General features: G+C 44.2%; 35 protein-coding genes. 6 read left to right on the forward strand and 29 right to left on the reverse strand.

The window, feature by feature from the left end:
• Positions 1 to 164: 164 nt before the first annotated feature.
• The 7 genes from FE810_RS15790 to FE810_RS15820 form a co-directional block, all read right to left on the reverse strand.
• On the reverse strand, positions 165 to 614 hold the full coding sequence (locus FE810_RS15790; RefSeq protein ID WP_138321424.1) for a hypothetical protein: 450 nt from the start codon (positions 612 to 614) through the stop codon (positions 165 to 167).
• A 331-nt stretch (positions 615 to 945) separates the two neighbouring features.
• Positions 946 to 1371, reverse strand: a complete 426-nt coding sequence (locus FE810_RS15795; protein WP_138321426.1) for a hypothetical protein — start codon at positions 1369 to 1371, stop codon at positions 946 to 948.
• Positions 1372 to 1451: 80 nt separating this feature from the next.
• Positions 1452 to 1883 (reverse strand): thiol-disulfide oxidoreductase DCC family protein, encoded by a 432-nt coding sequence (locus tag FE810_RS15800; protein ID WP_246037081.1) that lies wholly within the window; start codon positions 1881 to 1883, stop codon positions 1452 to 1454.
• 75 nt (positions 1884 to 1958) lie between these two features.
• The gene (locus tag FE810_RS15805) at positions 1959 to 2681 is read right to left on the reverse strand and encodes a L,D-transpeptidase family protein (RefSeq protein ID WP_138321428.1); all 723 of its coding nucleotides are present in this window, start codon (positions 2679 to 2681) and stop codon (positions 1959 to 1961) included.
• A 424-nt stretch (positions 2682 to 3105) separates the two neighbouring features.
• Positions 3106 to 3591, reverse strand: a complete 486-nt coding sequence (locus FE810_RS15810; protein ID WP_138321429.1) for an AAA family ATPase — start codon at positions 3589 to 3591, stop codon at positions 3106 to 3108.
• A 134-nt stretch (positions 3592 to 3725) separates the two neighbouring features.
• Positions 3726 to 6152, reverse strand: coding sequence for a TonB-dependent receptor (locus FE810_RS15815; RefSeq protein WP_138321431.1), 2427 nt, complete (start codon positions 6150 to 6152; stop codon positions 3726 to 3728).
• 309 nt (positions 6153 to 6461) lie between these two features.
• Positions 6462 to 7955 (reverse strand): aldehyde dehydrogenase, encoded by a 1494-nt coding sequence (locus tag FE810_RS15820; protein ID WP_138321433.1) that lies wholly within the window; start codon positions 7953 to 7955, stop codon positions 6462 to 6464.
• 200 nt (positions 7956 to 8155) lie between these two features.
• On the opposite strand from FE810_RS15820, the gene FE810_RS15825 reads away from it, so the two are divergent.
• Positions 8156 to 9457: an NAD(P)/FAD-dependent oxidoreductase gene (locus tag FE810_RS15825; protein WP_138321435.1), complete on the forward strand. Its 1302-nt coding sequence runs from the start codon at positions 8156 to 8158 to the stop codon at positions 9455 to 9457.
• A 59-nt stretch (positions 9458 to 9516) separates the two neighbouring features.
• On the opposite strand, the gene FE810_RS15830 is transcribed toward FE810_RS15825, so the two are convergent.
• From FE810_RS15830 to aptA, 5 genes are all read right to left on the reverse strand, one after another.
• Positions 9517 to 10926, reverse strand: a complete 1410-nt coding sequence (locus tag FE810_RS15830) for an NAD(P)/FAD-dependent oxidoreductase (protein WP_138321437.1) — start codon at positions 10924 to 10926, stop codon at positions 9517 to 9519.
• 141 nt (positions 10927 to 11067) lie between these two features.
• On the reverse strand, positions 11068 to 12543 hold the full coding sequence (locus FE810_RS15835; RefSeq protein ID WP_138321439.1) for an aldehyde dehydrogenase family protein: 1476 nt from the start codon (positions 12541 to 12543) through the stop codon (positions 11068 to 11070).
• Positions 12544 to 12673: 130 nt separating this feature from the next.
• Positions 12674 to 13381 (reverse strand): cupin domain-containing protein, encoded by a 708-nt coding sequence (locus FE810_RS15840; RefSeq protein ID WP_138321441.1) that lies wholly within the window; start codon positions 13379 to 13381, stop codon positions 12674 to 12676.
• Positions 13382 to 13453: 72 nt separating this feature from the next.
• Positions 13454 to 14944, reverse strand: a complete 1491-nt coding sequence (locus tag FE810_RS15845) for a CoA-acylating methylmalonate-semialdehyde dehydrogenase (protein WP_138321443.1) — start codon at positions 14942 to 14944, stop codon at positions 13454 to 13456.
• A 121-nt stretch (positions 14945 to 15065) separates the two neighbouring features.
• Positions 15066 to 16403 (reverse strand): omega-aminotransferase AptA, encoded by a 1338-nt coding sequence (gene aptA, locus FE810_RS15850; RefSeq protein ID WP_138321445.1) that lies wholly within the window; start codon positions 16401 to 16403, stop codon positions 15066 to 15068.
• Between the two features lie 148 nt (positions 16404 to 16551).
• On the opposite strand from aptA, the gene FE810_RS15855 reads away from it, so the two are divergent.
• Together FE810_RS15855 and FE810_RS15860 are read left to right on the forward strand one after the other, a co-directional pair.
• Complete coding sequence (locus tag FE810_RS15855; RefSeq protein ID WP_138321447.1) at positions 16552 to 17469, forward strand: LysR family transcriptional regulator; 918 nt, start codon at positions 16552 to 16554, stop codon at positions 17467 to 17469.
• A 98-nt stretch (positions 17470 to 17567) separates the two neighbouring features.
• Positions 17568 to 17777: a DUF2970 domain-containing protein gene (locus FE810_RS15860; protein WP_138321449.1), complete on the forward strand. Its 210-nt coding sequence runs from the start codon at positions 17568 to 17570 to the stop codon at positions 17775 to 17777.
• A gap of 51 nt (positions 17778 to 17828) precedes the next feature.
• On the opposite strand, the gene FE810_RS15865 is transcribed toward FE810_RS15860, so the two are convergent.
• The 8 genes from FE810_RS15865 to FE810_RS15900 form a co-directional block, all read right to left on the reverse strand.
• Positions 17829 to 18659, reverse strand: coding sequence for a Dam family site-specific DNA-(adenine-N6)-methyltransferase (locus tag FE810_RS15865; protein ID WP_138321451.1), 831 nt, complete (start codon positions 18657 to 18659; stop codon positions 17829 to 17831).
• A 20-nt stretch (positions 18660 to 18679) separates the two neighbouring features.
• On the reverse strand, positions 18680 to 19768 hold the full coding sequence (aroB, locus tag FE810_RS15870; protein ID WP_212744525.1) for a 3-dehydroquinate synthase: 1089 nt from the start codon (positions 19766 to 19768) through the stop codon (positions 18680 to 18682).
• A gap of 3 nt (positions 19769 to 19771) precedes the next feature.
• Positions 19772 to 20290, reverse strand: a complete 519-nt coding sequence (aroK, locus tag FE810_RS15875) for a shikimate kinase AroK (protein WP_138321455.1) — start codon at positions 20288 to 20290, stop codon at positions 19772 to 19774.
• Positions 20291 to 20485: 195 nt separating this feature from the next.
• Positions 20486 to 22549, reverse strand: a complete 2064-nt coding sequence (locus FE810_RS15880) for a type IV pilus secretin PilQ (RefSeq protein WP_138321457.1) — start codon at positions 22547 to 22549, stop codon at positions 20486 to 20488.
• Between the two features lie 2 nt (positions 22550 to 22551).
• A complete protein-coding gene (locus FE810_RS15885) occupies positions 22552 to 23088 on the reverse strand; it encodes a pilus assembly protein PilP (protein ID WP_138321459.1) in 537 nt (178 codons plus the stop codon).
• On the reverse strand, positions 23088 to 23690 hold the full coding sequence (locus FE810_RS15890; RefSeq protein WP_138321461.1) for a type IV pilus inner membrane component PilO: 603 nt from the start codon (positions 23688 to 23690) through the stop codon (positions 23088 to 23090). The genes FE810_RS15885 and FE810_RS15890 overlap by 1 nt, the downstream gene beginning before the upstream one ends.
• Positions 23690 to 24301 (reverse strand): PilN domain-containing protein, encoded by a 612-nt coding sequence (locus FE810_RS15895; RefSeq protein ID WP_138321463.1) that lies wholly within the window; start codon positions 24299 to 24301, stop codon positions 23690 to 23692. Before FE810_RS15895 ends, FE810_RS15890 begins: the two co-directional genes overlap by 1 nt.
• The gene (locus FE810_RS15900; protein WP_138321465.1) at positions 24289 to 25368 is read right to left on the reverse strand and encodes a pilus assembly protein PilM; all 1080 of its coding nucleotides are present in this window, start codon (positions 25366 to 25368) and stop codon (positions 24289 to 24291) included. The genes FE810_RS15895 and FE810_RS15900 overlap by 13 nt, the downstream gene beginning before the upstream one ends.
• 309 nt (positions 25369 to 25677) lie before the next feature.
• Here FE810_RS15900 and FE810_RS15905 point away from each other — a divergent pair, with 309 nt between their 5' ends.
• Positions 25678 to 28272, forward strand: a complete 2595-nt coding sequence (locus FE810_RS15905; RefSeq protein WP_138321467.1) for a penicillin-binding protein 1A — start codon at positions 25678 to 25680, stop codon at positions 28270 to 28272.
• A 103-nt stretch (positions 28273 to 28375) separates the two neighbouring features.
• Here the strand turns inward: FE810_RS15905 and argH are convergent, their stop codons facing one another.
• From argH to argC, 5 genes are read right to left on the reverse strand one after another with little or no spacing between them, the layout of a single operon-like run.
• The gene (gene argH, locus FE810_RS15910; RefSeq protein WP_138321469.1) at positions 28376 to 30265 is read right to left on the reverse strand and encodes an argininosuccinate lyase; all 1890 of its coding nucleotides are present in this window, start codon (positions 30263 to 30265) and stop codon (positions 28376 to 28378) included.
• Position 30266: 1 nt separating this feature from the next.
• Positions 30267 to 31487, reverse strand: coding sequence for an argininosuccinate synthase (locus FE810_RS15915; protein ID WP_138321471.1), 1221 nt, complete (start codon positions 31485 to 31487; stop codon positions 30267 to 30269).
• 8 nt (positions 31488 to 31495) lie between these two features.
• Complete coding sequence (locus FE810_RS15920) at positions 31496 to 32404, reverse strand: ornithine carbamoyltransferase (protein ID WP_138321473.1); 909 nt, start codon at positions 32402 to 32404, stop codon at positions 31496 to 31498.
• Positions 32405 to 32435: 31 nt separating this feature from the next.
• Positions 32436 to 33209 carry an acetylglutamate kinase gene (gene argB, locus FE810_RS15925; RefSeq protein WP_138321475.1) on the reverse strand — a complete coding sequence of 258 codons (774 nt, stop codon included), beginning with the start codon at positions 33207 to 33209 and terminating at the stop codon, positions 32436 to 32438.
• Positions 33206 to 34279, reverse strand: coding sequence for an N-acetyl-gamma-glutamyl-phosphate reductase (gene argC / locus FE810_RS15930; protein ID WP_138321477.1), 1074 nt, complete (start codon positions 34277 to 34279; stop codon positions 33206 to 33208). The genes argB and argC overlap by 4 nt, the downstream gene beginning before the upstream one ends.
• A gap of 362 nt (positions 34280 to 34641) precedes the next feature.
• Between argC and argE the strand changes: the two genes are divergently transcribed.
• A complete protein-coding gene (argE, locus tag FE810_RS15935) occupies positions 34642 to 35790 on the forward strand; it encodes an acetylornithine deacetylase (protein ID WP_138321479.1) in 1149 nt (382 codons plus the stop codon).
• A gap of 94 nt (positions 35791 to 35884) precedes the next feature.
• Here the strand turns inward: argE and metF are convergent, their stop codons facing one another.
• Genes metF through metB form a run of 3 tightly spaced genes read right to left on the reverse strand, consistent with a single transcriptional unit; the run spans position 35885 to position 40438 of the window.
• A complete protein-coding gene (metF, locus tag FE810_RS15940; RefSeq protein ID WP_138321481.1) occupies positions 35885 to 36769 on the reverse strand; it encodes a methylenetetrahydrofolate reductase in 885 nt (294 codons plus the stop codon).
• Positions 36766 to 39264, reverse strand: coding sequence for a bifunctional aspartate kinase/homoserine dehydrogenase II (gene metL / locus FE810_RS15945; protein WP_138321483.1), 2499 nt, complete (start codon positions 39262 to 39264; stop codon positions 36766 to 36768). The genes metF and metL overlap by 4 nt, the downstream gene beginning before the upstream one ends.
• A 4-nt stretch (positions 39265 to 39268) precedes the next feature.
• Positions 39269 to 40438 (reverse strand): cystathionine gamma-synthase, encoded by a 1170-nt coding sequence (gene metB / locus FE810_RS15950; RefSeq protein WP_138321485.1) that lies wholly within the window; start codon positions 40436 to 40438, stop codon positions 39269 to 39271.
• Positions 40439 to 40611: 173 nt separating this feature from the next.
• Here metB and metJ point away from each other — a divergent pair, with 173 nt between their 5' ends.
• The gene (gene metJ, locus FE810_RS15955) at positions 40612 to 40917 is read left to right on the forward strand and encodes a met regulon transcriptional regulator MetJ (protein ID WP_138321487.1); all 306 of its coding nucleotides are present in this window, start codon (positions 40612 to 40614) and stop codon (positions 40915 to 40917) included.
• A 118-nt stretch (positions 40918 to 41035) separates the two neighbouring features.
• On the opposite strand, the gene FE810_RS15960 is transcribed toward metJ, so the two are convergent.
• Positions 41036 to 42277 carry a malic enzyme-like NAD(P)-binding protein gene (locus FE810_RS15960; protein ID WP_138321489.1) on the reverse strand — a complete coding sequence of 414 codons (1242 nt, stop codon included), beginning with the start codon at positions 42275 to 42277 and terminating at the stop codon, positions 41036 to 41038.
• Between the last annotated feature and the right edge of the window lie 437 nt (positions 42278 to 42714).

A 42714-nucleotide genomic window follows, 5' to 3' on the forward strand; every position in this document is an offset into this window, starting at 1 on the left:
AGTGCTTTTCTATTAATTAGTCCTTTGTTCGCTGACTTAGAGTCAAATACGAATTCATGCTCGAACGGCTGCAGTTCGCTCACAAGAGACATTAACCTTTTCAATCAGTTAACGTCAACTCAGTGCCAAACTTGGTCGGTTAGCAATTGCTAATATACGATTTATTAGTTTGCTTTAACCCTTTCTAAAACAAACTCAAAACCTTGCTCTACGGTTCCGGAAAATGAAGTAAACCTCCATAAATCATTGTCCATTACAGCTCTTACGCCACCTGAACTAGTCCCATACTTGGTTCCTTTTACAATAAGAAGCCTGCAATCATTGTTATTTGTAAACGTTTCATTAACAGCATCGAATAATTCTTTGCCATGGCTCACTGTTAAAGGCGCATCACCTAAATCTTTAGATAGCGCCCTTACCTTTTTAACAAAGACGCCGTCTTTATGATTATATATATTCCGTTCTTTATCTTTGTGATCTTGTTCAGCAGTAAACACAAAATGATTTTCTGTTTTAGAAATCCATGAATACTGATCTCTTTGAGTTGCACCGTATACTTTAAGTGCATTTTTCAAACCATTTATAAATTTTGGTAACGGCTTAGATGGTTGCATAAAATCTCCGGTAGCAAGCTAACAATTTATTATTTAGGCGGCTCAATAATTTTCTTTTATGGGAATTTCGAGTGACTCTAGTTCGCTCTAAACAGCCCCTGGCTGCTCATCCAAATTAACCGATTGCTATGACTGACGCAAACATGCTCATGCCAAATTCGGTTAAAAGTATTGCCGAGTATTAAAAAAATAGTAATTACTATTTTCTTTAGTAATTCGCAGTAAAAACTCAATGCCCGTAACTCGCTCACTATAGTCACCCCAACCTGGAACAGACCATACTTATCTGCTTCGGGTCATGCGCCTGTTTCATGCGTTTTTGGGAAATTTGTTAAGCACCAGACTTCCATAACCGAATGGTTTCTTGATATTTATCGTCAACAATCTCGTCATCGTCTGGACAGGAAAATAAAACAACTTGGAGAGCACTATAGGATTCTGGATATTCAGAAAGTTTATCCATAATATCTAATGCTTCGTTGTCTGAAAGTTCCATCTTGTTAATATACGAAAGTGAAGCTGGTTCAACAATTTCTTGTACAGGACTAGAAAATGAGTCCTTCCAATATTTGTACATTTCCATATGCTTGGCATGTTCGAGTTTTTCTGATGCTGGCATACGACATATTTCATGAAGCACCAGAAAAGGAGCGTCTTCACCAATTTCTATCGATTGTGCTACGATTCGCTTCCATTCACTTTCATCATGGTAAGGAAATTTGCAATCAATACTGTAATAAAATTCTTCGTAGTTCATTTAATAGCCAACGTGCCAATGGATATTTAGCTGAATCTTTTGTCACCAGTTGAGTGACTGCAGTTCGCTCATTAAAGCCGTTACTTTAAGAATTTATTTCTGATCTCCGGCGTCGGAATAATACACTGTTCTCGCCTTCCAAATAGCTTGTATCTATTTCTCGCAAAGCATTTATAGAAAAAATCCCTAAATTGCGGCGGTAGAATTAATGTTGTTCTAATTAACTGCCAGAAACCTTTGAGATCTTTTGTTATCTCCAGAGCGGCATCCGTTCTAAAGTAGCACTTCCCGCTCTTAATAAGTAGAAAGGTATCTACCCCTACATCATTAACTTGATATTGCTCTATTAAAGCTTGGCCTGCTTCACTTTGCATTGAAGCAAATCTATATTTGTCGTGAATATCTCGCTCAATAATGAAGTTAACAGCGCCATTGCAAAAATTGCAAATACCATCAAATATCACGATGTTATGACTAGAAATGATATCTTCGTAAGAACCCATTTTGCTCATTACCACCGTCTACTGCTCGCTCTTTAAAGACATTAACCGTTTCAATTAGTTAACGTCAATTAACGATTGTTGTTATTATCCTTTTAGAGGATTTATAGCTCTATATTTAGATTCGATTTGTCTATATAGCTCTGCTGTCCACTCTGGAGCATCGACAGGTATCTCAAGACTATTCAAAGAAGGATTGGTTGGTGAAATCAAAACTGTAGTTTTGCTTCGCCCAGCATCATGCACCAATGTAAATAATTCTTCAATTGCCTCGTCCCCCATGGCTAAGCATCCTATTGAAGAAGCTTTTCCATGAATAAATATATTTGTTCCAGGTTCGGTGCGTCCTTCATGATTGGCGTGATACGTATCAAATTCGTTTGGATAATTAAGCTTCATTGATAAGTGATAAGCACTATTAGGATTGAACCCTACAATTTTATATATACCTTCAGGAACTTGTCTATCGCCTTCTTCCAACTTAGGACCTAACTCACCACTCGCGGCCTTAACAGGATAACTTGTTATCAATGTATAGCTCTCATTATCATTCGCCGCCCAGACTTCCAAAGTATCCGTGTCTTTAAAAGCTACGAAAGATAATTTTGGGGGAGGATAGAATACCCCTTTTTGATTGAAAATAGGCTTTAACTTATTTCTCGCATCCGGCCCATACTCATCAATCACCTCTGATACAGTTTTCTTTCCCATAACCTTCACCACTAAAGGATGCCAAGTAGCTCTTCCGTATTGATAAAAGCAAATAGCTAATACCGCTATTAAAGTTAAAAGAATATAGAATTTTTTCATATAAATTTATAGGTGATTACTGACTTAAAACTTCCGTTATTCGCTAACTGCAGCTGCTCGCGACTAACAACTTTTCAATAACTTACGTTATTTATGGCGACGTCGCAAATGTGCCATTCAGAGTCATACGCTATTCCATTTATTTACTCCGTCATCCCTTGCTCCAACACGGAACCTCCCTTCGATTTGCTGAGACTTGCTTACTTAGTTCTTAAGCTAAGAAATTGAAATAAATAGGACACAGCGTGGGATACGAGGCCCCGCAACAAGTGCGGGATGACGGTGGATATTATAGAGATAGCCGGATGTTCAATGACTCAAATTCGCTCAACTCGTCCGCTTACTGCCTAGTTAAATTACTGGATAAGGTTGACCGACGCAAACTAGCTTTTGGCGTCGTACACTATCTATTTTATTAATACCGCTATTCGTTAATATTCAGTCTATAGATAACTTTTTCCCCGGCAAAGCTGTCATACAAGGCTTGATGCGAGGCAAGTGAGAAGGTATCGGTTCGGGACTCATAATCCTTTATCCAATCCAGGAGCATCGAGAGATTCTCGTCCTGAGCGTGTTTTGATGGGTATTTATGGGGTTCCCATGGGCGTTTTTTCGCATTATCGATACAATCCTCAATACTGAGATTCAAAAAGATTGCTTTATCGGCATACCCCATTACATATTCAATTAGGTCGGAATAACAGCCTTCGATAACCCAGACTGTATTGTCATTCATAAACCCATCGATTTTTACAGAAGATTGCTCAAGAGGTTGCCGCGTTGGCGGATTGGTATTTTTCCAGGCAATCTCATCAAGATCGAAATGAGCTAACTCATATTTGGATGCGAGTTTTCGAGCCAAGGTAGATTTACCGGAGCCGGAATTACCAAAAATCACGATTTTACACACTGCACTTCTCCGCCAACTACAACTTAAAATCGGTAAAACATAACCCTAAGAGAATAGACTTTTCTAGAGATAGTAAAAAGGGACCTGTGAAACAGGTCCCTTTAACAGGTTTGCCGGTTTAAACGCCAGCGAAATTAAAAGCTATATTTCGCTTTAATACCACCATTGATACCCTGACCAATACCGAAACGTGTATAACCGGTATCGATTACAGCACCTTCGTAATACAACTCATCAGTGATGTTTTCTACGTAAGCACTAAACTGCCAGGATTCAGTGTAAAGGTTTGCAACCGCACCGAGTAAACCGTAGGCGTCTTGTTCAAGTAAGTCACTTCCACCCATGAATTCATCGCCGAAGGTTTCTGATTGCCATGCGTAGGATAGTTGTAAATCCAAATCCATTTCGCTAGTCAATTCCAAGCTGTAGCTGCCGATAAAGGTAAACGTTGCTTCCGGCGCAGAAAGCTTCTGACCAGCAATGGATTCACCATCGGCACTTTCACCTTTTATCACTTCAGAATTTTGCAACGCGCTGGCAACAAATAAACGCAAACTCTCAGTCGGTTTCCATGTCGCATCAAATTCCACACCCTTACCTTCGGCTTCACCGATATTCTTGATGATCACACCACCGGCGTTCGGGAACGTGCCTTGGAAATCCGTATAATCGTAATAGTAAACACCTAAGTTGACGTTCAGGCTATTATCGAAGAAATCACCTTTCATACCGATTTCATAGCTATCTACAATCTCAGGGTCGTAAGTCGCTAAACTACTGCCTTCTGGTAATTCGCCGCCATATAATTCTGAGCCCCAGAATTCTTCATCGATGCCATCAATCACACCATCCGGCTCATAATCGAACCACTCTTCGTCTTCATCGAAGCCGGTCCAATCCATATAATTGATGTTAAATGCGAAGGTATTAAAACCACCGGCTTTATAGCCTCGGGAATAGTTGGCGTATACATTAATGTCTTCGGTTAACTGATGATTAATCGCAACACGGGGAGTAAATTCTGACCAGTCTTGCGTGTCATCAATCCATTCACCTGCCGTGTGAGCGCCAACTAACCAATAGTGTCCTAACCAACCATCGGGTTCCGGAAGGTTTAAACCAAACTCTTTTTCATCATAGGAATAGCGTGCACCAAGGGTAATATCGGTGGCGTCGGTAATCGACCAGGTGATATCACCATAGATACCCCAACCTTGGTTAGTACCGCGAGCAAAAACTTGCTCTCGAACACCATCAACACCATCGCCAGGACCTGGGATCTCTTCATCGTCGATCATCATCTGAATATCATCAGCATCATCGACAAAATCGAGCCCGTACCAACCGTCGACAAACAACTCATGACAATCAGCGTAATACGCACCCGGATCGGAACTGATATCGCCTAAAGGCTCGTCCCACTCTTCAAGGTACGGCAGATAAGAACAAAACGCATCATCGTCATATTCGTTGTAGAATTGCGAATCAATGGTTTCTTGATATGCACTGACACCGACAAACCAATAGATGTCAGATTCATTGTCAGAGTTTAAACGAAATTCTTGCGAGACATATTCGGTATCATCTACCTGAGAGTAGTTACCAAATGGCATTGCGGTACCATCGTAGTCCTCAACGTAATCCCAGGTGTAATTTTTCATCGCCGTTTGTGAGGTGAAAATCACACTGCCAAAGTCATGCTCAATATCCAAAGTTACCGCGGTAACTTCGGCAACATCACGACTGTCTTTGCCGAGATCGGTTTCAATGGCGTCTGCTGCTCCTTCGGTCCAGAGTGAACGGTAGATACCGCCATCCATATCACGATCTTCATAGTTCGCGCTTAGGCGAACCATAGTATCGGCGCCTTCATACTTTAAGATACCGCGCACAGCGGCAACATCGCGGCCACGAAGCTCATCACCCGCTAGATTGTCGATATAGTTATCTTCAGACGCATAATGACCGGCAACACGCAAAAACAGGTTATCGCTTAAATTCGTATTAAAAACACCGGTCACTTCTTGCAAGTTGTCGCTGCCTAAACCACCCTCAATACTACCTTCGGTACCATCAACTGCATCGTTTGAATAAATGCTAATTGCACCAGACGCAGCATTACGACCAAATAGCGTCCCTTGTGGGCCTTTGGTCACTTCGACGCGAGAGATATCAAAGAAAGAACCTAATGCACCACCGCTGCGACCTTGATAAACGCCATCAAAATACAAGCCGATAGAAGGATCGCCACCGATACCGTAATCCTGAGTGACAATACCACGGATACCAATCGTATCGACAAAACTGTCATTACTGGTACCGCCATTAAGGCCTGGAGTGAACTTGGACAAGGCTACTGCATTATCGATGTTGTAATCATCAATAAAGTTTTCATTAAAAGCGCTTACCGAAACCGGAACTTCTTTCAGCGTTTGTGCACGTTTTTGAGTGACAACAATGACTTCATAGTCATCTTCTTTGGCGGCCTCTTCAGCATACGACACCGAAGTAGTAAAAAACGATGCTACGGCTAAAGCAAGTAAGGATTTACGATGGTTCATAAACTACGACTTCCCTAAATTAAAAAGCGATTATTTTTATTGTTTAAATGAGCAATAAATTATGATTATTTTTTCGTCATTTGCATTCGATAATACACGCCGCGTAAAATAAATCAAACAGTAATGTAAAATTATCGTGAAATTTTATTACGGTAAAAATTTTTTCAATTGTGTTGAACAACCAAGGTGCAAACATGCACCTTAACGGTTAGTAACGAGCACTGAAAACCAATATTAAGCGGAATCAGACAACAAAAAAGGAAGCGATGCTTCCTTTTTAATTTTTTCATTTATCACGCTTAAGGTGGCTTATAATTTGATCCAGGTAGCCTTTACTTCGGTGTATTTACTGAACGCATGCAAGGATTTATCACGACCATTACCTGATTGTTTATAACCACCAAACGGTGCTGTCATATCACCACCATCCCACTGGTTAACCCAGACAGAACCTGCTCGCAAGGCTTTTGCAACGCGATGACCTTTAGACAGATTACTGGTCCAAACACCGGCAGCAAGGCCGTATTCAGAATCATTGGCGATCTCAATGGCCTCTTCCATAGTGTCAAAACTGATAATCGACAAAACAGGTCCAAAAATTTCTTGTTGTGCGATATCCATATCATTGGAAATATTATCAAAAACAGTCGGTTCGATATAAAAGCCATTGGCAACCGGTTCGATGGCGTTTCCACCCTGACATAAGCTTCCACCTTGTTGCTGTGCCTGTTCAATAAAACCTAACACCCGCGTTTGTTGTGATTGATCAACAATGGCACCTACATTGGTATTTGGATCAAGCGGGTTGCCCGGTTGCCATTGTTTGGTCGCCGCGATGACTTTTGCGACAAATTCATCTTTGATACTCGACTCCACTAATAAACGGGAGCCTGCCGTGCAGACCTCCCCCTGATTAAAGCAAATAGCACCGGCAGCAGCGGCCGCTGCCTGATCGAGATCCGGAGCATCGGCAAAAACGATATTTGGGCTCTTGCCTCCCGCTTCTGTCCAAACCCGTTTCATATTTGATTGGCCGGCATAGATAAATAATTGTTTAGCCACCGCAGTCGAACCGGTAAAAACCAGGGTATCAACATCATTATGTAAGGCTAGCGCTTTGCCTATGCTATGGCCAAAGCCCGGCAATACATTGAACACCCCATCAGGGATCCCAGCTTGTGTTGCCAACGCTGCAAGTTTTATTGCCGTTAGCGGTGATTTTTCAGAGGGCTTGAGAATGACACTGTTACCCGTTGCCAATGCTGGAGCGATTTTCCAACAGGCCATCACTAATGGAAAGTTCCAGGGAACGATAGCTGCAACAACGCCAATGGGTTCATGGGTCACCATGCCCAATTCATTTTCAGCACTTGGTGCAATTTCATCATAAACTTTATCAATCGCTTCGGCGGTCCAACGCAGACAGCGCAATGCCCCCTGAATATCAACATTAACCGAATCACTGATTGGCTTACCCATATCCAGGGTTTCCAGCAATGCTAACTCGTCACCATGCTGTTCAACGAGATCAGCAAATTTTTGCAAAATTAGTTTTCGCTTAGCAGGTGGAAAACGACGCCAGTCACCGGTATTGAAAGCTGTCCGCGCGCAAGCCACAGCGAGATCGGCATCCGCCTGGCCACAAGCACTGACGTTTGCCAGGTGTCTGCCATCGATAGGACTCAAACAATCAAATTGCTCACCACTGGCGGCCTGCTGATACTTGCCATCGATATACGCGCGGCCTTCAATCACCAACTGTTCGGCTTTATCTTGCCAAAATGCCAGACTACTATCGTTCATTATCTACTCCAATTGATTAACGGAAGACTTTCCCGAAAACATTCCAATTCGTTAAATTTAACAGATAAACTACATAAGCAGGGGTTTTAATTCAATATATTTTACATTATTAGGTTTATTATTCAGATTAATTGACATTACGCCGATCTTTTGTTCAAAATATACAACACTTAATTGTTCCCCCTTTAATAAAGGTATGTATGTCTTATAATCCTGCATCTCAATATCCCGATTCTTATTACGCCGCCAGTAGCTCGCGACAAAAAGACTACCCTTCCCTGCAAGAATCTATACAGGCCGACATCTGTGTCGTCGGGGGCGGATACAGCGGCTTGGCTACGGCTATCTCACTTCAGGAAAAAGGCTATAACGTTGTCCTCCTCGAAGCCGCGAAAATCGGGTTTGGCGCTTCGGGACGAAACGGCGGGCAGCTGGTTAACAGCTTTAGCCGGGATATCGATCACATCGAGAAACAATATGGCAAAGACACGGCTTCTGCCATGGGTGAAATGGCTTTTGAAGGTGCCGAGATAATTCGCGGTTTTATTGACAAATACCAACTTGATGTGGATTACCAGCACGGTGGTTTCTTTGCGGCCTTTACCGAAAAACAAATGGATGAACTCGCTGCAAAGAAGGCGTTATGGGAGCGTTTCGGCAATCAAAAATTGCGTCTGGTTGATAAACATGAGATGGCTAAAATCGTCAATACCGACGCCTATGTTGGTGGACTTGTTGATGAGCACTGCGGCCATATTCACCCGCTTAAATTAGCTTTGGAAGAAGCCAGAGCATTTACCGATATTGGCGGTATCATTTACGAAGACTCAAAAGTCATTGAGATCAAGCATGCCGATGGCGATAAATTAAGTGAAGTGATCACCGACAAAGGCCGTGTTCACGCCAAAAAGCTGGTGCTCGCGGGTAATGCCTATATGGGTAACCTGGAGCCAAAACTGGCACGCAAATCTATGCCGTGCGGCACGCAAATCATAACCACCGAAGTATTACCACAAGCACTGGCAGAGCAGTTAATCCCTTCGCGTTACTGTATCGAAGATATGAATTATAAACTCGATTACTATCGATTAACGGCAGACAACCGGTTGTTATTTGGTGGTGGCGTTACCTATGGCGGTGGCGATCCTGCCAGCATTGAGAAGTACCTGCGACCTCGTTTTGAATCGGTATTTCCGCAGTTAAAAGGCATCAAAATCGATTATGCCTGGGGCGGCGATTTTCTGTTAACGTTAAGTCGATTGCCACAATTGGGAAAAATTGGCGATAATACCTATTACGCTCAGGGTTATAGTGGCCATGGGGTTAATACCTCGCATCTTTCAGGACGGATACTGGCAGAGGCCATCGATGGTGAAACTCGCCGATTTGATGTGTTTACATCGCTACCACACTATCCATTCCCAGGTGGCAGAATGATGCGCGTGCCCTTTACGAAACTTGGTGCCTGGTATTATGGCGTGCGAGACAAGCTAGGCTGGTAAATATCACCCACAAAAAAGCCCAGACAAATGTCCGGGCTTTTTTAATGTTGGCATGATTGCTAACAAGTAAATCCCATATTGAGCTTATCCAATAATTTTAACCATAGTCCGCGCTTGCCATTATTATTATCTGCTCTCACCAACGCCGCATGGGTCAGCTTGTAGCCAAACCAACGAAGTGGCTCCGGCGCCCAGGGCATGGGTTTTTTCTTTACAAACTGTAACTCAAGGATTTCTGAAGGGTCGTAGCCAAGCAGTTCAAGAGCAATACGAGCACCAAACCGTGACGCCCCAACCCCAAGTCCGGTGTAGCCCACCGCCCAGGCGACTCGCCCATCATAGGCACTTCCCGGCACCATACAAAACCGAGTTGAGGTCGCAATAATACCACTCCAGCGATGAGTGAACTTAATCCCTTTTAACAGCGGAAATGTTTCAAAAAACTCCTTCGCCAATTGCTCAAAGGCTTCTGGCACATCGGCACAATCCCGACGCGAAACATTTTTATTGTAATAGTAACGAACGGCACCGCCACCACCCCAGGTAATCCGTTTGTCTTTAGTCAGACGATAATAATGGAACATATTATTAAATTCGCCGAGGGCATGATGGAATTTATCCCAGCCAATTAATTCCAGTTGTTCCTGCGTTAACGGCTCTGTGGCTATTTGATAATCCCAAACGGGAATGATCGATTTACGAATTTGTCGCACCGGCGAGCGAAACGCGTTAGTACCCATCAATACTTTTTTACAAGTAATGATGCCGCTAGGACAAAACGCCTTCATTCTGCCACGGCTTCGAGGTATCAATTTATCTACCGGAGTATGCTCATAAATACGCACTCCAAGTTCAAGCAGTACCCGTTTTAATCCCCAGCAAATACGCGCTGGATTGACGATACCATCCAGGCCATTGCGATACAGCAAGCCCGCTTTATAGGTTGGCGAGTTAACCTGTTCCTGCATTTCCTCTTCATTAAACCAGGTAACATCTTCACCGGCGGCTTTCTCTTCTTCGTAATATTCGCGCAGGTCTTTTAACTGCCCGTCATCGACGGCCACTTCAGTCTCACCAACGCATTCGTAATGGGCGTCGATATTGTATTTTTCAAAGGTCGCCAGCATTTCCGTCAGGTTCTGCTTGCCCAACTCCTGTAAGATTTCTTCTTCACCGGGAAAGTGATGCTCAGTATTCGCTTCGCCATGGGCTAAATCCGAACTTAGAAAGCCACCATTACGCCCAGAGGCGCCATCGGCGATAAAGGTTTTTTCAATCAGGACGATATCGAGGTCGGGACGACGTTCTTTCGCTTGCAGTGCGCCCCAAAGGCCGGTAAACCCGCCACCGACCACTAATAACTCGCAGGTAATGTTCTCTTCCAAAGCTTGCTCGGGCTCAGGACTATCTGGCGAATCAAGCCATACTGAACCATATTTTGAATCTTTTAACGCCTCGGCGTACTGCATAAATCCTCTCGTTTATATTGTTATTAGTGGCTTGAACAATAAATTGCAAGCTTAGTTCTACCTGAATCAACCCTCTGAACTCGATAAACTGCAGTGTAAATTTTGCAGTTTAACATGAAAGTCGATACCCGCAGGTTCGGGTTATTTGATGTACCAACCCCAGGGCTGTCCTGAGTCATAGGATGTAATCTGCTTAGTTTCCAGATAGTTATTTAAGCCCCATTGTCCTAACTCGCGACCGATACCCGATTGCTTGTAACCACCCCAAGGCGCTTCAACAAATGTCGGTTGCGAGCAATTAACCCAGATAATACCGGCTCTCAACGCGCGGGCAACGCGATCACAGCGTTGTAAGTCCTTAGACATCACCGCGCCGGCAAGGCCAAACCGGCTGTTATTGGCAAGCGCTATCGCTTGTTCTTCACTGCTAAAAGATTTAACACAGACAACCGGACCAAAGATTTCTTCTTTCCAAATCCAAGCATCTTCAGAGACATCGGTAAATATGGTCGGTTCAACATAATATCCATGACGTAAGTGTTCAGGACGACCTCCACCATAGGCAAGTGTCGCACCTTCTTGTTGACCCTTATCAATTGCGGCCAACACCTTTTCAAACTGGGATTGATTGACTAATGGGCCAAGTAATACGCCATCATCATTGCCTTCACCTATGGTGATTTTTTTCGCTTCCGCAACCAGACGTTCCATCAGTTGCGGATAGATGGACTCATCCACCAGTACCCGAGAAGTTGCTGAGCAAACCTGCCCCTGATTCCAGAAAATACCAAACATGATCCATTCAACGGCCTGCTCGATATCCGTATCTGCAAAGATAATCAGCGGTGATTTGCCACCGAGTTCAAGACTGATATTTTTCACCTGGTTGGCCGCCATCGACATTATTTTGCTACCGGTTGGTACGGAGCCAGTGAATGCCATTTTATCCACTCCAGGGTGTTCCGCCAAAGGCTGCCCGGCTTCAGGGCCAGTGCCCGTAACGATGTTGAGAACACCCGCAGGTAAGTCTGCCTGTTGGGCAATTTCTGCCAAGGCAATTGCCGTTAATGGTGTGACTTCAGAGGGTTTAAGCACCATGGTACAACCCGCCGCCAACGCCGGAGCCACTTTCCAGGCCGCCATTAACATCGGAAAATTCCACGGGATAATCGCGCCAGCGACACCTACCGGCTCTTGCACCGCTTTACTGGTAAACCTTGGTTCCGGCAGTTCGATGATTTCCTCGTCCTGCTCGTCCATTTTTTCTGCCAATCCGGCATAAAACTCAAAACAACCGGCGGTATCTTCGATATCCCATTCCGCTTCCGGATAAGGTTTACCGTTGTCTGCGACTTCCAGCTTTGCCAGTTCCGTCAGACGTTCATTGATTAGGGCTGCGATTTTACGTAAGTAAGCACCACGTTCCTTACCGGATAATCGTGGCCAAGGTCCATTATCGAAAGCATTTCTTGCCGCACTTACGGCTTTATCAATATCGGCCTTGTTCCCTGCTGCAACCTCTTTTATCGGTTGTTCAGTGGCAGGATTGATACTCACAAAAGAAAGTTGGCTGTCGGATTGCTGCCATTGTCCATCAATATAATGTTTTAAAGTCATAATACTGCCTACGCGGTTCCCTGGTTAAATCGTTGATTACTAACAAAGCAGAATCAATCAGTTGTTAAATTTATTGAACACTTGACCTATTATGTTCATTAATTTGGTTTAGGGTCAATATCCTCTGAGTCTAATCCTTTGCTTTTCTCGAATCATGTATCAGCACGATGAAGCCACTGGAATTGCCATCAAACGATAGATTTTGACTGCTAAAGTTTTCGATAATCATCACTTCTAAGCTGCGACAATGATGCATCACCGAGTCAGCACTTTGGCTGGCCGATTCATAGGTTACCGCGCCAAAATGACAATATACCACCGCTAATGATGCACAATTGTCCTGGTGGTTGATTGTTTTATATTCTGGCAAGGGATAGACGACAAAACTTGTCGCGTTATTTTGATACGTTTGATTTGCATGTTCTGGGCCAAAAATACATATCTCTTTCGCATTTTCATTCACCGGACAAATGTCAGGGTTTTCGACAATCACAAAAAGCTTTTTTAAATATCCCTGTTGTTGCCACTGACAATCGACACCATGAGGGATAACAAACCCTTCGTCGGTTTGCACCTGACGCACATTGCCTGACGATAGCGCGATATCCGCTTTACCCTGTAGCACCACCATAAATTCTTCCATAGGGTACGGACCGGCGGTTTCGCGCATTGAAGTGGTATCCCAAAGCCCGACATAAATACCCCGTTGTGCGTCACTAAAAAACTCTCGGGTATGTTGGACAGGCAATGCCGATTCGAACATTTCTGCACTTAGAACATCCGCCTCTTCCGCCAATGTCTCGATTTGCGTTGGGTAGGTATATATTGCATTTGCCATAAGTTTTGTCGCATCTAAAATCTAAATATTAGGGGCAATCGCCATATTGCCCCATTCGGGAATGGTTGTTAATTAACTTGGGAAAGAAAAGCTCGCCCCTTCACGCACGCCACTGGATGGCCAACGTTGGGTAATGGTTTTTCGTTTAGTGTAAAAACGGACACCATCGGGGCCATAGGCATGTAAATCGCCAAATAATGAACGCTTCCAGCCACCAAAACTATGGTACGCAACGGGTACCGGTAGTGGTACGTTAATACCTACCATACCAACCTGAATATGATCGGAGAAGTATCGGGCGGCTTCACCGTCACGGGTAAAGATACAGGTGCCGTTACCGTATTCGTGATCATCAATCAACTGCATGGCCTCTTGCATCGTTTTAACCCGAACCACTTGTAGTACCGGACCAAATATTTCTGCTTTGTAGCTATCCATTTCCGCGGTTACACCATCAATTAAGGTAGCTCCGACAAAATAACCATTATCATAACCTTCAACCTTAGGGTTACGGCCATCCACCACAACGGTCGCACCTTGCTGCTCTGCGCTGCTAATAAAACCGTTGACTTTATCTTTGTGTTGACAGGTGATCACCGGGCCAAAATCATTGCTGGCATTATCATAAGCACCAACGCTCAACCCCGTCATCGCCTGTTTCATTTTAGCGACTAACGCATCCGCGGCTTCATCACCGACTGCTACGGCAACAGACAACGCCATACAACGCTCACCGGAGGAACCAAAGGCCGCACCAAGCAATTGATTCACGGCATTGTCCATATCCGCATCGGGCATAATAATAGCGTGGTTTTTTGCACCACCAAGTGCCTGACAGCGTTTACCATTGGCACTGGCGGTTGCATAAATATATTCGGCAATCGGAGTCGAGCCGACAAAGCTTACTGCTTTTACCCGCTCATCGGTTAACAATGTATCGACAGCAATCTTGTCACCATTGACCACGTTTAATACGCCCGGTGGCAATCCCGCTTGATGTAATAGTTTTGCGATAAACAAGGTTGAACTTGGATCACGCTCCGAGGGTTTTAAAACAAAGGTATTACCACAGACAATGGCTAGCGGGAACATCCACATTGGCACCATGGCTGGGAAATTAAATGGGGTAATTCCAGCCACCACACCTAAGGGTTGAAATTCACTCCACGAATCAATACCTGGACCTACGTTGCGACTGTGTTCACCCTTTAATAACTGCGGCGCGCCACAAGCAAATTCGACATTTTCAATGCCACGTTGTAATTCACCGGCAGCATCATGGCTAATTTTGCCATGTTCTTGACCAATTAAACGGCAAATTTCATCGGCATTTTGCTCCAATAATTCCTTAAAACGGAACATAATGCGGGCACGCTTTATCGGAGGCGTGGCACGCCACTGAGGAAACGCCGCCTGCGCACTGGCAATGGCTTGCTCTACTGTGGAGGCGCTTGCTAACAATACAGATTTTTCTGCTTCGCCTGTTGCTGGATTAAATACCGATTGCTTAGGCTCGTCTAACTGAATGTCTTCGCCGTTAATTAAATGGCCGATGATGGACATATTGTTCTCACTTACATCTTATATAATTCAAATATGCGGATTGCAATGCTGTTAAGGATTGCGATGTATCCGCGCTTAATTGGTAAAATTTTGATTCGTTATTTTTATCCGTGGCACCGGATTATTCCGTTTCGCTCAGGGCGTCCCCCAAAGCGTTCACTAATAAATCCACTTCGTCCTCAGTGGTTGAAAACGGCAGTCCAAGTTGAATCGTATCGCCGCCATAGCGAACGTAAAAACCTTTTTGCCAGCAATTCATGGCAATTTCATAAGGGCGTAAGGCCGGTTGGCCATCTTTGGCGGCAATGGTTAAACCGCCAGCGAGACCGTAATTACGAATATCGCTGACATGGGACATTCCCTTTAAGGAATGCAACTTCTCGGCAAAGTGCGGTGCTAAATTAGCGGAACGTTCAATCAGTTGATCATTTTCAAGGATATCAAGAGTCGCAAGCGCCGCAGCACAAGCAACCGGATGGGCTGAGTAGGTATAGCCATGGGGTAATTCCAGCATATATTCCGGGCCACCGGTTTCCATAAAGGTATCGTAGATTTCCTGTTTGGCGATCACGGCGCCCATCGGCACAACACCATTGGTGATTTGCTTGGCGATGGTCATTAAATCCGGAGTAACATCAAATTCTTCGGCGCCGGTTTTATTGCCAATACGCCCAAATGCGGTGATCACTTCATCGAAAATCAGCAAGATATTATGGCGATCGCAAATTTCACGCAGTTTTTGCAGGTAGCCTTGTGGTGGCGGAATAACACCCGCGGAACCCGCCATCGGCTCAACAATCACGGCAGCGATATTGCTGGCATCATGCAGCGCGATCTGATCTTCTAATTCGTTTGCAAGGTGAGCGCCGGTTTGCGGCATTCCTTGGGTAAACTTGTTTTCCTCTAACATGGTATGAGAGAGATGTATGGCATCGATTCCCTGGCCATAAAGAGCCCGATTCGCGCCGATCCCACCGACACTAATGCCGCCCCAGTTAACGCCATGATAGCCTTTGGCACGTCCAATAAAACGTGTCTTGCTTGCCATACCTTTCTTGCGCCAGTAGCCGCGAGCCATTTTTAAGGCCGTTTCAACAGACTCTGAGCCGGAACCTGTAAAGAATACGCGATTTAAATTTTCTGGCATCCATTCGCTAATACGATGGGCAAGTTCAAAAGATTTTGGTTGGCCAAATTGAAACGCCGGAGAATAATCCAATGACAACGCCTGATTGGAGATCGCCTCTGCGATTTCCCGACGCCCATGCCCTGCGCCACAAGTCCATAAACCGGATAGGCCATCGAAAATTTTACGACCGGCACTGTCGGTGTAATAACGACCCTGAGCACCGGTGATCATTCTCGGGTCTTTTTTAAACTGGCGATTACCGGTAAAAGGCATCCAGTGAGATTCAAGCTGCTCGGGACTCAGGCCGCACATATTTTTATCTGTTTTCATTATCGTTACCTTTTGAACCACAGGCCGTTTCTGGTTGAGAACTGTTTATCGACTCAAATCGATTTCTTTAGCTATTATTGACAAAAACATAGATTATTAAATCCATATTTATTAAAGTTAAGTTAAGTGAATAATTAACTATAAGCTTATGGGTAAAAACACAACCTTGTTGCCGCGCCAATTAGGGGATAGTCATATTCGCCTTTTGAGGATTTATAAGTCTGTCGTTGAAAACGGCGGCTTTGCCAATGCCGAAGTCGATTTGAATATTTCAAAACCGGCGATTTCCCAGGCCATTAGCGAACTTGAATCATTACTGACAATGCGACTTTGCCATCGTGGCAGAGCTGGGTTTTCACTCACCGAACAAGGACAGCAAGTTTACCAGTCAACGCTGCAACTGCTCACCAGCCTGGAAACGTTTCGAACCCAGGTAAACGGGATAAACACAGAGTTAAGCGGTGAACTGAATATTGGCATTACCGATAACATGGTGACCGTGCCAGAAATGCGGGTTACTGAAGCGTTGCGTCGACTCAAACACCAGGCGCCGAAAGTCACTATCAATATTTCGATGATCCCCCCGGATGAAATAGAGTCCGGGATCCTTGACGGGCATTTACATATCGGCATTATTCCGCACCTTCGTAGCATTGCCGGTCTTAACTATATAAAGCTCTATCAGGAACGATCACTACTGTATTGCTCTGATACCCACCCCTTGTTTGATAAAGATTTAAGCAGGATCAGCGATCAGGCGTTAGCGGGTTATGATGCCGTGGCACCGACCTACCCGCAATCGTTGGCAATTAAACAACAACAGAATCTACTTAATGCAACCGCAACTTCGACCGATAGAGAGGGTATTGCCTTTTTAATACTCACTGGCCGGTATATCGGATTTTTACCGACACACTTTGCTGACCGTTGGGTAAAAGAAGATAAGATGCGAGCAATCGATGAGCATAATCGTAGTTTCGCCACTCAGTTTAGTGCGATTACCCGCAAAGGAGCGCGCAGTAATTTAATATTAGAAGCGTATTTGCAAGCATTGCTAAACACTTGAGCGGCAACACAGAATAAGCGATGCTAATACTCAAGGTGTTAATTCTTTAAAGCGACAATGAACAATTCAGCTCCCTTGGGGTATTAGGAACAAACAACATGAGCAAACCGGCGATAAAACAAAAATCAGGATTAATACGCACCATCGTTAGTGTCTTGGCGGCGTTTATTGGTGTCCAGAGTGATAAGAATCGTGTTGAGGATTTTGAAAATGGCAGTGCAATACAGTTTATCGTTATCGGTTTAATTGCTGTCGTAGTATTTGTACTGACGTTGGTTTGGATTGTTTCGTTGGTATTAAACAGCTAAGCCAATATTTAAACCGTGTCGAGTGTAAACTCATCTACGTTTTCGATTTATTCAGACTTTTGGTTTATACAGCGCAAGCAACTCTCCAACCTTATTGCGCTTACTGCCTTTTTGGGAAATGGTACGAGCAACTTTAATCGCTTTAATTTTATCCGCGTGCTCGTATATCTTGCGCGTCCATATCGTATCGTGGTTAGAAATTAATACGGTAACGCGTTTTTGTTGTGTTATCTCTTCTGCGGCATTGGCTAAATCTGCCTGTTCGTCAAGACCAAAACCATTACCAGCATAACTGGTAAAACTCGCGGTTTTACTAAGCGGCACATAAGGCGGATCACAATAGATCACATCGCCATCATTAGCACGGGCAAACGTATCACGATAGCTTTCACAAACAAACTCAGTCACCTTAGCTTTCTCTGTAAACGCTTTTAATTCGTCTTCAGGGAAGTATGGCCGTTTGTATTTACCAAAAGGTACATTGTAACCACCCTTACTGTTATAGCGACACAAGCCGTTATAACCATGGCGATTCATATAAAGAAACAGTAAAGAGCGTAAATACGGGTCATCCGTTTCGTTAAATGTCTTTCGATTCAGATAATATTGATCCGCGTCATTCTGTTCTGGCGTGAACAATGCTCTCGCGTCTTCAATGAACTTGGCGCTATCGTTCTGCAACACTTTGTATAGATTGATGAGATCACGATTGATGTCATTGAGGAGATATTGTGAATAATTGGTGTTTAGATACACACTTGCCGCACCAGCAAAAGGCTCGATTAAGCGGCTGCCTTTAGGCAACATCTTACTAATCGTGTCACTTAGGGTATATTTACCGCCTGCCCACTTTAAAAAAGCACGCTGTTTCTGCTGGCTCATTATTCTTATTGTTATTTATTTCATTGAGTGTCGGTCAGACATTCAATTACTTGGGCTAATTGCTGCTGGGTAACATCGTCGAATATATCACACTGGCCGAGTTTAACCGGCAGAATAAGGCGGATGTTGCCATTCATATTTTTTTTATCACGACGCATATGACGGATAAAATCTTCAAATTTCATGCTCGCTGGCGCGCGTACCGGTAAATCAAACTGTTGGACTAGCTCAGTAACGGAAGCGACATCGTCGCCATCAATTAATGTCAAATCATGCGCTAATTGCGACGCCATCACCATACCGGTAGCAACCGCTTCGCCATGCAGCCATTTGCCGTAACCTAATTCGGCTTCAATCGCATGACCAAAGGTATGGCCTAGATTCAGATGGGCACGAACGCCTGATTCTTTTTCATCGCGCGCAACAATGTCGGCTTTAATGGCGCAACAGTGCTCAATCATCTTCGCCAGTGCTTGAGAGTCTTTGTTTTTAATCGCCTGTTGATTGTCATTTAACCAGTCAAAAAACGCTTTGTCCGCTAATACGCCATACTTAATGACTTCAGCCATCCCCGCTGAAAATTCTCGCTCTGGCAATGTCGATAAGGTATCTAAATCAATAAACACTGCCTTGGGCTGGTAAAAAGCACCAATCATGTTTTTCCCTAACGGATGATTAACTGCTGTTTTTCCGCCGACAGAAGAATCAACCTGGGATAATAAAGTGGTGGGTACCTGAATAAAATCAATACCACGTTGGTAACAGGCTGCTGCAAAGCCGCTTAGATCGCCAATGACCCCGCCACCCAAAGCGATGATGGTCGAATCGCGACCATGACCTTGCTCAAGCATATGTGCCATGACTGCTTCAAAGTTTTGTAAATTCTTACTGGCCTCACCATCTTCAAGAATGATTTCATCAATTTGAAACTGGCTTAAGCTTTGTTTGATAGTATCGAGATAGAGAGGTGCAACGACTTCGTTGCTAATGATGCACACACGCTGGGAACGTATATATTGAGAAAGCAGGTTAGCGTTAGACAATAACCCGCTTTCAATAAAAATTGGATAGCTGCGTTCATCCAGTGAAACCGTCAGGCTAGCCATAATAAATTAGAAGTCCAGTCGTTCGATGATTTTATTGGCGACAATTTTAGCGCTTTGATCATCCGTTTGAACGATTACATCAGCGATTTCCTCGTACAAAGGATTACGCTCTACCGCAAGGTTTTCTAATACTGTGCGCGGGTCTTCTTTGGTTTGAAGTAATGGACGACGACGATCACGTTGCGTTCGTGCAACTTGCTTATCGATGGTCGTTTCCAAATAAACAACAATGCCACGAGCGGACAAGCGGTTGCGGATTTGCTGACTTATCACGCTGCCACCACCAGTGGCCAGGACGATGCCTTGCAAAGCCGATAAATCTTCGATTACCGTTTCTTCCCTAACACGGAACCCTTCTTCACCTTCAAGATCAAAAACCCAAGCAATATCTGCTCCAGTGCGACGCTCAATTTCCTGATCCGAGTCAAAAAACTCTAGGTGTAATTTTTCTGCCAATTCGCGGCCAATTGTGCTTTTACCGGCACCCATTGGGCCGACTAGGAAAATGTTACGTTTTTCTGCCATGAGATTACTTTAATACTCGTAAAATTGTTTAGTTAACGGGTTGAGGACACTCCTCGAAAAAATTAAGGGCGCAATTATCGCAATTCTTCTGGGTTAATTGCAAGTCATGCGCCGTTTATTTACCGAAAACTTAAACTTCGGGGTTCTAACGGTTATACCAAGTCTAAAAGATATGTCATCTATCTAGAAATAGTATTATAGAGACTCTGTAACAATTCTAGGCGTTACAAAGATTAGTAACTCTTTTTTCTCGTTAAATTCACTGCTGGTTCTGAACAACCAACCTACATACGGTATATCACCCAAAACTGGAACTTTCGAAACCGCATTGATAATTTGCTGCTGATAAATACCACCAAGAACGATAGTTTCACCATTATTTACCAATACCTGAGTCGCAATTTCCTGAGTATCAATCGCCGTTGCCTGACCAGTACCTGTCTGTACCGTATCACCACGGGTATCTTGAGTGATAACTAAGTCTAGTATAATACGATTATCCGGTGTAATTTGCGGGGTTACACGTAAACCAAGTACCGCTTTCTTAAATGTAACCGACGTTGCACCAGAAGATGCTGCCTGTACAAACGGAATTTCCGTACCTTGTTCAATGTATGCTTCTTTTTGATTCGAGGTGGTAATTCTCGGGCTTGCAATAATTTCACCCTTGTTTTCCTGCTCTAAGGCAGAAAGTTCAAGGTCGAGAATGGTACCGTCAGCTAAGCGTGCAACCTGAAATGCGATGGTGCCAGCAGGGCCAGAAATCGGCAAGTTGACGTTAAGACGTTCATCAATACCCGGAATCACTCCTGTATTGGCCACATCGGCACCGGTTAATGTCCCGGAAGTCGCAACATCACCACCGTTATGGGTCATGCCCCAGCGTATGCCTAAGTCTTCACTGATGTTGTCTTTGACGGTAACCATGCGAGATTCAATTACGACCTGGCGAATTGGGATATCCAGTACCGTAACCATGCGTTTGATATCTTCGATACTTTTCGCAGTATCTCTGATTAACAGGGTATTGGTACGCTCATCGACCGTGACACTGCCACGTTCTGACAACAAACTGGTACCTTCATTTTTTAATAATCCGGCAAAGTCCGCCGCTTTGGCGTAGTTAATTTGTACATATTCGCTATACAAAGGCGCCAATTCAGAGACCTGTTGCTGTGCTTGCAAATCACGTGCTTCACGGGCAATGAGTTCATCATTTGGTGCAATCATCAGGATGTTGCCATCCATGCGTTTACCTAGGCCTTTAACTTTCAGGATGATATCGAGCGCCTGGTCCCACGGAACACCGTCTAAACGCAAAGTAATATTACCATCTACCGTATCGGACGTTACTAGGTTAAAGCCGTTATAATCGGCGATAATTTGCAATACCGTACGAATTGGAATGTCTTGGAAATTCAGGGAAATGGCTTTGCCATTAAAGTCTTCGCCATTTTCCAGATACGATTTTTTCGCTTCCATTTCTTTAATGGATAAAGAGAAAATATTATCGACCTGGTTGTGCTCGAAATCGAATGGACGATCCGTTTCAATCTCGACCCGGGCGTTATTCCCTTCTTTAAAGGTTTCGATGCTAGTCACTAATGTACCAAAATCAGAAACATCGAGTTTGTACAATAGATCTTCAAGAATGCTGGTATTGTGGAAAACCATTTCGATTTTGCCTAATACTTCTTTCACATCGACTAACGACTTGCTGTCATCCAAAAATACCAGTACTTGTCCGGCATTCTCTTCGCCTTTTCGAAAATCGATGGCCTGAATATTATTAATAAATCCAGAATCATCGTTGCTCGCTACAGGTGCGTCATCGTAACTATTGAGACCGTTTAAGAGGATAACGAACTTACCCTCGACAATCCCTGTTTGATACAGTTTCAAATCATCGAGATAAATATCCGCAGTCACTTTACCTGCGCTTTTTTTAACACGAATGTTTTTGATTCCCGCATGATTTACATCTGTCTGAGTTAGCGGTTCAACAAAGTTGACGGCATCAAAGATAATTTGAATACGGGCTGGATCAGTAAACGTTTTTACTTCTGGCTCAGCACTTAATGGTTCATTAAAACCAAATGTAAATTCGATTTCATCAGCCAATAACGTATTGTAATAAATGTCATTTAATTCGGTTTCTGCTCTGGAGGAAAAAGATACTAATATCAATAAAGCAGTAAATAAAACACCAAGGGTCTGGCGTGCCGCACTGCGGCCTGTAATATAATTATTATTCTTCATAATTACGAGTTCCCTTGCCCCTCTTGATCCTGGTCAATCATACTTAACGTAGTCTCACGTTCTACCCAACAGCCTGCGCCATCCGGTATCAATTCAACAATAATGACTTCTTCCTGGCCAACATTGGTAATGCGTCCATTATATAAGCCCAAATAACTCCCCACGGATACACGATGTAACGTCGTATCTGATGCCTCAACTAAGGCCCAGATAAACCCTTCATCTCCGAGGGTACCTCGCATGTTAAGGCTTTCCAGCGCAAATTTTTCCAGGGGCTGCTTACGCCGCATTGGATCCGGATGCAGACAATCAGTCATTTGTTGCATTTTTTCCTGAATGGCTTCCGGTTTTGGTGCAACGAAGGGACTGCGCAGTGCAAACGCGGAATAATCGAAATGATTAAACTCCGCTAGTGTTGGCATAGGCTCTATCTTGCTGGTCGTCGTTGCCTTAACATGTTCTGTATATGCCTTGATGTCTGTTAGATCATCAAAGCAAGCCGATAAGAAAAATACGGAAAGTAATACTAAATAACGCATTATTTACTCTCCCTGTATTTGTACGTCTTGGCCTGTAATTTCAAACTCAGAGAATTATCGTCACCCTTAATATCACCAATTATGGTGAAATCATGAAGTGTTACGATCCGCGGTAACCCCGCGACTTTACTAACAAATTCTCCAAAGTCATGGTAACTGCCAGAGACTTCAACTTCAATGGGTAATTCAACATAGAATTCCTGTGGAATTTCCGGCTGCCAGTTTAATTTCTTAAAATCAAGGCGACTGGTAGTACCGACAAAGGTAATATCATCCAGTAGTCCCGGGGTTTCATGGCTTTCTGGTAGACGTTTAACCTGATTACGGAATAACTCTTCCGCTTCTTCCATCTGATCGCGAAATTGTTCAAGATTCGCCGCAACTTTGTATTTCGATTTATATGAAATGCGCAATTCGGCTTCTTTTTTCACGACGGTTTCTAATGCGGCTATCTTATCATTCACTAATAGATAAAATGCCATGGCACCAAGCAATATCACCATAAACAACGCTAACAACGCTTTGGCGGCTTTTGGCCATTGGCCGATGTTGTTTAATTCCAGGTTATCGAACTGGGACGTGTCGAAATTTTTAAAATCCATTATCGACCCCCAACATTTTTACGTTTGCCACTGCCGTTGCGGTTAGCATTGATTCGTTCTTCATCATCAAGCAAACCTTTAATGCGTAGCGTCATTTTAAAATCGCTTAGTAGCGTATTGCCACCGGTGCTGGCGGTAATCGACTCAAGTTCAGCATCCGTCAGTAACTCAGAACTTTGTACTTCACGAATCATGTTCGCCAGATGGTTGTTCGACTCACTCTTACCGATGATGGATAATTCCGCGCCATTTTTTTCAACACGTACAAGGTAGATCCCAGAAGGTACAATTTTGGCCATTTCATCCAGTACCTGGGTACCGACATTACGACTTTTCTGCAACTGCTCAATAAGCTTCATGCGCTGAATCAAATCTTTTTTCTTCTGTTCCAGCGTATTTATTTCTGCAATTTTGGTATCAAGAATTTTTATTTCATTGGTCAAATACTGATTTCGAGCCTGCTGGCCGTCAATGCGAGCCTGAAAATACGAACTTATCAGGAAGAATACTAAAAAGGTGCTCAGCGCCAGAAATGCCAAAATTGACAAATATTGCTGTTGTTGAAGCCGTTGCGCCTCTTCCCGCCAAGGGAGAAGGTTTATATGTGGCATGGTGAAAAACTCCTTAACGCTAGTCCAGAAGCAACCATTAGTTGGGGGGCGACTTTAGCAAGTTCTATTTGGTCGACATCAACACTTATACTCATGTTGTTAAACGGATCAGCAACTATCGTATGAATACCCAATTCCGTGGTCAGTAACTCTTTGATGCTTTCCAGATTGGCTGAACCACCAGAAACCACCAGATAATCAAGCTTATCTTTACCGCTAAACGTCAAATACATTTGAATGGCTCGACGAATTTGTTGAATCAAGGTTGTCTGGAATGGAGCCAGAACCTCGAAGGTATAGGTTTGCGGTAAATTACCGGCTAATTTTTCCCTTTCCGCTTCTTCGAAAGACTTGTTGTAATAAGAAACAATTGAGCGGGTATATTGTTCCGACCCAAATAACTGATCTCTCGTATAAATATTTTTACCATCTTCCGGGACGGCAAACAAGGTCATCGTCGCGCCAATATCGATATAGGCAACTACTTTTTCTTCTGCATCGTCTGGCAACATGGGAGTACAAAGTTCGCTGGCTCGCGCGAGTGCAAAGGACTCAACGTCTACGACCTTGGTTTGAAAGCCTCCGGTTTCCAGGGAAGAAACCCGAGCTTCGACTGTTTCAGTACGTACCGCACTTAACAGAATGTTATTTTTGCTCGGATCGGCTTCATTGACTTCGATTTTTTCAAAGTCCAGGCTTACTTCATCGAGTGGATACGGTATGAGACTGTCGGCTTCAATTTCGATTTGACTGGCAAGTTCATCATCGGTCAGAGATACGTCCATATAAATGGTTTTGGTAATCACGGTTGACCCTGAAACAGCAACAGCGGCGCTGCTAACCGAAGACATGACTTTTTTGCGAATTTTACGTATTACCGCACCAACCGCTTCGATATCCTGAACTTTGCGTTCTACGATAGCACCTTTTGGCATTGGCTCAATCGCATAGGCGTCTAGTTGAAACCCTTGCGCGCCTTCGCTAATCAGTACCGCTTTTACAGAATGCGAGCCAATGTCTACCCCCACCATTAGTGAGGCATTTTTATTCCATAATTTACTTAGCATAACTTCCCATACATTTTGTTATTAATCTTTGCTTGGGGGCTCTGGATTATCCTGTGTTCGCTTTTGCAATTTTACTCATTGCTGGTGAGCGACTTTCCCTTACGCCTTCCGTGTGACAGTTTTTCACAATCGTTATTCAGAGTTGTAAAAAATCAAACACTTGCACGACATCTTACAGGTAGATGCCATAACGGTTAACGCCATTTAACCATAAGTTACAATAAAAATACATTTATTGACACGAAAATACCGATATACTATGGGTATTAGGGACACAAACTTTATAAAAATTCTATTGGAATCAGTTAAGTGGTATTGATTAAGCGTCTATTACAATTTTCTTTATTGGTCGGAATCATCGGAATAATAACCCTTACAGGGTTTTATTTTCATATGAAAGATGACTTACCCAGCGTTGATGTTCTCAAAGATATCGAATTACAAACGCCAATGAAAATATATTCTGCCGAAGGCGAATTAATTTCACAATTTGGCGAAAAAAGACGAATTCCGGTAAAACTCGAAGACATGCCGCAGCAACTTATCAATGCGTTTCTTGCGACAGAAGACAATCGATTTTATCAGCATTTTGGTGTCGACCCAGTGGGTATGGGCCGAGCCATTTGGGGACAGTTAATCGGCGTTCACCGTGGTGGTGCATCAACCATAACAATGCAAACTGCGCGGAATTTCTTTTTAACCCGAGAACAAACCTACACCCGTAAACTGCGGGAAATTTTCATCTCATTGCATATGGAAAGCCTGCTAACCAAAGATGAAATTCTCGAGCTATATCTTAATAAAATTGAGTTAAGTCACCGGGCGTTCGGTGTCGGTGCCGCGGCGCAGGTTTATTACGGCAAACAACTGCAAGACCTGACGCTGGGTGAAATGGCAGTCATTGCAGGATTGCCTAAAGCACCGACGACTTACAATCCTATCAGCTCACCAACACGGGCTAAATTTCGTAGAACCACAGTTTTACAACGGATGCTTGCCAGCGGTTACATTACCGAAGATGAGTATTCGCAAGCAAACAATGAAGAAATTAAAACCAAGCGCCATGGTGCGCAAATCGAATTAAGCGCTCCTTATGTGGCCGAGATGGCCCATAAAAAAGTCCTTGAAATGTACCCGCGCGATATCGCTTACAACGAGGGTTTTAAAATCTATACGACGGTATCAACACCATTGCAGCGCGCCGCCAAGGCGTCGGTGTTGAAAAATATCTATGCCTATGATGAGCGACATGGTTATCGTGGACCGGTAAAACGGTTGTGGATCGATAAGCAACATCGTGATGTCTTATTGGCTAGGTTAAGCCAAAGGCTTACCGATCAAGAGCTTTCCGATTTAATTGCGCTGTTAGATGTATTGCCTGAAACTGAGCTCGAGGAAGAGCAGATCGTTGAGCAATTACAAGACGTTGAAACTTATCAAAATTTGTTTGCCGCGGCGGTTATGGAAGTCGACGAACAACAGGCCTTAGTGTTATTAAAAGACCAGTCCCGGGTGATGCTTGAATGGGATGGCATGTCCTGGGCTCGTGCCTTTCTTGGTGATAAACGTCAGGGACGAGCACCTAAAACCGCGGCGGAAATATTGACGCCGGGTGAAGTGGTTTATCTGCGCAAAAATGACACTGGATTACAGCTCAGTCAGTTACCGGATGTTTCCGGAGCCGTTGTTGCGATATCGCCGGATTCAGGCGCGATTATTTCCAGTGTTGGTGGCTACAGTTTTAAACAAAGCCAGTTCAACCGAGTCACTCAGGCAAACCGTCAGGTTGGTTCAAACATTAAGCCATTTGTGTATTCTGCCGCGTTAGAAAATAACTACACATTAGCGAGCGTGATTAATGACGCTCCAATTAATCAGTGGGATCGCCGTTCAGGTTTTACCTGGCGCCCCAAGAATTCCCCGGCCGTTTATGAAGGTCCGTTGCGAGTTCGTACCGGTTTAGCAAAATCCAAAAACGTAATTTCCGTACGCTTGTTGCGCGGCATTGGTCTTGAGACGTTGATTAATCACTTGTCTAAGTTTGGTTTCGATCGTGAAGAACTGCCACGCAATGAATCCATCGCTTTGGGTTCGGCATCTTTGACGCCGTTGCAAATCGTCACCGGTTTTGCCGCATTTGCCAATGGCGGCTACCTTGTTGAGCCTTATATCATCGACCGTATCGAAAACCGTGAAGGCGAAGTCATTTATCAGGCAAACCCCAAAATGGCCTGTTACTCCTGTGAGTTGGCACAACTTGAATATGCCAATAACCTCGATACCTTAGATAACATCGATTTAGAGTTACTTACTCAACCACTGGCCAAACGCATTATCAGTCGTCAAAATGCATTTTTGATAGCTGATGCGATGAACTCAGTGATCTGGGGTGGTGGCGGTGACTGGTCGGAAGGAACTGGATGGTCGGGAACCGGTTGGCGCGCCAAGCAATTAAAGCGTCGTGATATCGCGGGTAAAACCGGTACCACCAATGAATCCAAAGATGCCTGGTTTACCGGATTTAGTCGCCGTATCGCAGCGAGCTCCTGGATAGGATTTGATGATCCCAAGCGTAATCTGGGTCGCACAAGCTCCAACAGTAACCTTGAAGCCGGGCAAACCGTAGGGGCAGAAGCGGGAGCAAATGCCGCACAACCGTTTTGGATAGATTTTATGGCCACGGCGCTTAACAATTATCAAGTTGAGCCGTTTGAGCAACCGGAAGAGGTCGTCTCGATTCGTATTGATCGCTTAACCGGCAAGCGCAGTGACAGAACCGACAGAAGTTCGATTTTTGAATACTTTATTAAAGGCACCGAGCCGACACAATGGTCAGCCCAGGAAGTACTGGCGACGGCGATTGAAGGGGAAGTAGAAGAAGCTCCTGAAGACGAGTTGTTCTAGTATTGGAATCGAATAACCGATAGAAAAAAGCCCCTTTCGGGGCTTTTTTCTTGGGCGAGCATTTAGTTAAACAACCGAATCTTTTAAGGGATTAAGCAATTCCTTAAACCACTTCGTTAATTTCAATTGCATTTAGCATTTGCGGCATCGAATGATGGTCACTTAAGTGATATAGCAAAGCTTCTTCATCACAGTTATCCTGTTTAGGACAAAGATCACAGTCCTTCATTACCTTTTCCGGTAGTGTATCTTTATCACCAGGATTAAACCCAAGGTTTTCAAAGAACGTCGGTTTACGAGTCAGCACGAAGACCTTCAATAGTGACATCGCTTTCGCGCGATCTAATAGATATCGACATAGCTGTTGTCCATATCCCTTACCTTGATGATTCACGGAAACACCAAGTGAGCGAATTTCTGCAAGCCCGGTTGAATAGACATACAATGCAGCGCATGCACAGACTTGTCCATTGACTTCAACAACCGCAAAATCCCGAATAGAGCGGATCAGATCCTCTTCGCCACGAGGAAGGTTTTCTTCCCGTGAAGACCAGTAATTCACTAACTTGACGATGGCACGAATGTCCGTCAGTTTAGCGTCTCGCACCACATACTTGGCACTACCAAACTGATGACGATTCTGCTCAATCACTTTTTCAACGGGCTTGATACCGGTACCACCTAAGATACTGCGTTTATTCACCAGATATTCAAGCTCAAGAATTGGATACACATCGTCTTCGATTAAATCTGAAAACTGTTGGAATTCATCAAGACGTAGATTTTCAAGCGGTAAACGTTGATTGATCGCATAAAGCACAACTGCACCGGTGATCTCATGGGCCGTTCTGAAAGGCACACCTTTAGAAACCAGATAGTCAGCGAGCTCGGTCGCATTCGCATAACCTTCCCTGGCCGCTTTTTGACATGCTGCGGAATTCAATTCAATAGAATTGACCACCTCTTTCATCATGATCAAACAATTGGACCATTGTTCAAGCGCATCAAATAAACCTTGTTTATCCTCTTGCATATCCTTGTTGTACGCCAAAGGTAAGCCTTTTAGCGTCACTAACAAAGCCTGCAAGGAACCAAACACCCGACCTGTTTTACCGCGCATTAATTCAAGCGCATCAGGGTTTTTCTTTTGCGGCATTAACGAACTGCCCGAAGTCACCTGATCGCCTAAGGTAATAAAGTTTGCTTCACCAGAATTAAAGAAGATTAAATCTTCAGCAAATCGAGACAAATGCATCATCCCGGTACTCGCGGCAAATAATAGGTCTAGCACATAATCACGATCAGATACGGCATCCAATGAATTCATACAAGGACCATCAAACCCTAATGATTCGGCCAATTGATAGCGATCAATGTCATAGGTGGTGCCCGCTAATGCGGCACAACCTAACGGTGATTGATTTAAACGCACCCGGGCATCTTCCAAGCGCGAGATATCACGTTTAAGCATTTCCACATACGCCATGCACCAATGGGCAAATCGCACCGGCTGCGCTCGTTGTAGATGGGTATAACCCGGTAAAATATGATGCTTGTTGTTATCGGCAAGGTTTAACAACTCCTGCACACACATGGTCAAAGTTTTCAGCAAAATATCCACTTGTTCACGGGACCATAGGCGTAAATCCGTCGAAACCTGATCATTTCGACTTCTTCCCGTGTGCAACTTACGAGCAATATCGCCAAGGGTCAGGGTTAATTCAGATTCGACCCAAGAATGAATGTCTTCTGCACTGGATTCGCTAAAATCGACCTCACCATTTTCAACTTTGGCAGCAAGATCTAAAAGACCCTGCTCCATTTTTTGTTGTTCTTCAACCGTCAACACACCAGCTTTTTGAATCGCTTTCGACCAACCGATTGAGCCTTGAATATCTTGTTGGACAAGCACATGGTCAAACGGCAAGCTATCATTGAACGCTTTAAAAATGTCACTACTACCGGATTGAAACCGGCCACCCCATAATGCCATGTTATTTCTCCTGAGCCTTTAAGGCTGCAATACGGCTGGATAGGCTGAATAAACGAATAAAGCCTTCAGCATGTTTTTGATCATAGACGTCATCTTCGCCAAATGTCGCAAACTCTTCTGAATATAAGCTATTTTCAGAGCGACGCTGGGTGACAACTGCCTGACCTTTATAAAGTTTAACGACGACATCACCACTGATTTGCTCAGCGAAAGATTCACAAGCCGCCAGCTGAGATTTTGCTAATGGCGTAAACCAACGACCGTCATAAATCACATGAGAAAACTCCAGACCGACAGACTCACGGAACTTCAGTGACTCTTTATCAAGAATTAAAGATTCCAATCCTTTGTACGCAGCCATCAGTACGGTACCACCCGGGGTTTCATAGCACCCTCTGGACTTCATCCCAACCAAACGATTTTCAACGATATCAATGCGACCGACGCCGTGCGCAGCCGCTTTGTCATTTAGATAAACCAATGCTTGATATGGTGATAATGCCTGACCGTCAACTTTTACTAATTCGCCTTTATCAAAGCTCAAAGTAACAGAGCCGGGTTCATTTGGCGCATCCATTGGGTCGACTGTCATGGTCCACACTTCTTTCGATGGCTCGCACCATGGATCTTCCAGCTCGCCACCTTCGTGAGAAATATGCCAGGCATTGGCATCTCGAGAATAAATTTTAGTCAAAGAAGCGGCACAAGGAATATTTCGCTCATCGAGATAGTCCAGTAAATCTTCACGTGAAACCATATCCCACTCACGCCATGGCGCAATCACTTTTAATTGTGGTGCCAGGGCGGCAAAACATGCTTCAAAACGAACCTGATCATTGCCTTTACCGGTACAACCATGACAGACCGCATCCGCACCAACTTTTAGCGCCACTTCAACGTGAGCCTTAGCGATAACCGGGCGAGCCATCGAGGTACCTAGCAGATACTGACCTTCATATACAGAACCGGTTTTTAAAATTGGGTAAATATAGTCTTTAACAAACTCTTCTTTTAAATCAACAACATGGCACTCACTCGCACCAGACGCAATGGCCTTTTCCTGAATACCAATAAGTTCTTCGTCACCTTGACCTACATCGGCACAAAACGCGACGACTTCACAACCATCATAGTTTTCTTTTAACCAAGGAATAATCGCAGATGTATCTAAACCACCGGAATATGCTAAAACGACTTTTTTAATATTTTGACTCATAATCATACTTCTCATTAATCTTGTAATAGGGTTACCAGCACGGCGTTTTGCGCCCACATGCGGTTTTCAGCCTGAACGAATGCCAAAGACTGGTTGGAATCGAATAAGCTGGTTGTAATTTCCTGCTCCAGATGGGCCGGCTGACAATGCATCACGGCACTGGCGCCTGTTTTCGCCATTAGAGATTCATTAACCTGAAATGGCATAAATATGTTTAGAATATCTTCAACCTTAGTGTCATCGCCCATAGAAACCCAGGTGTCGGTATAAATTGCCTGTTGCTCGCCGATATCATTAATATCATGACAAACCTTAAATTTCGCCCCACTTTGGGTCGCTAATTTATCCGCCTGTTCAATAAATTCCTGACTGGGTCCATGCCCCGGTGGTGTGACAATCGTGACATTGGCGCCTAAGATACTGCCCATTAGCATCAAAGAGTTGGACACATTATTGCCATCTCCAACATAGGCAAGATTAAGGTTTTCAACACTGCCAAAGGTTTCGGTTAAACACTGAAAGTCTGCCAGCGCCTGACACGGGTGATATTTATCACACAAAGCATTAACCACGGGTATCGAGGCGTGTTCTGCCATCTCTTGTAAAACCTGATGGTCAAACACTCGAGCGACAATGGCATCGGCCCAACACGCTAAGTTTTTCGCAACATCTTTAACCCGTTCACGCTTACCTAACTGACCATTTTGCTGGCCAATATATAGGCTGTGGCCGCCTAACTTGGCAATCCCGATATCGAGGCTGACATGGGTACGTAACGACGGCTTTTCAAATAGGGTAACGATCGATTTCCCTTTTAGGACCTGGTTATAGTTACTAGTGTTCTGTTTAATATCGATGGCCAGCTTAATCAGTTGTTCCAGTTCTGACTTGCTCAACTGTGTATCTGCAATAAAGTGTTTCATTGACAAAGTATCCTGTAATTTTAGAAAGTTTTTATTCGTTGGGATCAATGCGGGTACCGAGTAATTCGCCTTGATGCAGTGTTAATAACTGCTCCGGGGCTTTCCAACTGGTAACCGCGATACTTCGTCGTAATCGGGTAGCTGCGACAAAGGCAGCGTTTACTTTAGCGATCATGCCACCGGCGATGATCCCTTGTTCAATTAATTGATTCGCCTGTTGTTGATTCAGCGAAGCAAGATAATCTCCATCCGCACCTTTTACACCGGCGACATCGGTCAGTAACAACAACTCACCATTGACAAGCTCACTAATTGCAACGGCGGCATCGTCGGCATTAACGTTCACCAACTCGCCATTTTCAAGCTGGCCGATAGAACAAATAATTGGCAGCATATTGGCATGCAATAATGATTGCGTAAGTTCTGGATTTGCCGGTGCAGGGATACCGACCTGCCCGAGTTCTTTGGCAGCCGGTTGGCACGCAACCATCGCGCCATCATGCAAGGCTAAACCGACAGCGTTAATCTGCTTACTGTTCGCCTGTGCGACTAACTGTTTATTGACAGTTCCAGCCAAGGCTCCGGTAATCAGCGGCATATGCTGTTTCGCACTCACTCGCAAACCGTTAATTTTATCGCTACTAAATCCAGCTTGCGACAAATGTTCATCGACGATACAACCGCCACCATGGACAATAATAACGCCACGTTTTTGCTGAAGCTGCGCCAGCACAGTAAACAACTTATCGAGCGCCAACGGGTTTTCCATGATCGCCCCGCCAATTTTAATGACTAGCGGGTTCATGCGTTCACCTCAGTGTTAGTTTGCGCATTCGCGATCGTTGCAGGTGTAACCAGCGACAAGGCGACTGGTTGTTGCATCGCCAGATTAAAACATTGTATCGCTTGAGAAGCCGCGCCTTTCAATAAATTATCAATTACACAGCTCACTACTAAAATTTGTTTCGATTCATCATATTGCCAATGTAAGTTGGCAAATGGGGTATTGCTGACATCATCAATTTTTGGCCAGCCTTGGGTTACCCGAACGACGGCGTTTTGCTCTGTTTGATAAGCCTGGTCATAGGCCTTGTTTACATCCTCATTGGTCACATGAGATTGACAGTGAATTGTCACGGTTGCCATCAAGCCGCGTTTAAACGGTGCCAGGTGAGGATTAAATATCACGGGATGACCGCACTCCTGAGAGATTTCTGGTTGATGTCTGTGTTGCAACACATTATATGCGGTCAGGCTTACTTCATTAAATGAAGAGGCAATCGATGCCTTGCGGCCTGCGCCACTCACGCCGCTGATTCCATTGACGATGATATGCACATCTTTCTGTTGCAGGTTTGCGTTGGTAATCGGTTTTGTTGCCAACAAACTTGCAGTGGGATAACAACCAGGAACGGCAACAAGATTCGCTTTCGCGATTTTATCAAAATTAAACTCCGCAAGACCATAAACGGCGGAGTCTAAAAGATCTGGATAATTATGCTCAAAGCCATAGTAAGCTGGATAGTCCTCAGGCTGATTTAAGCGAAACGCCCCAGACAAATCAAAAACCTTAATATCCTGCTCGAGAAATGCACTCGCCCATTGTTGCGAGTATTCGTGGGGAGTCGCCATAAATACCGCGTCTAAATGCGCGCCATTTTGTGCCAACCACTCTCCATTGAACGCTTGCAGCGCTTGTTCAGAAAACTTAGATGTTGCCTGAAAACGTGGGTAAAGCGTTGAAAAAGCCACATCTTTGGAAGTACTGTTTTCAGACACCAAAAGATGCATCTCCTTAATTAAGGGATGCTTGGCCAATAAGGCTATCAACTCTGCACCAACGTAACCGCTGGCTCCCACCACTGCTATTTTCACGAAAACCTCAACTTACTCTACTTTTTATTTGGAATTAAATACGCTAACAACCGGTTCAATAAACTTTGATGCACTTTGCTAGACTTGTTTTTGAAGCGGTGATTTTTACCAGCCTCGCATTGAATTTACGTAAACTGAATAAAAAACCACTTTGTGAATATTTATTCACTATTAAACTCAGCCAAGTTAACAACCGACGAATAATTCACCAACCCCGTACAACTAACAGCAATCATTAACAATAATTTTGAATATAGGTGAATCAAATAATGCTAGCCAGAACTTTTTTGGTTGTTTACACTGAAAGGCGAAAGATAACAATTAATGGGAATTTATGCAAGAAAAGAGCATAAATATTATAAATGGCTAATTTACCCGAATTTACCCAAGCACTTAGTGAAATAATCTCTGTACCGTCAATCAGTTCCTGTGACTCCGGGTGGGATCAATCCAACCAAGATGTGATTCACCTTTTGGGTAATTGGTTTGCTGATCTTGGCTTTAAAATTTCCATCCAACCGGTTCCTTCAAGCCCCGGAAAATTTAATTTATTGGCGCAGTTAGGTGAAGGGGAAGGCGGACTATTACTGAGTGGTCATAGCGATACTGTGCCCTTTGATGAACAGCGCTGGGGCAGCGACCCTTTTAAAATAATCGATAAAGACGATAAGTTCTTCGGTCTGGGGACTTGTGATATGAAAGGCTTTTTCGCCTTTATTTTACAGGTTTGTAAATCACTAAACGCTGGCGCTCTGAAAAAGCCCTTATATATACTGGCCACTGCCGATGAAGAAACCACGATGGCCGGTGCCCGTTTCTTTGTTGAACAAGAACTGATTCGACCCGATGTCGCAATCATTGGTGAGCCCACCAGCCTTGAACCCGTGGTTATGCATAAAGGCCATATGTCACATCGTATTAAGGTACAGGGAAAATCCGGTCATTCAAGTCAACCGGATAAAGGCGTGAATGCGATTGAAATCATCTACCACGTAATTGAAGTGTTGATGTTGCTTAAGCAAAATCTGCAACAAAATTATCGCAATGAAGCGTTTACCGTGCCACAGCCGACACTGAACTTCGGTGCCATTCGTGGCGGTGACAACGCCAATCGTATTTGTGGTGATTGCTATCTCGATATCGACATTCGTTCATTGCCGGGCATTAAGGATGAAGAATTGTTGAGCTGGCTAGCGGATGCTTTAAAACCCGTCGCCCATTTGTATCCAGGAAGAGTTCATTTAGAGGAGTTGCATCCCAGTTCACCGGCATTTGCACAGGAGAGTACCAGTGACTTGGTAAGCAAGGCAGAAGCGCTTACCGGACATTGTTGCCGTGCCGTAAATTATGCAACGGAAGCACCATTTATCCAGCAACTAGGCTGCCAAACGTTAGTGCTGGGGCCTGGTTCTATTGATCAGGCGCACCAACCGGACGAGTTTCTCGCGTTTGATCAAATTCCACCAACACTCAATTTGTTAACCCGATTGATCAAAGATTACTGCATGTAAGCGCAACGCGTCAGAGCGTTTGTGTACCTTCTGCATGACAGTTGAAACATGGGATCAGAATCTACAACATAGATGCTGATCCCTGTCATTTGGGTTATGGACGAATCCCCAATGTATGACATATTGCATAGGTCAGTTCAGAGCGATTCAACGTATAAAAATGAAAGTGGTCTACCCCTTCACTGCGTAAAATCTTGACCATATCCATTGCGATACTAGCGCCAACCAGATTGCGGGTAGCGGGATCATCCTCTAAACCTTCGTACATGCTATACATCCAGTTCGGCACATTGACATTCGTTAATCCAGCGAATCGTTTTAGGGTATTAAAATTTGATACGGGTAAAATTCCCGGTACAATTTCGACATCAATGCCGACAGACACACAGCGATCACGGTAACGAAGATAAGAATCGATGTCGAAAAAGAATTGGGTAATGGCGCGATTCGCACCGGCTTCGACTTTACGTTTTAAGTTCAGCAAATCAAATTGTGCATTAGGCGCCTCCGGGTGTGTCTCTGGATACGCTGCCACGGAAATATCAAAATCTTCCACATCTTTTAACAAAGACACTAGGTCAGACGCATACATTTCCGGTTTTTTATCGGAATCAGGCAGATCGCCTCGTAACGCTACAATATTACGAACACCCGATTGCCAGTAATCTTTGGCAATCTGAACCAGCTCTTCCCGGTTGGCATCGATACAGGTGAGATGAGGCGCTGCGATTAACCCGGTATCTTTTTGAATTCGCTTGATGACATCATGGGTGCGATCGCGCGTCCCGCTTCCGGCTCCATAGGTAACAGACACAAAATTGGGCTTTAATGGTGCCAATCGCTCAATAGAATTCCACAGGGTGGTCTCCATCTCCGGAGAATTCGGCGGGAAAAATTCAAACGATACCTGAAGTTCACCAGTGAGTTCGCTCACCGTACGATTTAGTGAATCCAGTTGTCTTGCGGAACGATAATTCATGAGTTAATGCCCTTAATGTCGACGTCCTGATGTTTGCTGTTAAGTTGCCTGCACAGATGAACTAGGTCCGAATGCAGACCGGCGGCAGTCACTTCTCGTCCTGCGCCTGGTCCCTGGATAATCAAAGGGTTTTCCTGGTACCAATTGGTTTTAATCAAAAAGATATTATCGCACGGATTTAAACTGGCAAACGCATGTTTATTATCAAGCGCTTCAATACCAACCCGAGCGGTTAAGTTTCCATCAACATAAGCAAGCTTGGCAACATACCGTAAACAGGCATCGTTTTGTTGAGCAGCCAATAATTGATTGTTGAAATCTGTGTCGAGCAAATGACTCTGATCCAGGAAGTCCTGCTTGCTTAATCCAACCAGAGACTCCGGCACTAATGAATGGCAAGTGATGTCTTCCAGATTTAATTCAAATCCAGCGAGTCTGGCAAGGATCAGTAATTTTCGTTGTACATCAAGGCCAGACAAATCATCTCTTGGATCTGGCTCGGTTAAACCAAGTGCCAACGCGTCTTTGATTAATTGCGAGAATGACTTAGCACCATCAAAATTACTGAATAACCAGGACAATGTACCGGAAAAAATGCCACTAATTTCCTCGATTTGATGACCGCTATCGCACAAATCTTTAAGGGCATAGTTGACCGGTAATGCGGCACCTACCGTAGTATTACTGAGCCACTGACAATCGAGTTTATTCGCACGGTTTTGCAGGTCCTGTAACGCATGTTGCGCAAAAGTATTTGCACATTTATTGGCGGAAATCAGATGTACCCCGGCCGCAAAAAATTGTTGATAGCTCTGGGCAAAAGTTTCACTGGGTGTAATATCTACAAGGATCACTTCATCAAAAGGGTGACGCTGTAACCAATCGACCAATCCGTTGATATCACAGGGTTTGGCGTGTTGTGAAAATTCAGCAACAACCTTATCCGCAGGCAATCCATCAACATCAAACCAGGCTTGGGTTGAGTTAACAACTCCAATTAAATGCACCTGGCTCAGCTCTTGTCGAGATTGTTGCTGACTTAAAAAATTGGCGAGAAACGTTTCGCCAATATTACCGGTGCCGGCAACAATAACACCAATATTGCGATGCTTCCGGGTAAATCGATTATGCAGCTTGTTCACCCATTCAATCTGACAGTCTGATTTTGAAAACGCCACCAAAGAATGTTCATTGACCGATATTTTTTGTGTGGGATACGGCGAATTTTCGATGTTTGCGACAAATTCTCTATGCCATTGGCTATCGCGAATCGCAAAACCTACCGCCGCCAACAACGACATAGAGTGGGTTTGAAAATCCACACATAATTCCTGCAAGTGATAGCGCAACTCATACGCTTGCTCCGCCGATATAATCACTTGCTGCAATGTTTCGTCCACATCAATAAATGAAAATGTCTGTTGCAACTGCTCCAGCAACTTGCCATTAAAACGCTTAGATTGAAAGCCAATTAATTGATTGCTGTGAGTAATAGACACTTCTTGTCTGGCGATTTCACCAAACTGCCCGACTTCCGAGCCCACTTGCTGTGGGTAAAAAGTATTATTGATATGGAGATGAATATTTTTTTCTTTAAGGGGCGATAATGTCTTGGCGTGCAGAACAGGATTTCCTAGACGCCCGAGTTCACGTGCAACCGATGCTTCGATGCGCTGCAGTTTTTTGGCGCTGGGTACAATACGAGGGTCGGCACTATAGATACCGTCAACATCGGTCCATAGACAAACATCATTGGCATCGATTAGCTCCGCGGCCAATGTTGCACTGTAATCACTGCCATTGCGGCCAAGAGTTTGGGTAACCCCCTGTTCATCAACGGCAATAAACCCGGTCAATACGTGTAATCTTTTCGACTCGAGGATGCCCAGCAGCAGATCAGCCGAACGTTGTCGGTTTAACGTGGTTTTAACTGGGCAACTCAAGACAAAACATTCTCGGGTATCTATCGCGACGGTTCGTCGACCACGTTGATTGAGTACCGCAGTCAGTAATCGACTCGACCAGAGTTCGCCAAATGCCAGTAAATCATTGCGGTTTTCGAGCAAAGACTGCTGTAAATACCACTGTTGAATTTGACGGATATCTGCATTGAGCGATTCAACTAACGATTGCTGACATTCAATATCGCCGTCAAGTAATTGTTGGATCAGCGCTTTATGCTCTGCCTGAATTAATAACAATAGGTGAGTAAATGCTTCATCTTCCGTATCCTGACACTGGGTGACCAATCCGATAATTTCAACGAGCTTATCGGTTGTTTTACCATTTGCCGATACCACGATTAAATCATCATCATTCACTCTTTGATCAATAATCGATAATACGGTTTCTAACGATTGCACCGTGCCCAAACTTGAGCCACCAAACTTATGGACGGTTTTGCGTGTAGTAGCACTGCCTAGGATTCGATTAGACAATAAACCAGTATCGACGACAGCCTTGGCGCTATCGCCAACAACAGATGTATGTGACATGTAATTATGACTCCGTGATAGCCAGACAGTTGTCCAGAGCAGAGGTTAAATCTTTAAGCAAATCGTCGACATCTTCAATGCCAACCGACAGGCGAACCAAACCCGGTTTTATGCCGGCAACTAACTGAGCCTCAAGATCCATCCCCGCATGAGTCATCGTCGAAGGGTGCGAAATCAGGCTTTCAACACCACCCAGAGACTGGGCCAGAGTAAACAAGGATAAATGCTCAAACAAGCTTTTAACCGCGTCTAAACCACCATTAAGTTCAATGCTTAGCATGCTACCGAAGCCTGCTTGCTGTTGCGCGGCCAACTGATGCCCCGGATGTTCTTTCAGACCAGGATAGTAAACATTTGCAACGGCTTTATGTGATGCCACAGCTGCAACAATCGACTGGGCATTTTCCTGATGTTGTTTTAAACGCACCGGTAAGGTTTTTAAACCACGCAGGGTTAGAAAACTATCAAACGGACTGCCGGTAATACCAATACAATTAGCCCACCAGGCCAACTCTTCGCCAAGCTGCAGCTCTTTGGTTACAACAGCGCCTGCGACAACATCACTATGGCCATTGATAAACTTGGTGGTTGAATGAATGACAATGTCGGCACCTAAGGCCAATGGTTTCTGTAGTATCGGGGTTAGAAACGTATTGTCGACGGCGACTAATGAACCGGCTTTTTTGGCTAGCTCACAGATTTTAGTAATATCAACAATACGTAATAATGGATTGCTTGGGGTTTCAATCAGAGTCAGGCGTGGATTTTTCTGCATGACGGCTTCAACCTGAGCAATGTCAGTTTGATCAACCACCGCAAGTTTAAAAAGGCCGCGCTGTTGCAAGTGGGTAAACAAACGATAACTGCCGCCGTAGCAATCATGAGGAATGACTAATAAATCGTCTTTGTTTAATAATTGGCAAATTAAGTGGATCGCTGCCATACCCGTACTGGTGATAATTCCGGTGCAGCCCCCTTCTAGATCCGCTATCGCCGTACCTAAAGAACTTCGAGTTGGGTTGCCGGAACGGGAGTAATCGTAATCACCTTTTTGGTTATAACCCTCAAGACGATAAGTACTGGAAAGGTGGATTGGAGGCACGACTGCACTATGGTGCTGGTCGGTATTGATGCCGGCGCGGACGGCGATTGTGGCGGCTTTGTCCTGACTCATGATGGTTCCAATTAGATATAGATGTTTAGACGTCTATAAATCTATACGTATTATTTTGATGGGTCAAGAACTTTTAGACGTCTATACATCTTTGCTTTTAGATGTTATCGGTTGACTCAAAGGGGATAACGGGTACAATTTCAGTAGCATAATTATGGTGGTGAGGAAATAACATGGCGGAATGGAACGGGGAGTACATCAACCCATACGCAGAACATGGTAAGAAAAGTGAGCAAGTAAAAAAAATTACGGTGTCAATTCCGCTTCGGGTACTCAAGGTATTAACCGATGAACGCACTCGCCGCCAGGTAAATAACCTACGTCATGCCACTAACAGCGAACTTCTTTGCGAAGCTTTTTTGCATGCGTTTACAGGCCAGCCATTGCCTGGTGACGAGGAACTGTCAAAGGACAATGATAAGACGATTTCGGAAACGATTTCTCAAGCCGCAGAAGAAAGTAAAAAAAATCAAGACTGATGCATTTTCCATGAACCTTAATACAAAAGGCTCATCGACAACATGGCATCCAAATAAGAAAAAGGCCCTTATATTGATATAGGGCCTTTTTTGTTGAAACTTTTCGGTTTGGTTTCGATTAATAAATGGAATTTGCTGGCATTGGTATTTGCGCCACTCCGGAATCAATTGCCGCTTGTGCTACCGCTCTTGCAACTTCGGTTAACAAACGCGAGTCCATCGGTTTGGGAATAATGTAGTTTTTACCAAAAACCAAATCCACTTCACCACAGGCTGCTAACACATCTTCAGGAACCGGCTGCTTAGTAATTTCCCGAATCGCATGTACTGCTGCAACTTTCATGGCGTCATTAATTTCTTTCGCGCGAACATCAAGAGCGCCTCTAAAAATAAACGGAAAACATAAAACGTTATTGACCTGGTTCGGATAATCCGAGCGACCTGTGGCAACGATTACATCATCGCGGGTTTGCAATGCAACTTCCGGAGAAATTTCAGGATCAGGGTTTGAGCACGCAAAGACCACGGGATTTTTCGCCATCAATGAAAGGTCATCTGCCGATAATAAATTAGGTCCAGAAACGCCAACAAAGACATCCGCTTCAAATAACACATCCTGCAGCGTACGCTTATCGGTATTGTTCGCAAATAAGCGTTTATACTCATTTAAATCGTCACGGCAGGTATGAATCACCCCTTTGCGATCCAACATGTATATATTTTCCCGTTGGGCGCCACAGGTGACTAATAATTGCATACATGCGATGGCCGCAGCACCCGCACCTAAGCAAACAATTTTTGCATGGTTTAAATCTTTGCCCTGAATTTCCAACGCATTTAGCATTGCAGCTGCCGTTACGATGGCGGTGCCGTGCTGATCATCATGAAAGACCGGCACCTGGCAACGTTCGATTAACGCTTTTTCAATTTCAAAACATTCCGGCGCTTTGATATCTTCAAGGTTTATTCCACCAAAGCTATCGGCAATATTGGCAACGGTTTCAATAAAGGCATTCGGATCTTCGTTATTGACTTGAATATCAAAACTATCGATATTAGCAAACCGCTTAAATAACAGCGACTTACCTTCCATAACAGGTTTTGATGCCATTGCCCCCAAATTTCCTAGCCCGAGGATCGCTGTGCCATTGGAAATGACCGCAACCGTATTTCCTTTGTTGGTGTATTGAAAAACGGCTTCCGCATCGTTGGCAATTTCGCGGACTGGTTCGGCAACACCCGGGCTATATGCCAAGGCCAGGTCCTGACTGGTTTGCGACGGTTTTGTGACCGTCATGGCGATTTTCCCAGGCTGAGGATTGGCGTGGTAATCGAGAGCTTGTTGGCGGAGATCAGACATGAATGAAAGCCTTATTGTAATTTTTCAGATGCACTTTACAGAGCTGTCTATATTACGCTTAACCTGAGGAAATTGTTAAGAGAAAAATGCTATAAATTAGAACGGTCAAACCTCCTACCAGATTTTTCTGGCGGGGATTGTTTACGGAGCAGGCGTTGGGGGGGGCAATTCCCTGAGTAGGTATCGGCAAGCGATACTGCGAGAACGTGATAAAAAACATCACTTCGAGTACACGCTGTTTCGAGTTGCCTATATGGATATAGGTATATCGACAGCGTCTGGAACTGGCTGTCGATTCATGCAACCTAACCTCGCGTCATTCCCAGACACTACAGGGAATCTTAGCTAGAACCGAATGTCTCTGAAGTGCCAATAAGAGCAGTACGCATCGCAAGCGATACTCCGAGTACGTGACGGAAATCGTCACTTCGAGTACA

The sequence above is a fragment of the Thalassotalea litorea genome (genome assembly GCF_005843925.1).
Lineage (GTDB): Bacteria > Pseudomonadota > Gammaproteobacteria > Enterobacterales > Alteromonadaceae > Thalassotalea_A > Thalassotalea_A litorea_A.

Bases quoted from the DNA above. Each gene is read 5' to 3' on its own strand.
- FE810_RS15790 (WP_138321424.1), bottom strand. From the start codon at position 614: ATGCAACCATCTAAGCCGTTACCAAAATTTATAAATGGTTTGAAAAAT.
- FE810_RS15795 (WP_138321426.1), bottom strand. From the start codon at position 1,371: ATGAACTACGAAGAATTTTATTACAGTATTGATTGCAAATTTCCTTAC.
- FE810_RS15800 (WP_246037081.1), bottom strand. From the start codon at position 1,883: ATGAGCAAAATGGGTTCTTACGAAGATATCATTTCTAGTCATAACATC.
- FE810_RS15805 (WP_138321428.1), bottom strand. From the start codon at position 2,681: ATGAAAAAATTCTATATTCTTTTAACTTTAATAGCGGTATTAGCTATT.
- FE810_RS15815 (WP_138321431.1), bottom strand. From the start codon at position 6,152: ATGAACCATCGTAAATCCTTACTTGCTTTAGCCGTAGCATCGTTTTTT.
- FE810_RS15820 (WP_138321433.1), bottom strand. From the start codon at position 7,955: ATGAACGATAGTAGTCTGGCATTTTGGCAAGATAAAGCCGAACAGTTG.
- FE810_RS15825 (WP_138321435.1), top strand. From the start codon at position 8,156: ATGTCTTATAATCCTGCATCTCAATATCCCGATTCTTATTACGCCGCC.
- FE810_RS15830 (WP_138321437.1), bottom strand. From the start codon at position 10,926: ATGCAGTACGCCGAGGCGTTAAAAGATTCAAAATATGGTTCAGTATGG.
- FE810_RS15835 (WP_138321439.1), bottom strand. From the start codon at position 12,543: ATGACTTTAAAACATTATATTGATGGACAATGGCAGCAATCCGACAGC.
- FE810_RS15840 (WP_138321441.1), bottom strand. From the start codon at position 13,381: ATGGCAAATGCAATATATACCTACCCAACGCAAATCGAGACATTGGCG.
- FE810_RS15845 (WP_138321443.1), bottom strand. From the start codon at position 14,944: ATGTCCATCATCGGCCATTTAATTAACGGCGAAGACATTCAGTTAGAC.
- aptA (WP_138321445.1), bottom strand. From the start codon at position 16,403: ATGAAAACAGATAAAAATATGTGCGGCCTGAGTCCCGAGCAGCTTGAA.
- FE810_RS15855 (WP_138321447.1), top strand. From the start codon at position 16,552: ATGGGTAAAAACACAACCTTGTTGCCGCGCCAATTAGGGGATAGTCAT.
- FE810_RS15860 (WP_138321449.1), top strand. From the start codon at position 17,568: ATGAGCAAACCGGCGATAAAACAAAAATCAGGATTAATACGCACCATC.
- FE810_RS15865 (WP_138321451.1), bottom strand. From the start codon at position 18,659: ATGAGCCAGCAGAAACAGCGTGCTTTTTTAAAGTGGGCAGGCGGTAAA.
- aroK (WP_138321455.1), bottom strand. From the start codon at position 20,290: ATGGCAGAAAAACGTAACATTTTCCTAGTCGGCCCAATGGGTGCCGGT.
- FE810_RS15880 (WP_138321457.1), bottom strand. From the start codon at position 22,549: ATGAAGAATAATAATTATATTACAGGCCGCAGTGCGGCACGCCAGACC.
- FE810_RS15885 (WP_138321459.1), bottom strand. From the start codon at position 23,088: ATGCGTTATTTAGTATTACTTTCCGTATTTTTCTTATCGGCTTGCTTT.
- FE810_RS15890 (WP_138321461.1), bottom strand. From the start codon at position 23,690: ATGGATTTTAAAAATTTCGACACGTCCCAGTTCGATAACCTGGAATTA.
- FE810_RS15895 (WP_138321463.1), bottom strand. From the start codon at position 24,301: ATGCCACATATAAACCTTCTCCCTTGGCGGGAAGAGGCGCAACGGCTT.
- FE810_RS15900 (WP_138321465.1), bottom strand. From the start codon at position 25,368: ATGCTAAGTAAATTATGGAATAAAAATGCCTCACTAATGGTGGGGGTA.
- argH (WP_138321469.1), bottom strand. From the start codon at position 30,265: ATGGCATTATGGGGTGGCCGGTTTCAATCCGGTAGTAGTGACATTTTT.
- FE810_RS15915 (WP_138321471.1), bottom strand. From the start codon at position 31,487: ATGATTATGAGTCAAAATATTAAAAAAGTCGTTTTAGCATATTCCGGT.
- FE810_RS15920 (WP_138321473.1), bottom strand. From the start codon at position 32,404: ATGAAACACTTTATTGCAGATACACAGTTGAGCAAGTCAGAACTGGAA.
- argB (WP_138321475.1), bottom strand. From the start codon at position 33,209: ATGAACCCGCTAGTCATTAAAATTGGCGGGGCGATCATGGAAAACCCG.
- argE (WP_138321479.1), top strand. From the start codon at position 34,642: ATGGCTAATTTACCCGAATTTACCCAAGCACTTAGTGAAATAATCTCT.
- metF (WP_138321481.1), bottom strand. From the start codon at position 36,769: ATGAATTATCGTTCCGCAAGACAACTGGATTCACTAAATCGTACGGTG.
- metL (WP_138321483.1), bottom strand. From the start codon at position 39,264: ATGTCACATACATCTGTTGTTGGCGATAGCGCCAAGGCTGTCGTCGAT.
- metB (WP_138321485.1), bottom strand. From the start codon at position 40,438: ATGAGTCAGGACAAAGCCGCCACAATCGCCGTCCGCGCCGGCATCAAT.
- metJ (WP_138321487.1), top strand. From the start codon at position 40,612: ATGGCGGAATGGAACGGGGAGTACATCAACCCATACGCAGAACATGGT.
- FE810_RS15960 (WP_138321489.1), bottom strand. From the start codon at position 42,277: ATGTCTGATCTCCGCCAACAAGCTCTCGATTACCACGCCAATCCTCAG.